The organism is Spirillospora sp. NPDC000708 (assembly GCF_040299565.1).
GTDB lineage: Bacteria > Actinomycetota > Actinomycetes > Streptosporangiales > Streptosporangiaceae > Spirillospora.
The window spans coordinates 1-54,816 of sequence record NZ_JBEPCJ010000053.1; the positions used below are offsets into that span (position 1 = coordinate 1).

General features: G+C 72.4%; 56 protein-coding genes and 2 riboswitches (1 of these 58 only partly in view). Of the genes, 25 read left to right on the forward strand and 31 right to left on the reverse strand.

Translation table 11 applies throughout. From position 1 onward, the window contains the following. Nucleotides 1-72: 72 nt before the first annotated feature. Together ABT299_RS31450 and ABT299_RS31455 are read left to right on the forward strand one after the other, a co-directional pair. Complete coding sequence (locus ABT299_RS31450; protein WP_500252949.1) at nt 73-921, forward strand: PCRF domain-containing protein; 849 nt, start codon at nt 73-75, stop codon at nt 919-921. 196 nt (nt 922-1,117) lie between these two features. Continuing rightward, entirely contained in the window at nt 1,118-2,578 is a 1,461-nt protein-coding gene (locus ABT299_RS31455) for an alpha,alpha-trehalose-phosphate synthase (UDP-forming) (protein ID WP_277819988.1), read from the forward strand. Here ABT299_RS31455 and ABT299_RS31460 read toward each other — a convergent pair. Then, nucleotides 2,559-3,170, reverse strand: a complete 612-nt coding sequence (locus tag ABT299_RS31460; RefSeq protein ID WP_190858694.1) for an ATP-binding protein — start codon at nt 3,168-3,170, stop codon at nt 2,559-2,561. The genes ABT299_RS31455 and ABT299_RS31460 overlap by 20 nt on opposite strands. Nucleotides 3,171-3,368: 198 nt before the next feature. Here ABT299_RS31460 and ABT299_RS31465 point away from each other — a divergent pair, with 198 nt between their 5' ends. Together ABT299_RS31465 and ABT299_RS31470 are read left to right on the forward strand one after the other, a co-directional pair. Then, nucleotides 3,369-3,596 (forward strand): DUF397 domain-containing protein, encoded by a 228-nt coding sequence (locus ABT299_RS31465; protein WP_190858696.1) that lies wholly within the window; start codon nt 3,369-3,371, stop codon nt 3,594-3,596. Nucleotides 3,597-3,653: 57 nt separating this feature from the next. Next, nucleotides 3,654-5,189: an acyl-CoA synthetase gene (locus tag ABT299_RS31470; RefSeq protein ID WP_500252950.1), complete on the forward strand. Its 1,536-nt coding sequence runs from the start codon at nt 3,654-3,656 to the stop codon at nt 5,187-5,189. Nucleotides 5,190-5,298: 109 nt separating this feature from the next. On the opposite strand, the gene ABT299_RS31475 is transcribed toward ABT299_RS31470, so the two are convergent. The 3 genes from ABT299_RS31475 to ABT299_RS31485 form a co-directional block, all read right to left on the reverse strand. Further along, entirely contained in the window at nt 5,299-6,849 is a 1,551-nt protein-coding gene (locus ABT299_RS31475) for a DHA2 family efflux MFS transporter permease subunit (protein WP_387019536.1), read from the reverse strand. Between the two features lie 452 nt (nt 6,850-7,301). Next, nucleotides 7,302-10,547 (reverse strand): NACHT domain-containing protein, encoded by a 3,246-nt coding sequence (locus tag ABT299_RS31480; protein WP_500252951.1) that lies wholly within the window; start codon nt 10,545-10,547, stop codon nt 7,302-7,304. 47 nt (nt 10,548-10,594) lie between these two features. Next, a complete protein-coding gene (locus tag ABT299_RS31485) occupies nt 10,595-11,221 on the reverse strand; it encodes a hypothetical protein (protein ID WP_387019543.1) in 627 nt (208 codons plus the stop codon). A gap of 294 nt (nt 11,222-11,515) precedes the next feature. On the opposite strand from ABT299_RS31485, the gene ABT299_RS31490 reads away from it, so the two are divergent. Further along, a complete protein-coding gene (locus ABT299_RS31490) occupies nt 11,516-12,388 on the forward strand; it encodes a helix-turn-helix domain-containing protein (RefSeq protein WP_500252952.1) in 873 nt (290 codons plus the stop codon). Nucleotides 12,389-12,421: 33 nt separating this feature from the next. Here the strand turns inward: ABT299_RS31490 and ABT299_RS31495 are convergent, their stop codons facing one another. Continuing rightward, nucleotides 12,422-12,784 carry a DUF397 domain-containing protein gene (locus ABT299_RS31495; protein ID WP_500252953.1) on the reverse strand — a complete coding sequence of 121 codons (363 nt, stop codon included), beginning with the start codon at nt 12,782-12,784 and terminating at the stop codon, nt 12,422-12,424. 298 nt (nt 12,785-13,082) lie between these two features. Beyond that, nucleotides 13,083-13,172: riboswitch (SAM riboswitch) on the forward strand. 7 nt (nt 13,173-13,179) lie between these two features. Here ABT299_RS31495 and ABT299_RS31500 point away from each other — a divergent pair. Together ABT299_RS31500 and ABT299_RS31505 are read left to right on the forward strand one after the other, a co-directional pair. Beyond that, nucleotides 13,180-13,797, forward strand: coding sequence for a GNAT family N-acetyltransferase (locus ABT299_RS31500; RefSeq protein WP_500252954.1), 618 nt, complete (start codon nt 13,180-13,182; stop codon nt 13,795-13,797). After that, a complete protein-coding gene (locus ABT299_RS31505) occupies nt 13,794-14,420 on the forward strand; it encodes a GNAT family N-acetyltransferase (protein ID WP_500252955.1) in 627 nt (208 codons plus the stop codon). Before ABT299_RS31500 ends, ABT299_RS31505 begins: the two co-directional genes overlap by 4 nt. A 25-nt stretch (nt 14,421-14,445) precedes the next feature. Here the strand turns inward: ABT299_RS31505 and ABT299_RS31510 are convergent, their stop codons facing one another. Then, the gene (locus ABT299_RS31510) at nt 14,446-14,994 is read right to left on the reverse strand and encodes an RBBP9/YdeN family alpha/beta hydrolase (RefSeq protein ID WP_500252956.1); all 549 of its coding nucleotides are present in this window, start codon (nt 14,992-14,994) and stop codon (nt 14,446-14,448) included. 123 nt (nt 14,995-15,117) lie between these two features. On the opposite strand from ABT299_RS31510, the gene ABT299_RS31515 reads away from it, so the two are divergent. After that, nucleotides 15,118-15,573, forward strand: coding sequence for an Lrp/AsnC family transcriptional regulator (locus ABT299_RS31515; RefSeq protein ID WP_387019559.1), 456 nt, complete (start codon nt 15,118-15,120; stop codon nt 15,571-15,573). 7 nt (nt 15,574-15,580) lie between these two features. Here ABT299_RS31515 and ABT299_RS31520 read toward each other — a convergent pair whose 3' ends face one another. After that, nucleotides 15,581-15,973 (reverse strand): ATP-binding protein, encoded by a 393-nt coding sequence (locus tag ABT299_RS31520; protein ID WP_500252957.1) that lies wholly within the window; start codon nt 15,971-15,973, stop codon nt 15,581-15,583. A gap of 186 nt (nt 15,974-16,159) precedes the next feature. On the opposite strand from ABT299_RS31520, the gene ABT299_RS31525 reads away from it, so the two are divergent. Next, nucleotides 16,160-17,008, forward strand: coding sequence for a helix-turn-helix domain-containing protein (locus tag ABT299_RS31525; RefSeq protein ID WP_500252958.1), 849 nt, complete (start codon nt 16,160-16,162; stop codon nt 17,006-17,008). Continuing rightward, the gene (locus ABT299_RS31530) at nt 17,005-17,337 is read left to right on the forward strand and encodes a DUF397 domain-containing protein (RefSeq protein WP_500252959.1); all 333 of its coding nucleotides are present in this window, start codon (nt 17,005-17,007) and stop codon (nt 17,335-17,337) included. Before ABT299_RS31525 ends, ABT299_RS31530 begins: the two co-directional genes overlap by 4 nt. Nucleotides 17,338-17,622: 285 nt before the next feature. Here ABT299_RS31530 and ABT299_RS31535 read toward each other — a convergent pair whose 3' ends face one another. Beyond that, on the reverse strand, nt 17,623-18,132 hold the full coding sequence (locus ABT299_RS31535) for a DinB family protein (RefSeq protein WP_500252960.1): 510 nt from the start codon (nt 18,130-18,132) through the stop codon (nt 17,623-17,625). Nucleotides 18,133-18,274: 142 nt separating this feature from the next. On the opposite strand from ABT299_RS31535, the gene ABT299_RS31540 reads away from it, so the two are divergent. After that, complete coding sequence (locus ABT299_RS31540; RefSeq protein ID WP_500252961.1) at nt 18,275-18,427, forward strand: DUF397 domain-containing protein; 153 nt, start codon at nt 18,275-18,277, stop codon at nt 18,425-18,427. An 80-nt stretch (nt 18,428-18,507) separates the two neighbouring features. Here the strand turns inward: ABT299_RS31540 and ABT299_RS31545 are convergent, their stop codons facing one another. From ABT299_RS31545 to ABT299_RS31580, 8 genes are all read right to left on the reverse strand, one after another. Beyond that, complete coding sequence (locus ABT299_RS31545) at nt 18,508-19,662, reverse strand: hypothetical protein (protein WP_500252962.1); 1,155 nt, start codon at nt 19,660-19,662, stop codon at nt 18,508-18,510. Next, the gene (locus ABT299_RS31550; protein WP_190858724.1) at nt 19,655-20,257 is read right to left on the reverse strand and encodes a sigma-70 family RNA polymerase sigma factor; all 603 of its coding nucleotides are present in this window, start codon (nt 20,255-20,257) and stop codon (nt 19,655-19,657) included. The genes ABT299_RS31545 and ABT299_RS31550 overlap by 8 nt, the downstream gene beginning before the upstream one ends. Nucleotides 20,258-20,375: 118 nt before the next feature. Continuing rightward, nucleotides 20,376-21,257, reverse strand: coding sequence for a GNAT family N-acetyltransferase (locus ABT299_RS31555; RefSeq protein ID WP_500252963.1), 882 nt, complete (start codon nt 21,255-21,257; stop codon nt 20,376-20,378). Nucleotides 21,258-21,313: 56 nt separating this feature from the next. After that, complete coding sequence (gene bluB, locus ABT299_RS31560) at nt 21,314-21,928, reverse strand: 5,6-dimethylbenzimidazole synthase (protein ID WP_500252964.1); 615 nt, start codon at nt 21,926-21,928, stop codon at nt 21,314-21,316. A 45-nt stretch (nt 21,929-21,973) separates the two neighbouring features. Then, nucleotides 21,974-22,146, reverse strand: a riboswitch (cobalamin riboswitch). 53 nt (nt 22,147-22,199) lie between these two features. Then, entirely contained in the window at nt 22,200-22,619 is a 420-nt protein-coding gene (locus ABT299_RS31565) for a DUF4260 family protein (RefSeq protein ID WP_500252965.1), read from the reverse strand. 88 nt (nt 22,620-22,707) lie between these two features. Next, the gene (locus ABT299_RS31570) at nt 22,708-23,277 is read right to left on the reverse strand and encodes a DUF4240 domain-containing protein (protein WP_500252966.1); all 570 of its coding nucleotides are present in this window, start codon (nt 23,275-23,277) and stop codon (nt 22,708-22,710) included. A gap of 77 nt (nt 23,278-23,354) precedes the next feature. Further along, a complete protein-coding gene (locus ABT299_RS31575; RefSeq protein WP_500252967.1) occupies nt 23,355-24,053 on the reverse strand; it encodes a class I SAM-dependent methyltransferase in 699 nt (232 codons plus the stop codon). A gap of 46 nt (nt 24,054-24,099) precedes the next feature. Next, entirely contained in the window at nt 24,100-25,017 is a 918-nt protein-coding gene (locus tag ABT299_RS31580; RefSeq protein ID WP_190858739.1) for a LysR substrate-binding domain-containing protein, read from the reverse strand. A gap of 87 nt (nt 25,018-25,104) precedes the next feature. On the opposite strand from ABT299_RS31580, the gene ABT299_RS31585 reads away from it, so the two are divergent. Beyond that, the gene (locus tag ABT299_RS31585) at nt 25,105-26,475 is read left to right on the forward strand and encodes an MFS transporter (protein ID WP_500252968.1); all 1,371 of its coding nucleotides are present in this window, start codon (nt 25,105-25,107) and stop codon (nt 26,473-26,475) included. An 18-nt stretch (nt 26,476-26,493) separates the two neighbouring features. Continuing rightward, on the forward strand, nt 26,494-26,940 hold the full coding sequence (locus ABT299_RS31590; protein ID WP_190858743.1) for a MarR family winged helix-turn-helix transcriptional regulator: 447 nt from the start codon (nt 26,494-26,496) through the stop codon (nt 26,938-26,940). Between the two features lie 42 nt (nt 26,941-26,982). Here the strand turns inward: ABT299_RS31590 and ABT299_RS31595 are convergent, their stop codons facing one another. The 4 genes from ABT299_RS31595 to ABT299_RS31610 are packed head-to-tail and all read right to left on the reverse strand — an operon-like array spanning nt 26,983 to nt 32,667. Further along, entirely contained in the window at nt 26,983-28,131 is a 1,149-nt protein-coding gene (locus ABT299_RS31595) for an acyl-CoA dehydrogenase family protein (protein ID WP_190858745.1), read from the reverse strand. Nucleotides 28,132-28,136: 5 nt separating this feature from the next. Then, nucleotides 28,137-29,063, reverse strand: coding sequence for a hydroxymethylglutaryl-CoA lyase (locus ABT299_RS31600; protein ID WP_190858747.1), 927 nt, complete (start codon nt 29,061-29,063; stop codon nt 28,137-28,139). After that, entirely contained in the window at nt 29,060-30,997 is a 1,938-nt protein-coding gene (locus ABT299_RS31605) for an acetyl/propionyl/methylcrotonyl-CoA carboxylase subunit alpha (RefSeq protein ID WP_500252969.1), read from the reverse strand. Before ABT299_RS31605 ends, ABT299_RS31600 begins: the two co-directional genes overlap by 4 nt. A 56-nt stretch (nt 30,998-31,053) precedes the next feature. Next, nucleotides 31,054-32,667, reverse strand: a complete 1,614-nt coding sequence (locus tag ABT299_RS31610; protein WP_500252970.1) for a carboxyl transferase domain-containing protein — start codon at nt 32,665-32,667, stop codon at nt 31,054-31,056. An 86-nt stretch (nt 32,668-32,753) separates the two neighbouring features. Here ABT299_RS31610 and ABT299_RS31615 point away from each other — a divergent pair, with 86 nt between their 5' ends. The 3 genes from ABT299_RS31615 (at nt 32,754) to ABT299_RS31625 (ending at nt 36,515) form a co-directional block, all read left to right on the forward strand. Continuing rightward, on the forward strand, nt 32,754-33,380 hold the full coding sequence (locus ABT299_RS31615; protein ID WP_500252971.1) for a TetR/AcrR family transcriptional regulator: 627 nt from the start codon (nt 32,754-32,756) through the stop codon (nt 33,378-33,380). Nucleotides 33,381-33,510: 130 nt separating this feature from the next. Beyond that, on the forward strand, nt 33,511-35,058 hold the full coding sequence (locus ABT299_RS31620) for an AMP-binding protein (protein WP_500252972.1): 1,548 nt from the start codon (nt 33,511-33,513) through the stop codon (nt 35,056-35,058). 89 nt (nt 35,059-35,147) lie between these two features. Then, a complete protein-coding gene (locus ABT299_RS31625) occupies nt 35,148-36,515 on the forward strand; it encodes a chromosome segregation ATPase (protein ID WP_500252973.1) in 1,368 nt (455 codons plus the stop codon). A 130-nt stretch (nt 36,516-36,645) separates the two neighbouring features. Here ABT299_RS31625 and ABT299_RS31630 read toward each other — a convergent pair whose 3' ends face one another. From ABT299_RS31630 to ABT299_RS31645, 4 genes are all read right to left on the reverse strand, one after another. Next, nucleotides 36,646-37,377, reverse strand: coding sequence for an adenosylcobinamide amidohydrolase (locus ABT299_RS31630; protein WP_500252997.1), 732 nt, complete (start codon nt 37,375-37,377; stop codon nt 36,646-36,648). Between the two features lie 2 nt (nt 37,378-37,379). Continuing rightward, on the reverse strand, nt 37,380-38,150 hold the full coding sequence (locus ABT299_RS31635) for an ABC transporter ATP-binding protein (protein ID WP_500252974.1): 771 nt from the start codon (nt 38,148-38,150) through the stop codon (nt 37,380-37,382). Beyond that, nucleotides 38,147-39,175 (reverse strand): iron chelate uptake ABC transporter family permease subunit, encoded by a 1,029-nt coding sequence (locus tag ABT299_RS31640; protein ID WP_190858765.1) that lies wholly within the window; start codon nt 39,173-39,175, stop codon nt 38,147-38,149. Before ABT299_RS31640 ends, ABT299_RS31635 begins: the two co-directional genes overlap by 4 nt. 250 nt (nt 39,176-39,425) lie before the next feature. Then, nucleotides 39,426-40,343 (reverse strand): ABC transporter substrate-binding protein, encoded by a 918-nt coding sequence (locus ABT299_RS31645; RefSeq protein ID WP_500252975.1) that lies wholly within the window; start codon nt 40,341-40,343, stop codon nt 39,426-39,428. A gap of 276 nt (nt 40,344-40,619) precedes the next feature. Here ABT299_RS31645 and ABT299_RS31650 point away from each other — a divergent pair, with 276 nt between their 5' ends. After that, nucleotides 40,620-41,261 carry a TetR/AcrR family transcriptional regulator gene (locus tag ABT299_RS31650; RefSeq protein WP_347256780.1) on the forward strand — a complete coding sequence of 214 codons (642 nt, stop codon included), beginning with the start codon at nt 40,620-40,622 and terminating at the stop codon, nt 41,259-41,261. Next, nucleotides 41,258-41,635 (forward strand): VOC family protein, encoded by a 378-nt coding sequence (locus ABT299_RS31655; protein ID WP_190858769.1) that lies wholly within the window; start codon nt 41,258-41,260, stop codon nt 41,633-41,635. The genes ABT299_RS31650 and ABT299_RS31655 overlap by 4 nt, the downstream gene beginning before the upstream one ends. Nucleotides 41,636-41,722: 87 nt before the next feature. On the opposite strand, the gene ABT299_RS31660 is transcribed toward ABT299_RS31655, so the two are convergent. Next, nucleotides 41,723-42,634, reverse strand: a complete 912-nt coding sequence (locus ABT299_RS31660) for an LLM class F420-dependent oxidoreductase (protein ID WP_500252976.1) — start codon at nt 42,632-42,634, stop codon at nt 41,723-41,725. A 107-nt stretch (nt 42,635-42,741) separates the two neighbouring features. Then, the gene (locus tag ABT299_RS31665) at nt 42,742-43,074 is read right to left on the reverse strand and encodes a hypothetical protein (protein WP_190858773.1); all 333 of its coding nucleotides are present in this window, start codon (nt 43,072-43,074) and stop codon (nt 42,742-42,744) included. 155 nt (nt 43,075-43,229) lie between these two features. Here ABT299_RS31665 and ABT299_RS31670 point away from each other — a divergent pair, with 155 nt between their 5' ends. The 3 genes from ABT299_RS31670 to ABT299_RS31680 all read left to right on the forward strand — a co-directional run bounded on the left by ABT299_RS31670 (nt 43,230) and on the right by ABT299_RS31680 (nt 46,514). After that, nucleotides 43,230-43,994 (forward strand): alpha/beta hydrolase, encoded by a 765-nt coding sequence (locus ABT299_RS31670; RefSeq protein ID WP_347256781.1) that lies wholly within the window; start codon nt 43,230-43,232, stop codon nt 43,992-43,994. Nucleotides 43,995-44,130: 136 nt separating this feature from the next. Continuing rightward, on the forward strand, nt 44,131-45,522 hold the full coding sequence (locus tag ABT299_RS31675) for an MFS transporter (protein ID WP_500252977.1): 1,392 nt from the start codon (nt 44,131-44,133) through the stop codon (nt 45,520-45,522). Nucleotides 45,523-45,599: 77 nt separating this feature from the next. Then, complete coding sequence (locus ABT299_RS31680; protein ID WP_500252978.1) at nt 45,600-46,514, forward strand: type IV toxin-antitoxin system AbiEi family antitoxin; 915 nt, start codon at nt 45,600-45,602, stop codon at nt 46,512-46,514. A gap of 277 nt (nt 46,515-46,791) precedes the next feature. Here ABT299_RS31680 and ABT299_RS31685 read toward each other — a convergent pair whose 3' ends face one another. Together ABT299_RS31685 and ABT299_RS31690 are read right to left on the reverse strand one after the other, a co-directional pair. Then, nucleotides 46,792-47,133 carry an MmcQ/YjbR family DNA-binding protein gene (locus ABT299_RS31685; protein WP_500252979.1) on the reverse strand — a complete coding sequence of 114 codons (342 nt, stop codon included), beginning with the start codon at nt 47,131-47,133 and terminating at the stop codon, nt 46,792-46,794. A gap of 64 nt (nt 47,134-47,197) precedes the next feature. Further along, on the reverse strand, nt 47,198-48,100 hold the full coding sequence (locus ABT299_RS31690) for an NADP-dependent oxidoreductase (RefSeq protein WP_500252980.1): 903 nt from the start codon (nt 48,098-48,100) through the stop codon (nt 47,198-47,200). Nucleotides 48,101-48,359: 259 nt separating this feature from the next. Between ABT299_RS31690 and ABT299_RS31695 the strand changes: the two genes are divergently transcribed. Both ABT299_RS31695 and ABT299_RS31700 read left to right on the forward strand, forming a co-directional pair. Continuing rightward, nucleotides 48,360-49,292 carry a PDR/VanB family oxidoreductase gene (locus tag ABT299_RS31695; protein ID WP_500252981.1) on the forward strand — a complete coding sequence of 311 codons (933 nt, stop codon included), beginning with the start codon at nt 48,360-48,362 and terminating at the stop codon, nt 49,290-49,292. Nucleotides 49,293-50,075: 783 nt separating this feature from the next. Further along, nucleotides 50,076-50,630 (forward strand): AraC family transcriptional regulator, encoded by a 555-nt coding sequence (locus tag ABT299_RS31700; protein ID WP_500252982.1) that lies wholly within the window; start codon nt 50,076-50,078, stop codon nt 50,628-50,630. Here the strand turns inward: ABT299_RS31700 and ABT299_RS31705 are convergent. The 3 genes from ABT299_RS31705 to ABT299_RS31715 are packed head-to-tail and all read right to left on the reverse strand — an operon-like array spanning nt 50,609 to nt 53,460. After that, nucleotides 50,609-51,256: a class I SAM-dependent methyltransferase gene (locus ABT299_RS31705; protein WP_500252983.1), complete on the reverse strand. Its 648-nt coding sequence runs from the start codon at nt 51,254-51,256 to the stop codon at nt 50,609-50,611. The two genes, ABT299_RS31700 and ABT299_RS31705, sit on opposite strands and share 22 nt — an antisense overlap. A gap of 55 nt (nt 51,257-51,311) precedes the next feature. Next, on the reverse strand, nt 51,312-52,568 hold the full coding sequence (locus ABT299_RS31710; RefSeq protein ID WP_500252984.1) for a hypothetical protein: 1,257 nt from the start codon (nt 52,566-52,568) through the stop codon (nt 51,312-51,314). 40 nt (nt 52,569-52,608) lie between these two features. Further along, nucleotides 52,609-53,460: an LLM class F420-dependent oxidoreductase gene (locus tag ABT299_RS31715; RefSeq protein WP_500252985.1), complete on the reverse strand. Its 852-nt coding sequence runs from the start codon at nt 53,458-53,460 to the stop codon at nt 52,609-52,611. 154 nt (nt 53,461-53,614) lie between these two features. Between ABT299_RS31715 and ABT299_RS31720 the strand changes: the two genes are divergently transcribed. Both ABT299_RS31720 and ABT299_RS31725 read left to right on the forward strand, forming a co-directional pair. After that, on the forward strand, nt 53,615-54,229 hold the full coding sequence (locus ABT299_RS31720; RefSeq protein ID WP_500252986.1) for a TetR/AcrR family transcriptional regulator: 615 nt from the start codon (nt 53,615-53,617) through the stop codon (nt 54,227-54,229). Then, nucleotides 54,226-54,816: the 5' end (the start) of a cytochrome P450 gene (locus ABT299_RS31725; RefSeq protein ID WP_500252987.1), read on the forward strand. Its footprint extends 666 nt past the window's final position; only the first 591 of its 1,257 coding nucleotides appear in the window; its start codon is at nt 54,226-54,228; the stop codon falls past the right edge of the window. Before ABT299_RS31720 ends, ABT299_RS31725 begins: the two co-directional genes overlap by 4 nt.

Here is a 54,816-nt window from a genome sequence, read left to right on the forward strand (position 1 = left end):
TCACCCCGGCGGCCCCGCCCCGGCGCCCCTACCCCCCCGGCCCGGGGCCCGCCGCGTTGCCAGGATGTCCCCATGGACGCGTGGGAGGCGGTGACGGCCGAATACGCCGGTCTGGAGGCGCGGCTGGCCGACCCCCACGTCCATCGAGACTTCCGGCGCGCGCGCAGGCTGCGCCGTTGCGCGGCGGCACTGCGGCCGCTGCACGAGGACGCGCTGCGCCTCCGGGCCCTCCTGGACGATCTGCAGGACGCACGCGGTCTCGCCGCCGATCCCGCCTGGCGCGCCGAGGCCGACCGGATCGAGCGGGAGTCGGTTTCCCTGCGCGCGGACCTGGCCGCCGCCGTCGCCGCCCGCGATCCCTTCGACCCGTACGACGCGATCGTGCTGATCGACGCGGAGGACGGCGGCCACGACCACGTCCAGGCCGTCGTGGACGCCTACCGGGAGGACGCGCGCGACCGTGGCTGGCGCGCCGAGCACCTCTACAACGACCCGCCGCCGCACTGGGCGATGCTGGAGGTCACGGCGGGGGAGGAGGGGCCCGGTCCGTGGTCGATCCTGAAGGCCGGCAACGGGCCGGCGCGCACCGCCGACGGCCCGGGTGCCGGCCCTGTGCGCGTCACCGTCTTGCCCGACGCCGAGCCAGCGCCCGTCGACCCCGGGGACGTCCGCATCGACCTGTACTGCACCCGGGAGCCGAACGCCCAGACCATGCTCCGGGTGCTCCACGAACCGACCCGCATCGGCGCGTACGGACGCGACCCGGACCCCGCGCGCGCCCAGGCCAACGCGATGCGTGTGGTGTCGGCTCAGCTCGCCGCCCTGGAGAGCGCTCCGGAGGGCCGTTACCAGGCGGTTCCGCAGGCGCCGGGCGGGCACCTACGCCTGCGGGCCGCGCCGACCCCGGTCGCGTCAGTGTGATCTACACAACTTTTTCTGGCCCCCGCACAGGGAAGGTGACATTCGGGTAAACAACCGTCACCAGCCCGGAAAGGGATATGGTCCGCTCCAAATCCGGGCCGTGGGCGCCCCGCCTCCCTGACATCCCGGTTTGCTGTCATCGGGTCTTTACGTCGAACTGACACAATGTTCCCGATGACCGTTTCTGGGCATGGTGATGACCGAGAGTTCCTGGAGAGGCGGGTCGCTGGTGTCGCGCGGTAGTGAGTTCGTTGTGGTGGCCAATCGGCTTCCGGTGGACCGGAACGTCGGGCCGGACGGGGTTCCGGCATGGCGGCGCAGCCCCGGTGGGCTCGTCAGCGCCATCGCCCCGGTGATGCGGCGCAGGAACGGGACGTGGATCGGCTGGACGGGCGCGCCCGGCGAGGAGCTGGAGCCGTTCGAAGAGGACGGCATGTCGCTCCACCCCATCGCGCAGTCCGCCGAGGAGGTCGCGCTCTATTACGAGGGCTTCTCCAATGCCACGCTGTGGCCGCTCTATCATGACGTGATCGCCCCGCCCGTCTACGACCGCGCCATGTGGGACGCCTATGTGCGTGTCAACCGGCGGTTCGCGGAGGCGGCGGCGAAGGTCGCGGCCGACGGCGCGATCGTCTGGGTGCAGGACTACCAGCTCCAGCTCGTCCCGGCGATGCTGCGGGCGCTCCGCCCCGACCTGCGCATCGGCTTCTTCCTGCACATCCCGTTCCCGCCGGTCGAGCTGTTCTGGCAGCTGCCGTGGCGGCGGCAGATCCTCGAAGGGCTGCTCGGCGCGGACCTGGTCGGCTTCCAGCTGCCCGGCGCGGCGGCGAACTTCGTGCGGCTGTGCCGGCGTCTGCTGGACACCCGCTACTCCAAGCAGGACGTGTTCTGGGACGACCGGGTCGTGCGCGCCCGCGCGTTCCCCATCTCGGTGGACGTCGGCGAGCTGAACGAGCTGGTCGGGCGCCCCGACGTGGTCGAGCGCGCGCAGGAGATCCGCGGCGACCTCGGGGACGCGACGGTGCTGCTCGGCGTCGACCGGCTCGACTACACCAAGGGCATCACCCAGCGGCTGCAGGCGTTCGGGGAGCTGTTCGGCGACGGCCACCTCAAGCCGGGCCAGGCGGTGTTCGTGCAGATCGCGACGCCGAGCCGGGAACGCGTGGAGCAGTACCAGCTGCTGCGCGAGGAGATCGAGCAGCAGGTCGGCCGGATCAACGGCGAATACGGCGAAATCGGCTTTCCGGTCATTCACTATCTGCACAGCTCGTATGACCGCGCCGAGCTGACCGCGCTCTACCTGGCGGCGGACGTGATGGTCGTCACGCCGCTGCGCGACGGGATGAACCTGGTGGCCAAGGAGTACGTGGCCTGCCGCCGCGACCTGCGCGGCTCGCTGGTTCTCAGCGAGTTCGCCGGCGCCGCCGCGGAGTTGAAGCGGGGCGCCTTCCAGGTCAATCCCTACGACATCGACGGGTTGAAGGGCACGCTTCTGGCCGCCCTGAACGCCGAGCCCGCCGAGCAGGCCCGGCGGATGCGGTCGATGCGCCGGCGGGTCATCGAGCACGACGTGGACCGCTGGGCGCAGGACTTCCTCAGCGAGCTGGAGCGCCCGGTCCGGTCGGTGCCCTCGCCGGTCAGCGCCGCGGAGGGCTGACCCGCAGGTCGAAGGAGGCCCACACGGCCTTCCCTCCGGTGGACAGCCGCGCCCAGCCCCACGCGTCGCTGACGCCGCTCACGACGAGCAGGCCCCGGCCGCCTTCGACGAAGCGGTCGGGGTCGGCGGGCAGAGCCTCGGGCGCGCGCGCCCCCGGGTCGGTCACCGTGACGACGAGCCGCCGCGGGTGCCCCACGAGGACGACCTGGATCGGGCACAGCGGCAGCGGCTGAGGGAGCCCCTCCAGGCCGTGCCGCAGCGCGTTGGTCACCAGTTCGGAGACGGCGACGACCACGTCCTCGGCGCCCTCGCCGAGGCCCCACTCGCGCAGCGTGGCCTGGGTGAACTCGCGCGCCGTGCGGGGCGCGGTGATCTCCGCGGGCAGCACGCGGCGCGCGGTGCGCGGCGTGCCGGCGTACGCGGCGGGCCACAGCCCGGCCAGGCCGGCCGCGGCCACCGGGGCGCTCGCGGGAGTGTTCGGTCGCGCGGGCGGCGGCGGAGCGTCCGGCCAGGGCGCGTGCACGGCGTGCCGCGGTCCGCGGCCGCCTCTGGCGGCGTGGGCCGCGACGTCGTCTGCCTGGTCAACGGTCATTTCTCGAACCTCGAAGGCGTGCTGGGTCGGTACCGGCGAGCGTTCGCTATCTTGCTCCCCAAGTCGTGCAGATGCAAGACCGTCTGCATGAACGAATGCAAGAACGAATGCACGTGCATCTCGTACCATGGTGTGGGGTGGGGCGAGATCGCGGCCTTCCCGTCAGGGGAGGCTGAGACGCCTGAGGGGGCACAAACGATGGACGGCCACCAGATGTCGGACTGGCGCGACGGGCTGGTCTGGCAGAAGAGCCGGCGCAGCAACCCCAGCGGGAACTGCGTCGAGATGGCCGAACTCCCGAACGGGGAGATCGCCGTGCGCAACTCCCGGGACCCGGAGGGGGCCGTGCTCGTCTACACGCGCGAGGAGGTGGAGGCGTTCGTGGGCGGAGCCAAGGACGGGGACTTCGACCACATGCTGGTCTGACCGTCCCATAAACCGAACGGGATTCCATTCGCCCGTCCGGGCCGGTAGCGTGCGGCCATGCACCTGGGGCACGTAGCGGCGCAGACGCCCGACAAGCCCGCCGTCATCATGGCGGGCTCCGGCCGGGTCGTCACCTTCCGCGAACTGAACGACGAGTCCAACCGGCTCGCGCGACTGCTCCACGCGGAGGGGCTCCGGCCGGGGGACCACATCGCCTTCATGCTGGAGAACCACCCGCTCTACCTGGCGGTCGCCTGGGCCGCCCAGCGGTCCGGGCTCTACTACACCGCCATCAGCTCCCGGCTCCAACCCGAGGAGCTCGCCTACATCGTGGGCAACTGCGAAGCCAAGGCCTTCATCACCAGCGCCTCGATGGAGGCCGCCGCTCAGGACCCGCCGGACGTGCCGCTGCGCCTGATGCTCGGCGGCACGGCACCGGGCTACGACTCCTACGAGGACCGCGTCGCCGCGCACCCGGCCGAGCCGATCGAGCACGAGTGCGAGGGGCAGGACATGCTCTACTCCTCGGGCACGACCGGCCGCCCCAAGGGCGTCAAGCCGCCGCTCACGCAGGCCCCCATGGGCACCGCCGGCCCGCTCTACACGCTCATCACCGGGCTGTTCGGGGCCGGCGAGGACTCGGTCTACCTGTCCCCGGCGCCGCTGTACCACGCCGCGCCCCTGCGCTACTCGCTGGTCTTCCAGCGGTGCGGCGCCACCGTCGTGGTGATGGAGAAGTTCGACGCCGAGCAGGCCCTCGCCGCGATCGAGAAGTACCGCGTCACGCACAGCCAGTGGGTGCCGACCATGTTCATCCGGATGCTGAAGCTCCCGGACGAGGTCCGCGCCAAGTACGACCTTTCGAGCCTGGCCTGCGCCGTGCACGCCGCCGCGCCCTGCCCCGTCCCGGTCAAGGAGCGGATGATCGACTGGTGGGGCCCGATCCTGCACGAGTACTACGCGGGCACCGAAGGCAACTGCTTCGTCTACACCAACTCCGAGGACTGGCTGGCGCACAGGGGCACCGTCGGGCGCCCGATCCTCGGCGAGATCCACGTCCTGGACGAGGACGGCGCCGAGCAGCCGCCGGGGACCCCGGGCACGCTCTACTTCGGCGGCGGGCCGAAGTTCGAGTACCACGGCGACGAGGCCAAGACCGCCGCGTCCCGCGACCCCTGGGGGCACGGCTGGACGACCCTCGGCGACATCGGCCGGGTCGACGAGGACGGCTTCCTCTACCTCACCGACCGCCGCTCGTACATGATCATCAGCGGCGGGGTGAACATCTACCCGCAGGAGGCCGAGAACGTCCTCGCGGTGCATCCCAAGGTCGCCGACGTCGCGGTGTTCGGCGTGCCCGACACCGAGATGGGCGAGGCCGTCAAGGCCGTCGTACAGCCGTCGTCCATTGCGGACGCGGGCCCGGAACTGGAGGCCGAGCTGATCGCCTACTGCCGCGACCACCTCGCCCACTACAAGTGCCCGCGCTCCGTCGACTTCCGGGCCGAGCTCCCGCGCCACCCCACCGGCAAGCTCTACAAGCGCCTGCTCCGCGACGAGTACTGGAAGGACCAGAGCGCCGCGACCGCCTGACCGCGGCGTTGGAACCGTCCATGGACGGCGCTGAGAGGCCCGCGAACGGCGAAAGCCCGGCCCGGGAACCAGGTTCCCGGACCGGGGCTCGGCGGACGCCAGAGGCGTCCTAGTGCATCGCGATCGGCACTTCGGGCTTCTCCGCGGCGGCGGTGGTGTCCGGCCGCCTGCGCGGCAGGAGCAGCGCCGGGATGAAGGCCAGCGCCAGCAGCGCCACCGCGTACCAGTAGGTGTGCTGGAACGCGTCCGCCATCGGCCCGGCGATCTTCTGCATGATCGCCTCCGGGACCTTCTGGCCCGGGTTCGCCTGGCCGCCCCCGCCGAACGGCTTGAGGTTGGACGCCAGCTTGTTGGCCAGCAGCACCGAGATCAGCGCGGTGCCGAGGGACGTCGACACCTGCTGGATGATGTTCAGCATCGTGCTGGCCCGCGGCACCTCGTCGTGCTCAAGGGTCTGGATGGCCGCAGCCATGGTCGGCATCATCGTCATGCCCATGCCGAGGCCCATGACGAACAGCACCGCGCCGAGCGCCCAGAAGGACGTGTCGGCCTCCAGGATCGCGGCGAAGCCCGCCACCGACAGCACCACCACGACCAGGCCGACCAGGACCACGCGGCCGGGGCCGATCCGGTCGGTCAGCTTGCCGCCGATCGGCATGGTGACCATGGCGCCGAGGCCCTGCGGGGCCAGCAGCAGGCCGGAGTGCAGGGCGCCCTGCCCGCGCACCGTCTGGTAGTACAGCGGCAGCAGCAGCATCGCGCCCATGAACGCCGCCATGAACAGCACCATCGTGCCGGACGCGGCGACCACCGAGCGGCGCTTGAGCAGCCGCAGGTCGATCAGCGGGCTCTTGGCGTTCAGCGCCCGGAACACGAACGCGATCACCAGGACGGCGCCGACCACCGTGGGGATCAGCCCGTCCGGCTTGGTGAAGTCCTTCAGCTCGGCGCCCTTGGCCAGGCCGTAGATCAGGGAGGCGAGGCCGGGGGACAGCAGGATCAGGCCCAGGATGTCGAGGCGCTCGGCCCGCTGCGGCTCGTCCTTCTTCAGGATCCGCGCGGACATGAACAGCGCGACGATGCCGATCGGCAGGTTGATGAAGAAGATCCACCGCCACGACACGTCGTCGACCAGCCAGCCGCCGAGGATGGGGCCGAGGATCGGGCCGAGCAGCATCGGGATGCCGACGACGCTCATCACCTGGCCGACCCGCTTCGGGCCGGCGGCCTGCGTCAGGATCGTCATGCCGGCGGGCATGATCATGCCGCCGCCGAGGCCCTGCAGCACCCGGAACACGATCAGCGAGGTCGCCGACCAGGCCAGCCCGGCCAGCATCGAGCCGATCACGAACAGCGCGATCGAGATCATGTAGAGCCGCTTGGTGCCGAACCGGGCCGCCGCCCAGCCGGTGATCGGGATCACCGTGGCCAGCGCGAGGGTGTATCCGGTCGCGACCCACTGGATGGTCGCCAGCGGGGCGTCGAACTCCTTGGTCAGGTCATTGATCGCGACGTTGACGACCGTGACGTCGAGGATGGACATGATCGCGCCGAGGACGACGCACATGGCCACCGCGAGCACGCCGCGGTCCAGCCCGCCGCCAGGGGCCGAGTCCTCCAGCGGGCCGTCCGCCGTCTGCGAAGACGCGGGAGCGGTCAACTCTCTTCCAATCGTCAGGGCCCGTGCACGCGGGCACGCAAGGACCGGGGAACGTTCTCGGGGATACCGCAGCAAAATACTGCAGAGACTGACACTTTCGCGAACGAGTAAACTTCGCGGCCTTCGGGACTATTCCAGGAGGGTCCGACAGTCTGACCGGGGTCTGCGCTGCTCCCCGGCGTCCAGCGTCCGACCTCGACCGCACTCGAGGTCAACACAGTGTGACGCATCCGACATCGAGGTCTCCCCCTCCCTGCAGAGCGTTCCGAAGCGGACGCACAGGCAGACCAGCGCTCTACGAAGAACTCATCGCCCGTATGCCGAAATTTCCCGACAACTTTCCGTAACCACCCACCCAGCCCCACCCGCACCGCGATGGCGCCGCCCGCCGCCCCGGCCCGCCGCGCACATGCGCTGACGCGGCGGTCGCCGAGGGAAGCGGACCAGGCGGCTCAGGAGACCTTCAACCGCCGCCCCAACGCCTCGGCACCCCGCACGTCCTGCCCCGCGGCGATGTAGACCGTCAGCTTCCGGTTCCCCGCCAGCGGCGACAGATCCAGCCCCGGCGCGGCATTTTCGAGGCGAACGACCCGCAGGGCAGGCAGCGATGCGAGCGGGCGGAGGTCGTCTATGAGTTCGCAACGCCAGAGCCAGAGCGTCCTGAGTCTCGACAGCGATCTCAGCGGCTCAAGATCGTTGATCCCGGTCTCGTCCAGGCTCAAATGCTCGAGCCTGGTGAGCGAAGCAAGGGTGTCGAAGTCGCTCGCTTGATGGCAGCCGACGAGGCTTAAGTCGATGAGCGGCATGCCTGCGAGTGGCCTGAGGCCGGTCACCCATCTGCATCGTTCCGCGTAGAAGCGTCCGAGATTGGGGGCGGCGGCGCGGATTCCATCAAGGCCCTCGGTGAGATTGGAGTCGCTCACGCCCAGTGTGCGCAGCGCCCCCAACGGAGGGAGCGCGTCGATGCTCGTGAGTTTGGAGGCGCCGTACAGATTGAGACTGGTCAACTCACGCTGCCTCCGCAGCGGAGAGTAGTCGGAGACGCCTTCGCACATACCGAGCGAGAGCGAGGTCAGTTGTGGCAAGTTCCGGAGCACGGCGAGGTCGGTGAGGGAGGAAGCCAGAGTTAGGTAACGCAGCACCGGTAGTGCCGGCAGCGACCTCAGCTTCCTCGTGTCGTATGCCCGCAGGACCAGCCTCACCAGCGTGTCTGCGTGCCGGGCGAGGAAACCGAAGTCACCAACGAGCGGCCGATTGACCACAAGGTTCGCCAGCGGCGGCACCTTGTCCAGGACGTTCAACTGCTGGGGGCGGGAGACGGAGAGCTGCCCGCCGGTGGGGAACCGCCCGAGCACACGGACGGCGAACTCCTCGGCGTCGAAGTACTCCCATGCCTTCGCCACCTGCAACTGCACGCGCGAGCGGGTGTCGGAGGCGTAGCGTGCGAGCACATCCAGCGCGCCCGGCCCGTTGACCAGCCAGGCCGTCTGGACCGTCGCGGTTGCGGCCGCGGTCGACAGGCCGTCCAGGGTTTGGGGGAGGCGGTGGAGGACGGGTTCGCCGGCCGTCGCGAGGGAGCGGGCGGAGGCTTCGTCGCGGGGCGGGATGAGGTCGTCCAGGCAGCGGTCGAGGTCGTCGCGCAGGTCGTCGGGGACGGACGGGAGCGTCTCCAGGCAGGCGACCGCCACCAGCTTCAGGGCGCGGGCACGCCGCTTCTCCGTGTGCGCGCGGGCGAGGATTCCGGTAAGGAGTTCGCGGCGTAGGGGCTCGTTGGCGTGGCCGGCGGCCATGATGACGGTCTCGCGCCAGGTGTCGCGGTGGGCGTTCTGGACGAGCAGGTCCATGTCGCCGAGGTCGGCGGCCTGCTTGGCGGCGAGGTACTCCTGGACGGTCCGGTGGACGAAGTCGATGCGTCCGGGCACGGGCTCGCGCAGGACGCCGCTGCGCTGGAGCAGTTCGTCCAGAACCTTCTCCGCCGGGACGCGGACCTGCGGCATCGAGGCGAGCCGGTCCGCGACCAGGCGTTCGACCATCGGCTTCGGCAACTCGACACGGGCGCTGGTCGAGAGGTGCCAGGCGATGTCCTGGAGGATCCGGATCTTCTGGTCGCGTTCGAGGACGCTCGGGATGCCTCGTTTGGTGTCCCGTGTCTCCAGCAGCATGTCGAGTGCGGCCGTGTAGAGGCCCATGCGGTTGCGGGGGAGCGCCTCGCGGTCGAGGTTGAGCGCGCAGAGCATCGCGGCGAGCAGTGGGCTGGACGCGAGTGTCCGCAGGTGGGGGGCTGCTTCGAGGCGTGCGAGCAGGCGGGCCTCGTAGGACGGCAGGCGCTCCGGCGTGCACGGGATGTCGGCGCAGTCGCGGACGGCGTTGTGCCAGTGCTGGACGAGCGTCCGCACGTCCGCCGGGGTGAGCTGCTCTAGGAAGGCGGTCGCGAAGCCTTCGGCGCGGAGCCAGTCTGAAGCGGCGGCGGCCGGGCGCGACGTCACGATGACGCGGATGCCGGGGAACTCGGTGACGAGTCCTTTCAGCCATTGCCGGACGGCCTGCCGCTGGCCGCTCGTCACCTCGTCGACGCCGTCCACGAGGAGCAGGGCACGGCCGGACAGCAGCCGCCGGTGCACCCAGCCGCGCGGCATGATCCCGGCGAGGTTGCCGGCGACGTCGTCGAGGAACTCTTCCGGACGCGGCAGCGCGCCGCCCGCATGGCTGCGCAGCTTGATGAGGAACGGGACGGAGCCGTTCCATTCGCTGAGCGGGCCGGTGAAGGATCCGCGCGCCGCCGTGATGGCGAGCCACCGCAGCAGAGTGCTTTTGCCGCCGCCCGCTTCGCCGCGCAGCAACATCAGCCGGTGGTCGCCCAACGCGGCCTCGACGCGGACGGCGCCCGTGCGCACCTGGTCGCGCCATTCGCTGAGGGGTACGGCCTGCGGCGCCCGGTGCAGGCTGCGCGCGCTCTCGTCGGAGACGTTCAGGCTGATGTAGGCGACGCTGAGCGTGGTCTGCGGGCGCGTGAGCCGCTCGAAGCGGACGCCGAACAGTTCCAGCGTGTCGAGGGATTCACTGATGGAGGCGAGGTAGCGGCGCGTGAACTCCTCGTCGTCCGCCTCGCCTTCGGGGGCGGTGAGGGTGCGTGCCGGAAGCCGGGCGAGGACGGCTCCGACCTGGTCGGCGAGCCCGCTGAGCCGTCCGAGCATCTCGGCCGACGCGCGTGGCGCGAACTCCGGCAGGTGGATGACGATGCGCGCCAGGCAGTCGCAGCACTCGTCGAGTATTACTTCGTAAAGGTGGGCGCCGACCTCGCCCAACTCGAACTCGGCACGCCGCGCGGGAAGCCGCGACCGCAGGCTCCGCGCGAGCTTCACCGGGTCGGCGTCCGCCGCGAAGAGGGCGTCGTCCGAGAGGTCGGCGTTGTCGAGCGTCCGGACGACCTCGAACAGCGCGGCGTCGCGGTCGCCGTCGGTGAGGCCGCCGAATTCGGTGCCCGCGAACGTCAGGAGCCGCTCCGCCACCGCGTCGGCGATGCCCTCGAACTGCCGCTGGACGCGCCGCCGCTTGATCTCGTCCGGGAACCCGGTCCTGATCAGTTCGGTGAGGTCCTTGCCGGCGGCGTCCCTGGTGGAGCGTCCGGCGAGCCATCGCCCGACGGCCAGCCGCGCCACCGACGCCCCCACCCGCAACGCGGCCACCTCGACCGACATGGCACCTCCGCTTCAACTGGCTGAGCCATTATGGCGAGAACGCCGTCTCACGCGACCGCCATTGTCCGGTCCTCGGGCGTTCCCGAAGCCTCTTGCGGCACATGGACGAATCCCTGGCGCCGCCGCGAGGCGACCGAGACCCTCAGGTCGGGGCGGTACGCCGCGGGGCATATCCCGTCGTATCCATGCTTGACGATTCCCCAGTAGATGTCCTCGGAGACCGCGAGGACGAGCGGTGAAGTGCTCGACCGCAGGCATTTCTTCAGTCTCGGCGCGTCCAGTAATCGGCAGGCCAGGTCGATGGCCTCGCCGAACGGCCCGTTCTCGTCCCGGTGGATCTCGCCCGCGTGCACGACGGCTCGCAGGCGCATGCACCTGCTCGGCCGGTCTGCCGCCGAAATCGACTCGTTGTAGTCGGCCAGCTGCCGGGCGAGGGTCGGGACGAGGCGGGAGAGCAGCCGGGTCTTCGGCAGCTCGTCGACCGGATGGAACAGGGCGAGGACGCCGTCTCCGCGGTCCTCGAACGGGTCGCACCAACGCTCGTCGATGCCCGCGGACGCCATGGCCCGCTTCACCTGGCCGTAGATCTGGCTCCGCAGTTCCTCCTTGATCGGGTTCGTGCGGAGCACCCCCGTCGAGTTCTCCAGGTCGACGGCCAGAATGCTTCTGTGCACCGGGTTGCCGCTCACCTGAGCGCCCCCAATTTCGCTCTGCTGTTAGATCCTCCGGCAATAGTCTGCAACCGGTTCTCGAAGCCGTGCAAGGTGCACGGCGACATGCATGGCCCGTGGATCGCCTCTGTATCCGTCTGGCAAGGTTGACGACTTCCAGTGAGACAGAATGATGTCAAAGGTGGGGAACCGCTTTTCCGCGAGGTCTGGTGATTTAGGGAGCGCGCGGTTATCGTTGCCCTGCAACTTGCAGATCGGCCCGGGCCGGAAGGCCGAACCGATTCGCCGGGAGGCAGGGTGGCCGCAGCCCCGACCGTCCGCCGTCGCCGCCTCGGCATCGAGTTGCGGAGGTTGCGGGAGCGACTCGGCCGGACGGTCGAGGAGATCGCGGATCGGCTCGACTGGTCGGCCTCCAAGCTGAGCCGGATCGAGAACGCCCGGATCGGCGTGCGGGTCTCGGACGTTCGGCTGCTGCTGGAGCTGTACCGGGTGGACGAGGGCCACAAAGGGGAGGTGCTGGCCCTCGCGCAGGCCGCCACGGAGCAGGGCTGGTGGGCCGAGTACCGGGACGTCCTGTCCGGTGAGTTCGGTACCTATGTCGCGCTGGAGGACGAGGCGCATACTGCCCTGACCTTCGGGACGTACGCCATTCCTGGCCTCCTGCAGAACAGAGAGTACGCCCACCGGATATTGGACAGCGGCCGGATCATCGCTGTTTCCACGCCGCGGCAGGTCGAACGCCGGCTGGATCTGCGTATGCGACGGCAGGAGATATTGCGCCGCGAGAATCCGCTGACCCTCTCTGCCGTTATAGATGAGTCCGTGCTGTTGCGCGACATCGGTGGCCGCGACATCATGCAAAGGCAGATGATCGATCTTCTCGACCTTGCCGAGTTGTCGAACGTGCACGTCCACGTGCTGCCGCTGGATGTCGACCGGGAACCGATTTTCTCGGACACCTTCACGCTTCTCGAGTTCGCCCCCGCCTACGATGTCGTCTTTCCGGATGTCGTCTACTTGGACAATCTGGTGACCATGGCGGTACTTCAGGACGACGGGGCCACGCACACGTACCGATTGTGCTGGGACGCGCTCAGGTCGGTCTCGCTCTCCGCGGAGGAGTCCCGGCGCCGGATAGCGCGGGCGGCCGAGGAGTGGGGGCCTCGCTGACCCTGCCGACCTGCCCCGGGACGTCCACGGCGGTCAATGGCCGGTACGGTCGATGATCTTTTGGAGCAGCGCTGAGAACCGCTGGCGAGAGAGGGGCAGGACCACCTCCGGCCGTGCGGAGTCCCGCAGCCCGATCAGCTCAGAAGAAAGCCGGCTCACCTCGACGCAGTTCGTCTCTCCCGTGCACTCCGTGGTTCCCGGGCAATGTGAGCCCTTGCGCCAAGCCGGATCGGGTGCGCCTGACGCGGGCCCGCCGGCACTTCCGTTGTTCTCATCCGTCGATGCGGGCATGTCCTGGTCCCTTCGTCGCGACCATGACGCGGGGGTCCGCGGTCGGCTAGAGGTTAGCGACCTGGACGCCGGTTTCGCGGGAGTTTGCTCCAGCATTTCGGACATTGATCAGCTGTCTAACTACTGTAAAATCGGACAGTTGGCAATAAACCAAGACCAATGGTGTGGGCGTCGAGTTGAGGGCGGCGAACCGGAGGAGACGACGGGATAGTAGCGCGTAGCGCCTCCCGTGCAATGACCACCGGGACACTTTTATGTCGACGGTTAGACCTTGAGGTGAGAATCTCAATCGAGAACGCATCGGTGTACCGGTGACGGGATGTCCGTCGGTGGGGGCGGGGAGGCGAGGCGCCCGGAAGCGTGTTGACGGGTGGTGGTGGTGCGGGGCAGGATCTGGGCGTTGTGATCATCTAGAGGACCTGAGGGACCTGGCCCTGGGACGGTCCGGCAACCTGCCTTCGCGGCAAGGTGCCAATGCCAGGAGCGATGAGGAGAAGCTCATGGGCGTACGCCTTGATGTTCCTGTGCTGGCCGGGACGCTCGTCCGGCTGGAGCCGCTGTCGTTGGAGCATGTGCCGCAGCTGGCGGAGGCCGCCGAGGAGAACCGGTCGTCGTACGGGTTCACGCTCGTGCCCGGGGCGGCGGACATGGAGTCCTATGTCGCCGGGCAGCTCGCGCGGCCCGGGCTGACGCCGTTCGCGCAGGTCAGGCTCGCGGACGGGAAGGCGGTCGGGCACACCGGCCTCTGGGATCCGCGGACGTGGCCCGGCACGGACCGGCTGTGCGCGATCGAGGTCGGCTGGACGTGGCTGGCGGCGTCCGCGCAGGGCACCGGCATCAACGTCGAGGCGAAGAAGCTGCTGTTCACCTACGCCTTCGAGACGCTGGGCGTGGCGCGCGTCGATCTCAAGACGGATGCGCGGAACGAGCGGTCGCGGCGGGCGATCGAGCGGCTCGGCGTGCACTTCGAGGGCGTCCTGCGGAGCTGGTCGCCGTCGTGGGCGCCGGGCGAGGAGGGCACGCTGCGCGACTCGGCGATGTTCTCGGTGGTCGAGTCGGAGTGGCCGTCGGTGAAGACGGCCATGACGAACCGGCTGGCGGGGACCGTCGCGAGGTGACGGCGAGCGGCTTTCCCGCGCGCGTGCCGGTGCTGGACGGGACGGTGGTACGGCTGAAGCCGCTGTCGATGCGGCATGTGTCCGAGCTCGCGGAGGCCGCCGAGGAGAACAGGTCGTCGTACGGGTTCACTCCGGTGCCCTCCGCGGCCGGCATGGAGGCGTACGTCTCCGACAAGCTCGACCGTCCTGAACTCATGGCCTTCGCGCAGGTCAGAGTGGCGGATGGGAGGGCGGTCGGGCACACCGCGCTGTTGCATCCGCAGCCGTGGCCCGGCCGGGACCGGTTGCGCGCGGTCGAGATCGGGTGGACGTGGCTGGCCGCGTCCGCGCAGGGCACCGGCATCAACGTCGAGGCGAAGAAGCTCCTGTTCGGCTACGCGTTCGAGACGCTGGGCGTGGCCCGCGTGGAGTTGAAGACGGATGCGCGGAACGAGCGGTCGCGGCGGGCGATCGAGCGGCTCGGCGCGCAGTTCGAGGGCGTCCTGCGCAGTTACTCGGAGTCGTGGGTGGCCGGTGAGGAAGGCGAGTTGCGCGACACAGCCGTGTTCTCGGTGATCGCCGCCGAGTGGCCGTCCGTGGAGACGACGATGGCGAACCGCCTGGGGGAGGCCGTCCAGCCCTGACAGCACCGCGACCTGTGGTGGGCGATCAGTGCTGGGGCAGCGAGTTCAGGAGTTCGCGGCCGTGCTGCCAGGAGCCCAGGTCGCTGGTGGAGTTGATGTGTCCGTATGCGCCCACCAGATGGAATCGTGCCTCCCAGCGCGCCGCGAAAGCGGCGGCCGTCTCGGGAGTGCAGTACGGGTCGTCGGCGCTGCCCACCACCAGGGCCGGGCATGGCAATGACTGCGCCGACACGTCGGTGAACGTCGAGGCCGCCTGGCGTGGGAACGCCGACCCGGCTGGGTCGGGCGGCGCGACCAGGAACGCGCCGCCTACCGGGCTTGAGGGATTCTTGAGCAGCCAGGCGGACGCCGCCCAGCAGCCCAGGCTGTGGGCTACCAGCACGACCTGGCCGTCCTGCCGCGAGGCGTTGTCGTAGGCCTTCTGCACAGCGCCGACCCAGTCGTCCAGGTCGGGGGCGGACCATGAGGCGGGGGAGATCCTCACCGCCGAGGCGCCCCACTCCCGCTCCCACAAGGTCTGCCAGTGCCGGCCGTCCGAGCCGTCGATGCCCGGGATGATGATGTACGCGGTCACTGCCCACCACCGTTTCACTCGTCGCCCCTTGCGATCATGAGGGCGCTCGACGCGGATTCTGGTGGATGCATCGGGGCGGCGGCCGTGTTGCAAGTGATCTCAAAGAAGATGGTGCGGACGACAATGGAATCACTCGACCGGATAGACCGTGACATCCTCGCCCTGCTCCAGGCCGAAGGCCGGCTGACCGGCGCGGAGGTGGGACGCCGCGTCGGGCTCTCGCAGCCCGCGGCCAGCGCCCGCATCCAGCGGCTGGAGAAGAGCGGCGTCATCACCGGCTACCGGGCCCTGGTCGACCCGGAAGCCCTCGGGCTGAACATCCACGCGGTCGTCCGGCTGCGCACCACGCACGCCCGGCTCTCACCCGCCCTGGACTTCGCCTCCCGGACTTCCGAGATCACCTCCGTCCTCAGGGTCACCGGGGAAGACTGCCTCATCTTCGACGTCCACTGCCCGCAGGCCGGACGGCTCGAAGAAGTCGTCGACGCGCTGGCCCGGTACGGCCCCGTCACCACGTCCCTCGTGCTCCGCGCCTATCCGCCGAAGCCGCTGACCGACGCCACGCCGGCGGCGCCGTGATCCGCGGCTACTGGAGCTCGAACCAGACGGCGTGGCCCTCGGCGCGCCGTTCCATGCCCCACGCTTTCGCGAGGGACGCGACGATCAGCAGGCCGCGGCCGGTGACGTCCAGCTCGGCCGCCTCGGCGACGTGCGGGACGGTCGCCGCCCGCCCGTCGTCGATCACCTCCATCCGGACGGTCCGCGCCGAGTAGGTCACCTCCACGCGGATCTGGCCGTCCCGTCCCGACTCGGTGTAGCGCAGCGCGTTCGTCAGCAGCTCGCTCATGCAGAGCGCCGCGTCGTCCAGGCACGGATGCTCCAGGCCCAGCACGTCGCGCAGCCAGCGCCGCGCGTGCCCCACCGCCCGGTCCATCCCCGGCAACAGAAGCGCGTCGAACCTCATGGTCGGCGCAGTCATCGCCCACTCCCTTCGCATCGCTGTCGCCGAAAAGAATGAGCCGGACGTCCGCCGCCGAACGATGCGTTCGCCGTCCTCGTCCGCAGGTCCTCGGGCAACAGTGACTCAGTCACTTTTGACCGAGGCACTGTTGCCGCCTTCGTTGGAAACCTTCAGCGTCACGCAAAGTCAAGGCATGATTACTCCATGGAGAACGCGCAGCGCCCGACCATGCGAAGCCGCAAGCTCGGCCAGCGCCTTCGCGCCATCCGCGAGGAACGAGGGCTCACCCTCCAGAAGGCCGCCCGCCTGCTCAACCGCACCCCGTCCTCGCTGAGCAAGCTCGAAACCGGCAAACGCGGCATCCGTCGCCCCTCCCTAGAGCACATGCTCGACCGCTACGAGATCAGCGACCCTGACGAGCGCCAGTACCTCTTCGATCTCGCCCGAGACTCCGGCAAGAAGGGCTGGTGGCTCCGTCATGAAGGCAAACTGGCTCCCGCGGCACTCGACTACATCTCGTTGGAGGCTGAAGCTTCATCGATAAAGAGCCATGAACTCCACCTTGTCCCTGGCCTTATGCAGACTGAGGAATACGCTCGGGAGGTCATTGGGTCTGGAATCTCGCTGGGCACGCCTCCCGCCGTGGATGGTCTCGTGGAGGTGCGCATGCGCCGCCAGCAGGTGCTGTTCGGACCGAAGCCGCCCCATCTGTGGGTGATAGCAAGTGAGGCTGTGTTGAGGCAGCAGTTCGGTGGGTCTCGGGTGATGAAAGCCCAGCTCAGGAGGCTTGTGGAGTTGTCTCTGTTGCCGAACGTGACCTTCCAGGTTCTCCCGTTTGAGGTAGGTGGCCACCCTGGGCTCAACGGTTCTTTCACTACCTTGGTGACGAGCGAGCTCTCGGTAGTGCTGGTTGAGAATCTGACGACAGGCTGGTATTTGGAAGATCCGGTCGAGATACGTCGTTACGATGTCGTCTTCGATCACCAAAGAGCAAGAGCCTTGTCCCCGTCTGCATCCCGAGAGTTCATCGAGCGGATAGTGTCAGAGTCATGACCAGTCAGGAGTTCGTCTTCTCTTCGTGGCGCAAGAGCAGGCGCAGTGGGAGCGAAGGTTCGTCGTGCGTCGAGGTCGCCTCTGCGCGGCGTAAGAGCAGCCACAGCGGGGGTGAAGGCCAAGAGTGTGTCGAGGCCGCCCCTGCCTGGCGGAAGAGCAGCCACAGTGAAGGTGGCAGCGGGCAGTGCGTTGAGGTGGCGGCGGGGGAGCGCCGGGTGGCGGTGCGGGACTCCAAGGATCCGGACGGGGCGGTGCTGGCCGTCGCGCCGTCCGGGTGGGCGTCCCTGCTCGCCGACGTCAAAGCCGGTTCCCTCGACCTAGCTCGCTGACGCGGGCACCCGGGTCGTGTCCGGCGGGATCTTGGGTGAGGTCGCGAAGCGCGATCTTGCTGGAGGCGATCGCCTTGATGCCCCGCCGGCGGAGATGGGCGCGGAGTGCCGGCTGGAGTAGGCCTTGTCGGTACAGGGTCCCTGACCGGCCCCCGCGGCCTCCCGTACGTCCACACCCGTACAAGAACATCCAACCCCGCCGTAGTACCACCGCTAGCACGCACGGCCGTCACGAAGAGCCGCTCTCACGCGAACGGCGAGATGGTGTGACAGCGGGGGAGGGCCTCAAGCGCCTACGGTGCCGTCAATGGCTTCGCGGATGAGGTCGGCGTGGCCGTTGTGTCGTGCGTACTCGTGGATCATGTGCAGCATGACGAAGCGGAGCGAGACGTTCTCGTTCCAGCGGGGCTGGTGGACGACCAGATCCAGAGACGGGGCGGCGTGCTCGATGCGGCGGGAGTGTTCGACTTCGGTTCGCCAGGCGGTGAAGGCTTCGTCGCGGGTGCAGCTGGTCGGGTCGTAGGCGGTCTGGTAGTCGTCGGCGTGGGACCAGACGTTGGGCAGGTGGCGCTCGCCGTTCACGGTTTTGCGGAACCAGGTGCGTTCGACCTCGGCCATGTGACGGACCAGCCCGAGCAGCGAGAGCGCTGAGGGTTTCGACGCTTGCACGCGCAGGTCGTCGTCGCTCAGGTCGTCGCATTTCCATGCGAGGGTGGCGCGGTGGTAGTCGAGGTTGGCGCGGAGCAGGGCACGTTCGTCGGCGATCAGCGGCACATCCGGGCGTTCGGTGGTCACCGGTGTCAGCTTAATGACTCCCGCCGCATCAATGATCGATAAGGCCGCATCGGCGTTGGCAGTGGCATCGTCGTGCTCGGGCTCGGACCGTCTGGCGGCTCGCCCGGCTCGGGGCTGATCACGAACTGCGCGAGATCTCCAAGTGCGGCTCTTGGGAGCGGCAGCGACAGGGGAGCGATGGGTGGCGGTGCGGGACTCTAAGGATCCGGACGGGGCGGTGCTGGCGGTCGCGCCGTCCGGGTGGGCGTCCCTGCTCGCCGACGTCAAGGCCGGTCCCCTCGACCTCACTCGTTGACGCGGGCACCTAGGGGCGGATGCGCGAAGCATCCGCCCCCCTTCCCTTGCTCGACCGTCCACATGGGCGGCCGGAGGAGGTCAGTTCGTCGATGGGGGCCGGTTCAGATTGAGGATCCACTTGGGCAGGAGGCTGTCGCGGGGGGCGTTGGTCCACTCGGCCGCCTTGACGATCTCGAAGAACTGGCGGGTGCCGGGCCGCAGGCCCGCGTTCTTCGGACCGGGGGTCACCACGATGCCCTGGCTGGCGGTGAGCCGTCCGGTCTCGGGGTCGATGAGCAACTGCCACTCGATCGTGCCGTAGTCGCGGGTGGTCTGCCTCATCGCGACGCCTCGTCCCGGGTGTCCGGCGGCGTCGGTGTCGTTGATCGTCTTGACGTCGCGGAGCCCGGCGAGCATCCGGTACGTGGCGATCCGGACCCGGTCGGTGACCGCGCGGTCGGCGAGCAGGGAGGGGGCGTTCAGGAAGAGGTAGAGGTCCGGGGCGCGCAGGCGCCGGTGGTCGAACTTCGTCGCGTAGTTCAGGAGCCATGCGCGCAGCTTGGACGGGTTGGCGGGGAGCCGGCGCGCAGCGTCGACGCCGAAGTCGAGTTCGGCGCCCTCCTGCAGGAACGGGCTGCCGACCTCGTCGTCCAGGTCCCTGATGCCGAGTTGCGCCGCGTCGGGGCGCCCGTCCGCTCTCCACGCCTTACCGTCGGCGGGCGTTGCGGGCCGGACCGCGACCTTCTCGCCGTCCCAGCCCAGGCTGGTCGTCGTTTCCCTTTCGCCGCCGGGGAGCGGGCCGAAGTCCTTCGCCGACTTGGCGCTGAGGATGTAGGCGTCCTTGGTGGTCTGCACGGTGTAGTGGGCACCGTGATGACGGGTGGACGGAACCACCACCGACTTGCCCACCACGCGGTGGACGTACCACAGGCGCCCGTCGGAGGCGTGCCTTGTGCTGGCGTCGGCAGCGGCGAGCAGGAACGTGGAGGCGGGGCCGTTCTGGTCGGCCAGGGGTTCGGGATGGTAGAGGGGCCGCGTCTCCCCTCGGTAAGCCGTCCATGAGGCGGCGGCGAGCGCGCATGCGGTGGCCGCCGCGACCAGCGCTGCCCTCCGCTTCGGCTGGAAGAGCCGCGCGAGGCGGCGGCGCGGGGCGGCGGCCTCGGCCAGGAGGCGGCGGCGGGCCGCGTGCGTGGTCTCGGGGGACGGGGGTCGCTCGGCGGTGTGCATCCGGCTGATGAGGGTCAGATCATCCACGGTCGTCCTCCTCGTCGTGTCCCGATGCGCGCAATGCGGCGCGGACCTGTTTGCGGGCGCGGCTCAGCCGCGAGCAGACCGTCCCGTAGGCGATTCCGAGGGCTTCGGCGACCTCCGGGTAGCTGAGTTCGGCCAGCGCCACGAGGAGCAGGACGTCGCGGTCGCCGTGCCGCAGGCGCGCCAGGGCCGGGCTCAGGCCGAAGCTCGCGGCGTCCACCGCCGAGGTCACGCTGCTCTCGTGGCTCTCGACGACGTCGGCGGTGCGCATCCGGGCCATCGCCTTGTAGCGGCGCAGCTCGTCGCGGCGGTGGCGGCTGATCAGGCGGGTCGCGATGCCGTACAGCCAGGGGCGCGCCGAGGTGTGCGCCGGGTCGAACACGGCGCGGCGGCGGAAGGCGATCAGGAACGTCTCGGCCGCGATGTCGTCCGCGGCGTCCGCGCCGAGCCGCCGGTCCACGTAGCGGTGGATGTCCCGGTAGTGCCGGTCGAAAAGGTCCGCGAACCGTTCGGGGTCGCGCCGCGCGGCGGCGATGACGTCGGCGTCCGACGGCTCCGGCTCCGCCGGGGCGCCCGTTTCGGAGGGGGCGCCCGTCACGGCTCGTCCCGTGGCGCTGGAGGAAGGGTCATGCGGGACCCTTCTGGAGGCGTGGAGGGGGGTCACGTCCTTGATTGCCCGGAAGCGTCCCACCCCTTCTCGCGGCAGGACGGCCGGGTCACAGGTAGTGGCCGCTCGCCAGGTAGGGGGCGGGGGCGGGCATGCCGCGGACGGCGATGTAGCCCTCCTGGCCGATGTCGAGGCGGGCGGCGAGGCCGACGTCCACCGCCCAGTGGTTGTCGGTGGTGATGCAGTTGACGAGGGTGTCCCCGCGCGCGGCGGCGAGCGCCTCCCACAGCAGGGTCTCGGCGGTCTCGGGACGGTCGGCGGCCAGCAGCGCGGGACGTCCCGCGCCCTCGTCGATGTAGACGTAGCCGCGCCGGCCGGGCGCGTCGGAGACGACCAGCCGCAGCGTCTCCAGCATGTGGACGTGGTCGGGGCCGTGGCCCGCGCCGCGGACGGCGGTGTCCAGCCGGTCCATCCATTCGAGGTCGTCGGCGCGCCCGTCCCGCAGTCCGCGGACGGCTGGCAGCGTGGACCGGTCGACGGTGCCGACCATCCGCATCTGCGGGTGCAGGGTGAAGCCCGCCAGACGGTAGCGGCGCGTCGCCGCCGGATGCACCGTCGAGGAGAACAGGCCCGGCCGGTCGCCGGCGTGCGCGAGGACGGCGTCCATCAGGCGCTTGCCGATGCCCTTCCCCTGCCGGCCGGGCAGGACGCCGTAGGTCGCCAGGTACCAGAGCCCTTCGCGGTTCTGGGAGACGGCGAAGCCCACGACGTCCCGGCCCTCTTCGGCGAGCCAGCAGCCGTCCGGGTCGACGGACAGGAAGTGGCCCAGGCGGTCGATCAGGCGGCGGGACTGCTCCTCCGTCGGCGGTTCCGGGTCCGGTTCGCCCACCCGCCGGCTGAGGCGGTCGCCTTCGAGGAACGTCACCGCCGCCGCGCGCTCGGTCGCGACGAGGTCGTCCCGCGACATGCGCCTGATGCGTACGGGGTCCATGCAGGCATGATCACGCCATGGGCGGGGCGGCGCACCTGATTATTCGGGTGCCGTGCTCACCAGCGGTCGTGGTGGACGGCCGCGTGGAGGGGGCGGCGGTGGCGCCAGCCGTGCCGTTCGAGGTCCGGGACGGCCTCCAGGTGCGTGACCGGCCCGACGCACAGCCAGGCGACCGGCCGGACGCCCGCCGGGATGCCGAGGAGGTCGCGCAGGTAGGGCTCGCGGTAGAACGACACCCAGCCGACGCCCAGTCCCTCCGCCGTCGCCGCCAGCCAGAGGTTCTGGACGGCCAGGCAGACGGAGTACAGGCCGGCGTCGGCGATCGCGTGCCGGCCGAGGACGGCGGGGCCGCCGCGCTCGGCGTCGTAGGTCACCACGATCGACACGGTGGATTCGAGCACCCCGTCGATCTTGATGCGGGCGAAGCGGGCGGCGGCGTCGCCGGTGAGGGTGGCGGCGAACGCGTCGCGCTCGGACCGGACGTGGTCGTGGAACGCGCGGCGGACGTCCGGGTCGCGGACCAGCACGAAGTCCCAGGGCTGGGAGAGGCCGACGCTGGGGGCGGCGTGCGCGGCGGTGAGGACGCGGTCGAGGACGCCGTCCGGGATCGGCGCGCCGGTGAACTCGGCGCGTACATCGCGGCGGCGGTGGATGACGTCGTACAGGTTCATGGGCAGGCTCCCGCTGCGGTCGGGCCGCCCGGGGCGGGCGGCCGGTGGAGCGAGGCCGGTCTTCGGACTCCCGGATCGACGCCTCACCGCCCGCCTTCCCGGCCTGACGGCCAGTGGCCGCGCGTGCGCGCGTGGGCGGCGGCTTCCCGGTCACCGCGGCGGGCCCGTGCCGGATTCGCACCGGCTTCCCGATTCTCCCCGAGGGGCACCTCGCGTCAGTTCACGCCGTCCGCGATCGTAGCGGTGCCCGCCTTCGGGTCGGGGGAGGGGGTCAGTGGCGCTGGAAGCCGTCCTTGGTGCGCAGGCCGTAGCCGACGGCGCGGTCGATCGAGATGTGCGCCATCCAGCCGCAGAGCCCGGCGAAGATCGGAGCCCACGCGAACGGAGCGACGGTGTAGAGCGCGATGAGCGCGAGCGGGACCAGCGCGCGGTGCGCGGCGTTGTAGTACGGGACGGCGCGTGCCGGGAGCTGCCCGCGCTCGACGGTGTGCGCGTCCCGGATCCCGGCCAGGAAGGTGAGGTCGGGCGCGATGAAGAACGCGACCGCGAGGAGCGCGGCGAGCCAGCCGTGGTTGACGCCTTCGAGGACGGCGAACGCGGTCCAGAACAGCGCGTTCGCGCCCCAGGCGGTGCGGCGGGCCACGAGCGCGGCGGAACCCTTGCGGACGGTCGGAACGGTGGCGGTGCTCATGGCCTGGTGCCCTCCTGCTTGGCTAATGGCGTTAGCTACAAGCTAAGGCTAATGCCATTAGCTGTCAAGCTCATGGAGACACAACCGCTCAGAGGAACAGGGCGGCCAGCCGGGGCAGGTGCAGCCGGGTCTCGGCGTCGTCCTCGACGTCCCAGTTCTCGCCCGCGGGACGCTCGGGCCGCCGCATCGAGCGCACGGCCGACTCCATCGCCGCGTCGAACGACTCGGTCTCTCCCATGACGCGCTTGTAGGTGCTGCGCGCCGCGTAGTGCAGGCCCTCCGCGCCGATCCACCCCTCGTCCTCCCGGGCCATCCGCACCACCGTGGGGACGTCGGCCAGCGTGTCGGGGTCGTCGACGGCGCGCGCGAACACGTCGCGTCCCAGCAGCGCGAGCCCGGCGCGGAAGTCCATGAATCCGTCGTCGCCGCAGCCGCCCTCGATGAGGTAGGCGGCGTTCCAGAGCGGCCGCCGGTACGCCGAGTCGAGGACGCGCGTCAGCATGGCGTCGAACGCGACGATGCCGGGGCCGTCCAGTTCCGCGAGCCGGTCGGCCACCAGGTCGATCAGCGGGTCGTCGGGGGAGTCGCGGTCGTCGGCGTGCGCACCGGCCTCGGCCCGCGCGTCCTCGATCAGGGCCCACCACGTCCGCTCGTCCATCGGTCCTCCCGCATGCGTCGGCTCCGCCGTTTTCGCGGACCAATGTGCCGCACGGGTCCGACAGGCCGGGCCGCGGGTCAGCGGGGGCGGGCGGTGAACCAGGCGCCGTCGTCGTCCAGGAAGTGGCCGAGGCGCAGGCCCGCCGCGTCCAGCACGGCGGGAAGCTCCTCGTCGCCGAGGTGCCGGTTGGTGAAGGTGTGCGTCCAGCGCCGCTCGCCGATCCGGTATTCGAGCGTCGCGACGACCGTTCCGGGGCCGGGCCGTTCCAGGTGCGCCACCCGGTAGCGGACGCCGTCGTGCGTCCACTCCCGGGGCGCGTCGTCGTGCCAGTGCCTTCCCGTGTCGCGCTGGACGACGACCACGCCGTCCGGCCGGACGTGGCGCCGGCAGGCCGCGAGGAGCGCCGCCCGGTCGCCGTAGTTGACCAGGTACGACATCAGCAGGACGCAGCCGAACCGGTCGGGCAGGTCCAGATCCTGGATCGGCGAGCACACCGTCCGCGCGCCCTCGATCCGGGCGAGCATCGCCGCGGAGCCGTCCACCGCCGTCACCGGATGGCCGAACCCGACCAGCGGGCGGGTGACCCGCCCGGTGCCCGCGCCCAGCTCCAGGACCGGCGTGCCGGCCGGGATCGTCGTGTGGACGAGCGCGGCGCTCGCGACGTCCGGCGGGAGCGCGGCGTAGAACTCGACCGCCGACCCGTCGTCCGCGATCTCGCCGGGGCCCGTCCCGGCGCGCCGCCCGTCCGCCGCCGCGCCGTCCTCTGCCGTCGCCATGATCGAATCGTCGGACGGCGGTCCGCCGCCGTCAAGACGCCCGCCGTCAAGACGCCCGAGCCGCACCGGCCTCGCCGCGCGCCAGGCCGGCGGACCTCCGGGCCAGCTCGACCAGGGGGCGGACCAGGGGCTCGGCACCGGGACGCCACCGGGCCTCGACGTGGACGCCGGTGACCTCGTCGACGGCGGGATCGAGCCGGACGAGGTCGCCGGCGTCGAGTTCGGCGCGGACGGCCGTCTCCGGGACGAGCGCGACGCCGCGGCCGAGCGCGGCCATCCGGCGCAGCGCGGCGAGGGAGCCGGTGGCCATGCCGATGCGGGTGCCCGGGCCGAGGGCGCGGCCGTAGCGGCGGGTCAGCATCTCGGACGTGCACTCGGGGTTGACGATGAGGAACTCCGCCGCCATCAGCGCGGCCGGATCCAGCGGCGACGCCTGGGCGAGGGGGTGCTCGGGCGCGGCGACCAGGACGACGCGGTCCTCGGCGACGATCTCGTGGGGGCCCGTGGCGGGGACGCCGTTGTCGTAGACGAACACGAGGTCGAGACGGCCGGCCTCTAGCCCGGCGGCGAGGAACGCGCGGTCGCCGACCGCCAGGTCCACCTCGCGCGCGGTGCCCGGGCCGGCGGCGCCGTGCTGGAAGGCGGCGAGCAGGTCGGTCGTCCACTCGTCGGCGAGGCAGTCCAGGGCGCCGACGCGCAGCCGCGGGGCCTGGTCGCGCGCGGCGCGGCGCATCCGGTCCTCCAGTTCGAGGGACTGCACCGCGTAGGGCAGCAGGCGGCGGCCCGCGTCGGTGAGGGCGGTGCCGGTGCTGGTGCGGGCCAGGACGCGGACGCCGAGGTCGTCCTCCAGCCGGCGCAGCTGGATGCTGAGGCTCGACTGGGCGTAGCCGAGCCGCTCGGCGGCGGAGGAGATGCCCCCGGTCTCCGCCACGGCCACGAAGGCCCGCAGGTAGCGCGAATCCACGTCCGGATTATGCCATCGGACTTCTCGATGGCCCCATCGGATCCACGGCCTGTCGGGCGGGGCGGCCGGACGGCGAGGGTCGTGGCCATGACGATCCCCGACAGCCCGCCGGCCCGGCGGGGCGCCCCGCTCCGGTTCGCCGGCATCGCGGCCGGCAACTTCATGATCGCGATGGACGCGACGATCCTCAACGTGGCGCTGCCCGACATGCGGCGCGACCTGCACGCGCCCGCGGCGGCACTGCCCTGGGCGGTGGACGCCTACACGGTGGTGCTCGCCGGACTGATGCTCGCGTCCGGCTCGGTCGCCGACCGGTGGGGCCCGCGCCGGGTGTACCGGGCGGCGCTCGGCGCGTTCGCCGCCGTCGCGCTGCTCTGCGCGGCCGCGCCCGGCGCCGGGCTCCTGATCGCGGGCCGGGCGCTGCTCGGCGTGCCCGCCGCCGGGCTGGTGCCCGCGTCGATGGCGCTGCTCGCCGCGCTCTACCCGGACCCGGACGAGCGGTCCCGCCGGATCGGCGCGCTCGTCTCGATCACCGGCCTCGGCATCGTCGCGGGACCGGTGCTCGGCGGCGCGCTGGTGTCGCTCGCCGGATGGCGGCTGGTGTTCCTGGTGAACGTCCCGGTCGCGGTGCTGGCGCTCGCGGCGTCGGGCGGGCTGAGCGGGCACCGGTCGGGGACGGCGCGGCCGATCGACCGCACCGGGTTGCTGCTGTCGGTCGCCGGGCTCACCGCGCTGACGTTCGGGCTGGTGGACGCGGGGACGAGCGGCTGGCTGCGGGTCCCGCCCGCCGTGGCGCTGCTCGCCGCGCTCGCGGCCGTCGCCGTTCTCCCGGCGACGCAGCGGCGGGCGGCGTCGCCGGTGCTGCCGCCCGCGCTGATGGCGCTGCGCCGGGTCCGCGTGGACCTGGTCGTCGCGGTCGCGTCGCAGCTCGTCTACTACGGCCTGCTGTTCACGCTGACCCAGTGGATGGTGGACGAGCGCGGGCTGACGGCGTTGCGGGCGGGGCTGGCGTTCCTGCCGATGACCGTCCCGGTGGCGTTCGTCCCGATGGTCACGGGCCGGCTCGTCGTCCGGTTCGGGGCACGGCGGGTGATGCTCGCGGGGATGGCGATGGACGTGCTGGGCGGGCTCGTCCTCGCGGGAGGCGGGGCGTCGCTGTGGACGGTGTTCGCCGTCCAGATACTGATCGGGACCGGGAGCCCGCTGGCGATCCCGGCGTGCATCGCCGACATGTCGGCGGCCGTCCCGCTGCGGCTGGCGGCGACGGGGCAGGGGGCGCTCAACGCGGCCCGGCAGACCGGCACCGCGCTCGGCGTGGCGGTCTTCGGCACGCTGGGGACGCTGACCGCGACCGGGTCCGTGCTGGTCGCGGTGGCCGCTCCGGCCGCCGCGGTGGTCGGCCTCGCCGCCCGGCCGCGGAGCCGTTTTGATCAGCTTGAACTGGACAGTTCAGACTGAATAAATTACACTGGGGTCATGAGCGACAGCGTCGAGCCCATCTCCCCCTCGGCCGCCCGGGCCGCCCGGGAGGTGCGGGTCGTGTTCAGCCGGCTGCGCCGCAGGCTGCGCGAGATCGGCGGAGCCCACGATCTCACACCGTCGCAGACGGCGGTGCTGAGCCGGCTGCTCAAGGACGGCGCGGCCAGCGCGAGCGCGCTCGCCGCGGCCGAGCGGGTCCGCCCGCAGTCCATGGCCGCCACGATCGCCGTCCTGGAGGAGCGCGGTCTCATCCGCCGCGACCCCGACCCCGAGGACGGCCGCCGCCAGCTGGTCACGCCGAGCGACGCCGGGCGCGAATGGGTCGAGGGCTCCCGGCAGGCCCGCGAAGAATGGCTGAGCCGCGCCCTCCAGGACCACTGCACCGAAGAGGAGCGCGAGACGGTCCTGAAGGCGTTCGCCGTCCTGGACCGCCTCGTCGAGTGACCCGGGCGCGGGAGAGGGCCGCGCCCCCTCCCGCACACGCGGTCAGGACGCGGGCAGGCCGAGGGCGCGGGCGATCAGCATGCGCTGGACCTCGGACGTCCCCTCGCCCACCTCCAGGATCTTCGCGTCGCGGTAGAAGCGGCCGACGGCGTACTCGTTCATGAAGCCGTACCCGCCGAAGACCTGCGTGGCGTCGCGGGCGTTGTCCATCGCCGCGTTGGACGCGACGAGCTTGGCGATCGCCGCCTCCTTCTTGAACGGCTCCCCGGCCAGCATCTTCGCCGCCGCCGCGTAGTACGCGAGGCGGGCCGTGTGCGCGCGGACCTCCATGTCGGCGATCTTGAACTGCATCGCCTGGTAGCGGCCGATCTCCTTGCCGAACGCCTCCCGCTCGCCGGCGTAGCGCAGGCACTCGTCCACGCAGCCCTGCGCCAGGCCGACCGACAGCGCGGCGATCGCGATCCGGCCCTCGTCCAGGATCCGCAGGAACTGCGCGTAGCCCCGGCCGCGCTCGCCGACGAGGTTCTCCGCCGGGACGCGGACGTCGTCGAACGACAGCTCGCGGGTGTCCGAGGACGACCAGCCGACCTTGGAGTACTTGCGGCCGACCGTGAAGCCGGGCGTGCCGCTCGGCACGATGATCGTGGAGATCTCGCCGTCGCCGGTGAACGCGGTGACGGTCACGAACGCGGTGATGTCGGTGCCGGAGTTGGTGATGAACGCCTTCGACCCGTTGATCACCCACGAGTCGCCGTCCAGCCGGGCCGTCGTCCGCATCCCGCCCGGGACGTCGGAGCCGCCGCCCGGCTCGGTCAGCCCGAACCCGGCGAGCTTCTCACCGGACGTCAGCATCGGCAGCCAGCGCGCCTTCTGCTCGTCCGACCCGAACCGGTAGATCGGCATCGCGCCGAGCGAGACGCCCGCCTCCAGCGTGATGGCCACGGACGAGTCGACCCGCGCCAGCTCCTCCAGCGCCAGGCAGAGCGCGAAGTAGTCGCCGCCCATGCCGCCGTGCTCCTCGGGGAACGGCAGCCCGAACAGCCCCATCTTGCCCATCGCCGCGACGATGTCGTACGGGAACTCGCCGCGCTCGTACAGGTCGCCGATCACCGGGGCCACGGTCTCGCGCGCGAACCGCTCGACGGTGCGCCGCAGCTCCTCCTGCTCGTCGCTGAGCTTGAAGTCGATCATCAGGGTTACTCCGATTTCGGTGACAGGGCCTGGACGACGCGGGACGGGCTCGGACGGCCGAGCCGCCCGGCCATCCAGCGGCTGGTGGCGGCGAGCGCGTCGAGGTCGACGCCCGTCTCGACGCCCAGCCCGTTCAGCATCCAGACGAGGTCCTCGGTGGGCAGGTTGCCGGTGGCGCTCTCGGCGTACGGGCAGCCGCCGAGGCCGCCCGCCGACGCGTCCACGACGGTGACGCCGGCGCGCAGCGCGGCGAGGGTGTTGGCGAGCGCCTGCCCGTAGGTGTCGTGGAAGTGCACGGCGAGCCGGTCGGTGCCGATGCCCGCCGCGGCCAGCGCCTCGATCAACGCGGTGACGTGGCCGGGCGTGCCGACGCCGATCGTGTCGCCGATGCTCAGCTGCGAGCAGCCGAGGTCCATCAGCCGGGACGCGACGGACACGACCTGCTCGATCGGGACGTCGCCCTCCCACGGGTCGCCGCACGCCATCGACACGTAGGCGCGCACCCACAGCCCCTCGGCGCGCGCGCGTTCCACGACGGGCGCGAACATCGCGATCGACTCGTCCACGGTCCGGTTGAGGTTGCGGCGCGCGAACGTCTCGGTGGCGCTCCCGAAGATCGCGATCTCGGTGATGCCGTTCGCGAGCGCCCGGTCCAGGCCCCGCTCGTTCGGCACGAGCACCGGGTACCGGACGTCGCCGGACCGGGGGAGCACGCCGAGCAGCTCCTCGGCGTCGGCGAGCTGCGGCACCCACTTCGGATGGACGAAGCTCGTCGTCTCGATCGTGGTGAGCCCCGCGCCCGCGAGCCGGGTGACGAACTCCGACTTCACCTCGACCGGGACGACCGCCTTCTCGTTCTGCAGCCCGTCCCGCGGCCCGACCTCGTAGATCGTGACGCGGTCGGGCAGGCCCGGCAGCGGTGTCGCCATCATGCCTCCTCGATCACGGCCAGCACCGCGTCCAGGGCGACCTGGGCGCCCGCGCGGGCCGGCAGCTGCGCCACGACGCCGGCGCGCGGCGCGGTGACGGTGTGCTCCATCTTCATCGCCTCGACGACGACGAGCGGCTGCCCCTCGTCCACCCGGTCGCCCTCGCCGACCTTGACCGCCAGGACGGTGCCGGGCATCGGGCTGCGCAGGACGCCGTCGCCGGACGCGTCCGCCGCGGCGCCGCCCTCCGCCTTGACGTGCTCGGCCAGCGCCCACGCGCGCCCGCCGCGCCCGAGCCAGAGCGTGCGCCCGTCGCGGGCGGCGGTGAACGAGACCGTCCGGCCGCCGTAGGTGAGGGTCGAACCGGTCAGCGACGCGTCCACCGGCTCGCCGTCCCCGACGGCCACCCGTGCGGCCGCGGCGCGGCCCTGCACCCGGACCTCGACGGGCTCGCCGCCGGACGGCGTGATGATCCACGGCGTCCAGGCGTGCGCGCCGGGGCGCCAGCCGTCCGGGATCGCCCACGGGTCGCCGTCGGCGGGCTCCAGCGCGAGCATCCGGTCCAGCGCGGCGGCGGCGAGCACCTCCGGCGGCGCGCCGCCGTCCGAGGTCAGCTCGTCGAGCGCCCGCTCCACCAGGCCGGTGTCGAGGTCGCCGGACGCGACGGACGGGTGCTTCAGCAGCGCCCGCAGGAACGCCACGTTCGTCGGCACGCCCAGCAGCGTGTACCCGGCGAGCGCCCGGTCGAGGCGGTGCAGCGCCTCGGTGCGGTCGCCGCCGTGCACGATCACCTTCGCCAGCATCGGGTCGTAGGACCCGCCGACCTCCGTCCCGACGTCGAGGCCCGAGTCGACGCGGACGCCCTCCGGCTCGTCGAGCGCCAGGACCGTCCCGCCCGTCGGCAGGAAGCCGCGCGCCGGGTCCTCGGCGTAGACGCGCGCCTCGATCGCGTGGCCGTCCAGCCGCACGTCCTCCTGCGCGAACGGCAGCGGATCGCCGGCCGCGACGCGGAGCTGGAGCTCGACCAGGTCCAGGCCGGTGACCAGCTCGGTGACGGGGTGCTCGACCTGGAGCCGGGTGTTCATCTCCATGAAGAAGAACTCGTCCGGGCGGTCGGCGGACACGATGTACTCGACCGTCCCCGCGCCGACGTAGCCGACCGCCTGCGCGGCGGCGACGGCGGCGGCGCCCATCCGCGCGCGGGACGCCTCGTCCAGCAGCGGCGACGGCGCCTCCTCCACGATCTTCTGGTGCCGGCGCTGCAGGCTGCACTCGCGCTCGCCCAGGTGGACGGCGCTGCCGTGCGCGTCGGCGAACACCTGGATCTCGATGTGCCGGGGGTTCTCCACGAACCGCTCGGCGAGCAGGGTGTCGTCGCCGAACGAGCCGCGCGCCTCGCGGCGGGCGGACGCGATCGCGTCCGGTAGGTCCGCCGCGTCCCGGACCAGCCGCATGCCCTTGCCGCCGCCGCCCGCGGACGGCTTGAGCAGCACCGGAAGCCCGACCTCCAGCGCGGCGGCCTCCAGCTCGGCGTCCGACAGGCCCGGCTCGTCCCGCCCGGGGACGACCGGGACGCCGGCCGCGGCGACGGTCCGCTTCGCGCGGATCTTGTCGCCCATCGCCTCGATCGCGGCGGCGGGCGGCCCGATGAACACCAGGCCGGCGTCCGCGCAGGCCCGCGCGAACGCGGTGTTCTCCGCCAGGAACCCGTACCCGGGGTGGACGGCCGCCGCGCCCGCCGCGCGGGCGGCGCCGACGACCGCGTCGATGTCCAGGTAGGACGGGACGCGCAGCGCCTCGTCGGCCTCGCGGACGTGCCGGGCGCGCGCGTCGGCGCCGGTGTGGACGGCCACCGACCGGATCCCGAGCCGCCGCAGCGTGCGGAACACGCGGACGGCGATCTCGCCCCGGTTGGCGACCAGGACGCTGTCGAACATCGATGCCCGGCGCCGGGAAGGCGCCGTGGCTCCGTGCCGGGAAGACATTGGGCCCCTCACATCCGGAAGACGCCGTAGCCGACCGGCTCCAGCGGTGCGTTGGCGGCGGCGGACAGCCCGAGGCCGAGGACGCGGCGGGTGTCGAGCGGGTCGATCACCCCGTCGTCCCACAGCCGGGCCGTCGAGTAGTACGGGTTGCCCTGCGCCTCGTACTGGTCGCGGATCGGCGCCTTGAACGCCTCCTCGTCCTCGGCCGGCCACTCCTCGCCGCGGGCGTCCATCTGGTCGCGGCGGACCGTCGCGAGCACGCTCGCGGCCTGCTCCCCGCCCATGACCGAGATGCGGGCGTTCGGCCACATCCACAGGAAGCGCGGCGAGTACGCCCGGCCGCACATCGCGTAGTTGCCCGCGCCGAACGAGCCGCCGATGACGACCGTGAACTTCGGGACGCGCGCGCACGACACGGCCGTGACCATCTTCGCGCCGTGCTTGGCGATGCCGCCCGCCTCGTACTCGCGGCCGACCATGAAACCGGTGATGTTCTGCAGGAAGACCAGCGGGACGCTGCGCCGGTCGCACAGCTCGATGAAGTGCGCGCCCTTCTGCGCCGACTCGCCGAACAGGATGCCGTTGTTGGCGACGATCCCGACCGGGTGCCCGTGGATCCGCGCGAACCCGGTGACCAGCGTCGTGCCGTACTCCTTCTTGAACTCCTGGAACCGGCTGCCGTCCACGATCCGCGCGATCACCTCGCGCACGTCGTAGGGGGTGCGCGGATCGGGCGGGACGACGCCGTACAGCTCGGACGGGTCGACCGCCGGCTCCTCCGGCGCCGCCACGTCCCACGGGCGCGGCTCGCGCGGGCCGAGCGTGCCGACGATGTCGCGGACGATCCGCAGCGCGTGCGCGTCGTCCTCGGCGAGGTGGTCGGTCACCCCGGAGGTGCGGGAGTGCAGCTCGCCGCCGCCCAGCTCCTCCGCCGTCACGATCTCGCCGGTCGCGGCCTTCACCAGCGGCGGGCCGCCGAGGAAGATCGTGCCCTGGCCGCGGACGATCACCGCCTCGTCGCTCATCGCCGGGACGTAGGCGCCGCCCGCCGTGCAGGAGCCCATGACCGCGGCGATCTGCGGGATGCCGCGCCCGGACATGGTCGCCTGGTTGTAGAAGATGCGGCCGAAGTGCTCGCGGTCGGGGAACACCTCGTCCTGGCGGGGCAGGAACGCGCCGCCGGAGTCGACCAGGTAGACGCAGGGGAGGCGGTTGTGCAGGGCCACCTCCTGCGCGCGCAGATGCTTCTTGACCGTGATCGGGTAGTACGTCCCGCCCTTCACGGTGGCGTCGTTGGCGACGATCACGCACTCGCGGCCGGACACCCGGCCGACGCCGGTGATGATCCCGGCGCCCGGCGCCTCGTCGCCGTACATGCCGTTCGCGGCGAGGGGCGACAGCTCCAGGAACGGCGAGCCGGGGTCGAGCAGCGTGTCGACCCGGTCGCGGGGGAGCAGCTTGCCGCGCGCCACGTGCCGCTCGCGGGCCCGCTCGGGACCGCCGCGCCCGGCCCGGTCGACGCGGTCGCGCAGCTCGGCCGCCAGCGCGGCGTTGTGCGCGGTGTTCGCCTTGAACGCCTCGCCGGCCACGTCGGCGCGGCTGCCGATCTCGGGTCCGGTCATGGTCCCCTTCCCTGTTAATGCTCGTTAACAACGCCGATGCTAGAGATGTTAATGCTCATTAACAAGCTTGGTCTAGACTCCCCACCATGACCTCCTACCCGGCCGCGGCGCCCAGCGACCCGGCGCCCGGCGACCCGGCCGCCGGTCCGCCCCTCGCCGCGGTGAACCCGCGCCGCGCGGAGATCCTCGCCGCCGCGGCCGAACTGTTCGCCTCCCGCGGCTACCACGGGGCGTCCATCGGCGACGTCGGACGGGCCGTCGGACTCACCGGCCCCGCCCTCTACCGGCACTTCAGCGGCAAGGAGGCCGTCCTCGGCGAGATGCTCGTCGACATCAGCGAGCGGCTGCACGCCGAGGGCGTCCGCCGCGCCGCCGACCCCGACCCCGGCCGCGCCCTCGACGCGCTGCTCCGCTTCCACATCGCGTTCGCGCTCGACAACCCCGCGCTCATCACCGTCCACGAGCGCGAGCTCGACAACGTCCCCGCGCCGCAGCGGCACGAGGTCCGCCGGCTGCAGCGCGCCTACGTGGAGGAATGGGTGGCCGTACTGCGGCGGCTGCGCCCCGGCCTGCCCGACGGGCGGACGCGCGCCGCCGTCCACGCCTGCTTCGGCCTGCTGAACTCCACCCCGCGCAGCGCCGCCGGCCTCGACCGCGACGCGATGGGCGCCCTCCTGCACACCATGGCCCGCGCCGCCCTCGAAGCCGCCTGACGGGACGCGCCGGCGCCCCCGGGCCGCCCCGGATTCCGGACGGTCCGCAATCTTGACGCGCCGCCCCACGGGTGGGTCATATGGGATGAAAGGTTCACCGGCCATCCCACCCGCTGCAGAGGAGAGCCGTATGGGCGTCGAGGGCGTCGGCTTCTACGAGATCGCGACCAACGACCCGGACCGCCCGGCGATCCTGGCCCCCGGCGTCCCCGTCTCCTACGGCGAGCTGCACGCCGAGGTGAACCGGCTGTCGAACGCCCTGGACGGGCTCGGCCTGCGGCCCGGCGACGCCGTCGCGACCGTCCTCGGCAACCGGCCCGACTTCCTCACCGTCCTCCTGGCGGCGATGCAGTCCGGCCTCTACATCGTCCCGGTGAGCCGCCACCTGACCGCCCCCGAGATCGGCTACATCCTCGCCGACTGCGGCGCCAGGGCCGTCGTGACCGAGAGCGCCTTCGCGTCCGTGGTGTCCGGAGCCGCCGACGAGGCCGGGATCGCCGCCGAGCTGCGCATCAGCGTCGACCCGGCCGAGGGGTACCGCTCGATGGCCGGGCTGTGCGCGTCCGGCAGCGCCGCACCGCCCGCCAAGCGCCGGATGGGCTCCATCATGCTCTACACGTCCGGGACCACCGGGCGCCCCAAGGGCGTGCGGCGCCCGCTGCCGGACGTCCCGCCGGAACTGCTCTTCGACGTCATGCGCACGACGCTGATGACCCACCTCGGCCTCGAACCGGGCGACGAGGTGCACCTCGCGATCGGACCGCTCTACCACTCGGCGCCCTGCGTCCACGCGATGATGGCGCTCAGCCTCGGGCACGCCGTCGTCGTCGCGTCCCGGTTCCGGCCCGAGCCGACCCTGGAGCTGATCCAGCGGCACGGCGTCACCAACTCCTTCATGGTGCCGACCATGTTCCACCGCATGCTCGCCCTGCCCGACGACGTCCGCGCCCGGTACGACCTGTCGTCGCTGCGGCAGGTCTACCACAGTGCCGCGCCGATCCCCGTCGAGACCAAGCAGCGGATGATGGACTGGTGGGGGCCCGTCCTCTACGAGTACTACGGCTCCACCGAGAGCGGCGCCGTCGTCGTCGCCACCCCGCAGGACTGGCTCGCCCATCCCGGCACGGTCGGCCGCGCCGTCGACGGCGTGCGGATCAAGATCCTCGACCCGGAGGGCGCGGAGCTGCCGCCCGGCGAGACCGGCCTGATCTACGCCGCCGGCCAGCCCGGCTTCGAGTACCACCGCGACCCGGGCAAGACCGCCTCCACCATGCGCGGCGAGTTCTACACCCCCGGCGACCTCGGCCACCTCGACGAGGACGGCTGGCTCTACATGAGCGACCGCCGCACCGACCTCGTCATCTCCGGCGGCGTGAACATCTACCCGGCCGAGATCGAGTCCGTGCTGCTCCAGCATCCCGCCGTCGGCGACGTCGCCGTCATCGGCGTCCCGGACGAGGACTGGGGGCAGCGCGTCGTCGCCCTCGTCGAGCCCGCGGACGGCGCCGTCGCGGGCGACGCCCTCGCCGCCGAGCTGCTCGCCCACTGCGAGCCCCGGCTCGCCAGGCTCAAGCACCCGCGCAGGGTGGAGTTCCGCGCGTCGCTGCCGCGCACCCCGTCCGGCAAGCTCAGCCGCAGCCGCGTCCGCGACGCCTACCTGCGGGAACAGGCGGGCTAGGCGGTCGCGCGCGGCGCCCGGGGGAGGGGCGCCGCAAGTCGCCGGCGGGACCGTCGAACGTTCCCGGGTCGCGCCGCGTACAACGGCACATGGAAGACCAGAAGGTCGCCCCGTTCGACAGCGCCCCGACCCCTGCCGCCCCGACGTTGACCGATCTTCCAGTGATCACGGACCCCGGCTTCTACACCGACCCCGCGTACGCCGCCCAGAGCGTCCCGCCGGAGGACGCGCCGTCCCCGCCCGCCGGCGCCGGCACCGGGCCCGACGCGGGACTCGACACGGGGCTCGACACCGCGCCCCGCGCCGGGATCGCCCGCCTGGGCGACCCGGTCGCGGTCTGGCCGTGCGCCGGCTGCGGCAGGCCCGTACCGCAGCCGGTGCGCGGCGCCCGCACCGTCCGCTACTGCCAGGACAACGGCGGCGCGTGCGAGCGGACCGCGCACGAGAACCGCGAGCGCGCGCGCGAGGCGCCCGGCCTGACCGGCCAGGTCGCCTGGACGTGGGAGATGGTGGAGCGGCTGGAGGCCGTCGCCGACCGGCTCGCCGGGTCGATGGTCTCCGAGCTGAGCGTCGCCGGCGTCGAGCGGCGGGTCGCCGACGCCCGCGCCGACGCCGCCGGGCAGATCGCGGTCGCGCAGCGGGAGCGGGACGCCTCGCAGCGCCAGGCCGAGGCCGCCTGGCGCGAGACCGCGACCGCCCGCGCCCGCGCGGACGCCGCCGAGGACGCCGCCGCCGCGGCCCGCGCCGAGGCCGAGCGCGCCGCCGCCGAAGCCGAGCACGCCGCCGCCGAACGCGACGCCGCACGCCGCGAGGGCCAGGAGGCCAAGGACGCCGCGGACGCCGCCGTCGCCGCCCAGCTGGCCGCCGAACGCGAGCGCGACCGGATCGCCTCCCGCGAGGGCGAGCTGCTCGCCGCGCTGGAGACCGCCCGGACCGAGCTCGTCGGCCTGCACGGCCGGCTGTCGGAGACCGAGACGGTCGTCGAGGGGCAGCGGATCGAGGCCGCCGCCGCCCGGCGCGCCGCCGACGACCTGCGCGCCGCCGTCCGCGACGCCGAGACCCAGCGCGGGCAGGCCGTCGCCGACCGCGACCAGATCCAGGCGCGCGCCCGCGAGGCCGAGGAGCGCAACTGGGACCTGTCGCGCGCCAACGAGGAGCTGCGCGCCGCCGTCCAGACCCTCACCGCCGAACGGGACGCCGCGCGCGCCGAGGCCGACCGCGCCCGCCGCCGCGTCGACGCGCTCACCCGCCCGGCGGACCCGCGCCCGGACGGACGGCCCGCCGCCGACCGGGAGCCGCCGACCGGCCTGCACCCCCTGCCCCCGCTGAACGGATCTCCGCTGAACGGGGCCTCGGTGAACGGGACTCCGCTGAACGGGGCCGCGCGGGGCGGGTCCTCGCTGGACGGCACCGACCCGCTCGCGGTCAACGGCCACCGCCTTCCCCACGCCGGCTGACCATCCGCCGGCGTACCGGCCACGGAAAGGAGGTGAGGCCCTTCACTACACGGCACTGGCCCTGAACCGGCCGCCGCACCGCACCGGGGTGGTGGGGCGGCCGGTACGCCGGGCCCGGCCCGCCCGCAGGTCAGGGCCGGTTCGCCCGCAGGTACTCGGTGTAGTCCAGCGCGCCCGCCCGGACCGCCGCGTGCACGGCGCGCGCCACCCGGGCGCCCCACGCCGAACGGGGACCGGCGAAGGGCTCCTCCGCGCCCGACGTCCGGGCCGCCACGCAGATCGCGTCCGACGCGGTGCCCGTGCAGGGGTAGCCCGCCTCCAGGAGCGCCTGCGTCTTGGCCTCCGTCGCGGTGACCACGGCGTTCACCAGCGCGGCATCGCTCAACGCGACCGGCACCGCGACGACGATGTTGATCGTCCCCGGTCGCCACGCCGTCCCGTGCTCCGACGGCTCCGGAGCGGGCTCCGGCTCCGGCGACGGCGGCGGCACGTCGATGTGCAGCGGCGCCAGCTCCGGGTCGGCCGCCCCCTCCGGCGCCGCCGCCCACGTCGGAACGCGGAGCCCGACCGTCGCCGACGCGGCCACGCCGCCGTCCTCGCGCCGCATCGTCCGGGCGACGGACGCGGCGGTCAGCATCCCGACACCCGGACCCTCCAGCCCGAACGACGCGGCCAGCTCCGCCAGGTGGACGACCGGGTCCGTCCGCGCGTACCGGCCGCGGACCTGCGCGTTCAGCACCCAGCCCAGCGGCCCGATCCCGCCGCCGAGCATCGCCGACGACACCGCCCGCCACCCGCCGCCCGCGCGCCACACCGTCGCGGCGAGCCGCGCGCCGTCCTCGTCCCGCCAGACCAGCTCGATGTTCAAGGACGCTCCAGGGACAGCAGGGGCCGGCCGTCCGGCCCCGGAAGGACGTGCACGCGGGCGTCGAAATGCTCCTGGATCGCCGCCCTGGTCAGCACCTCGCCGGGCGTTCCCGCCGCCGCGACCCGGCCGCCCGACAGCAGCACCAGGCCGTCGGCGTACTGCCCGGCCAGCGTGAGGTCGTGGATCGTCGTCACGACGGTCAGCCCGTCCGACAGCCGGAGCTGGTCGATCAGCTCCATCACCTGCTGCTGGTGCCCGATGTCCAGCGCCGTCGTCGGCTCGTCCAGCAGCAGCACCGACGTCTGCTGCGCCAGCGCGCGCGCCAGCACCACACGCTGCCGCTCTCCGCCGGACAGATGGTCGAGCGGACGGTCCGCGAGCCCCGCCAGGTCGAGGCGGTCGAGGACCTCCCTCGCGATGGCGCGGTCGCGCGCGCTCTCGCGGCCCAGATGCGGGATGTAGGGGGACCGCCCCAGCAGCGTGTAGTCGAACACCGTCATCCCGACCGGAAGGTTCGGGCTCTGCGGCGCGTACGCCACCAGCCGGGCGCGCTGCCGCGGCTTCATCGCCGCCAGGTCCGCGCCCGCCACCGCGATCTCGCCCGCGCTCGGCAGCAGCCCGAGCACCGCCCGCAGCAGCGTCGACTTCCCCGCGCCGTTCGGCCCGATCACCGCCGTCCACGACCCCGCCGCGACCTCCAGCGACACGTCCTTCAGCACCGGACGGCCGCCCAGCGACACGTCCAGGCCCCGCACCGCGACCGTCACGTCTCCACCTGCCGCCGGCTCGCCCGCAGCACCGCCACGAAGAACGGGCCCCCGACGAACGCCGTCACCACGCCGAGCGGCAGCTCGCCCGGCGCGATCACCGTCCGGGCCACCAGGTCGGCCAGCTCCAGGAACGCGGCCCCGCCGAGCAGCGACAGCGGCAGCACCACCCGGTACGAGCCGCCCGCCAGCCGCCGCACCGCGTGCGGCACCACGATCCCGACGAACCCGATCAGCCCGCTCACCGCCACCGCGCTCGCCGTCGCCAGCGACGCCGCCACCAGCACCGTCAACCGGACCCGCGCCGCCGACAGCCCGAGCGACGCCGCCTCCTCGTCGCCCACGCTCAGCACGTCCAGCAGCCGCCCGTGCGCGAGCAGCACCACCGTCGAGACCAGCGAGTACGGCGCGACCAGCGCCAGCTGGTGCCAGTCCGCGGAGCCGACCCCGCCGAGGATCCACGAGTAGATCCGCTGCAGCTCCTCCGCCTTCACCTGCTGCAGGAACGTCTGCACCGCCGAGAGGAACGACGACACCGCCACCCCCGCCAGCACCAGCGTCGCCGCCCGGTTCCCGCGCCCCGCCGTGCTGCCCAGCGCGTACGCCATCGCCACGCCGAGGATCGCGCCCGCGAACGCCGCCAGCGGCACCCCGTACCCCGGGTCGCCCGGCACCACGACGATCACCAGCGTGGCCCCGACGCCCGCGCCCGCCGCCGCGCCGAGCAGGTACGGATCGGCCAGCGGATTGCGGAACACGCCCTGGTACCCGGCGCCGGCCATCGACAGCATCCCGCCGACCAGCGCCGCCATCAGCACCCTCGGCACCCGCAGCTGGAACAGCACGTTCTCGTCGACGACGCTGAACCCGCTGTCGACGTGCACGAACGGGATCTTGTCGGCCAGCGCCTCGAGGATGCCCGTGACGGGAAGCCCGGCCGCGCCGACCACCAGGCCCGCCAGCAACGTCGCGGCCAGCAGGACCAGCGCCACGGCCAGCGGCAGCACCCGCAGCCGCCCTCGCACGCGCGGTCCGGCGTCCTTCTCCCGGCGCCGTCGTTCCGCTGCGGGTGTCGTCCCGCGCGCGCGTCGGCGACCACGTACCGGGACGTCCTCGCCCTGTCCCCGGACGTCTTCCGCGTCCGTCGAGACGTCTCTCGCGTCCCGTGGGACGTCTTCCGCGTCCGCGGAGACGTCCCCGGGCACGTCCTTGGGGACGGCCGGGGACGGCTCGCGTTCGGAGGAGGTCACGGGCGGGGGCCCATCGAGGCGGAGGTCAACGCGTCTTCTGCACCGCGTCGCCGATCGCCTTCACGAACTGCGGCAGGCGCGGACCCCAGCGGGAGGCGAGGTCGTCGTCCAGCGGCACCACGCCGCCGTCCTTCACCGCCTTCAGATCCTGGAAGCCCGGCCGCTTGGCCAGCGCGGCGGCGTTCTGGCCGCAGCACTTGGTGTCCGCGAGGAAGATCAGGTCCGGGTCCTTCTTGACGAGGTACTCGCGGGACAGCTGCGGGTAGCCGCCGCTCGCCTTGTCCGCCGCGTCCGCGACGTTGCGCAGCCCGAACAGGCCGTACACCTGCCCGGCGAACGTCTCGGACGTCACGGTGTGGAGCTGGTTGTCCAGCTCGTGGTAGTAGGTGAGGCCCTTGCCCTTGGTGGTCGCGGCGACGGTCTTCTGGATGTCGGCGCGCATCCCGTCGGTGACCTTCTTCGCCTCCGCGACGTGCCCGGTGGCGAGCCCCAGGTCGGTGATCTCGTCGTAGGCGTCGTCGAGCTTCGCTGCGGCGGGCTCCAGCAGCACCGGGATCTCGACCTTCTCCAGCGCCTTGACGACGCCGTCCATGTCATTGGACAGCACGACGAGGTCGGGACGGTACTTGATGACCGCCTCGGCGTTCGGCTTGAACCCGGAGAGCTGGGTCTTCGGTGCGCCGGACGGGTAGTCCGAGAGGCTGTCCACGGCGACGACCTGGGATCCGGCGCCGATGGCGAACAGGGTCTCGGTGTGCGTGGGGGACAGCGACACGATCCGCTTCGGGTGGGCGGGAACGGCCACCGCGCCGTTGCCGGCCTGCACGGTGACGGTCGCGGCGCCGCTCTCCGACGTCTTGGTCTTGCCGTCGCCGCCGCAACCGGCGGCGAGCGTCACGGCGGCGGTCACGATGGCCGCGCCGAGGACGCGCACGGGTCTCACAGGAGCCTCCTGGCTGCCGGGAAGCCGCGGCCCGTCATGACGGATCGCCCTTCCACGAGGTCGAGAGTCGTCGGCGCGCACGGAGGCGACCTGGCTCGGCCTCTTCGACAGGGGCACCACAGTTGCGGGACAGCGCCGGGTTCACACCGGACTTCGCTCCAGGGCGCGCTTGAAGTGCAACGTTATCAGCCGCCTTATCCGGTTTGGCGCGCGCATCGGAGTGAGTACTCACTTCGACATTGACGGAGTGAGTACTCACTCCGTACAGTGGCGGGCATGGAGGCCAAGAGCCGGCGGCGCGCCCCCGGGATGAGCCCCGAGCAGCGCCGCGAAATGATCGTCCGGACGGCGCTGCCGCTCGTCGCCGAGCACGGCACCGCCGTCACCACCGGCCAGATCGCCCGCGCCGCCGGCATCGGAGAGGCGACGATCTTCCGGGTGTTCGCCGACAAGGACGAGCTCCTCGACGCCTGCGTGGCGGAGGCGCTGCGCACCGACCATGTGCTGGCCGAGCTCCAGGAGATCCCGCTCGACCAGCCGCTGGCCGGGCGGCTCGCCGAGGCCACCGCGGCGATCCAGGCCTACCTCGGCCGGATGGGCATGGTCCTCGGCGCCCTGCACGCCACCGGCCGCCGCGGGCGCGGCTCGCACGGCGGCGGCGAGGCGGCCGACGCCGCGATCGACCGCGCGTCCGCCATGGCCCGCACGCGGGGCGCGCTCGCCGAACTCTTCGAGCCCGACGCCGACCGCCTCCGGCTCTCCGTCGAGGAGACCGCCGGAATGTTCATGGGCCTGGTCTTCACCTGGAGCCGCCCGCCCACCGGCCCCGACTCCCCGGCGCCCTCGCTGGAGGAGTACCTCGACGTCTTCCTGCACGGCGCGCTCACCGACACGACCCCCGAAGGGAGCCCCGCGTGACCATCACCCTCAACCACACCATCGTCACCGCCGCCGACAACGACGAGGCCGCCCGCTTCTTCGCCGCCGTCATGGGCCTGGACTACACCGGCCCCCACCCGCACGCCCGCCACTTCGTCCCGATCAAGGTCAACGACGGGCTCACCCTCGACTTCATGACCGTCGCCTTCCCGCAGGGCCACCACCTGGCCTTCGACGTCGACGCCGCCACCTTCGACGCGGTCGTCGACCGCCTCGACGCCCGCGAGATCCCCTACGGCGACCAGCCCTCCCACCCCGACAACGGGCGCGTCGACACCGACCATCCGCTCGGCGCCCGCGGCCTGTACTTCTCCGACTCCAGCGGCAACCTCTACGAGCTCATCTCGTCCTGAGGCCAGCGCGGCTCAAGCGGCCGGGGCGGACCCGTTCGTACGTGAGTGCCGTCAGCCGGCGAGCGCCCGTCAGTAGGCGAGCGCCGGTCAGCCGGCGAGCGACTTCAGGAAATTGCGGGTCCGCTCGCGGTCTGCGCCCGGAACGAACTCGCCCGCCACGAAGTCGGTGACCCCCGCCGCGGCCAGCTCCTCCACCCGCGCGCCGACCGCGTCCTCGTCGCCGATGACGGCCAGGTCGGCGGGGCCTTCGGCGCCCTCCCGGTCCATCATCGCGCGGTAGGACGGCAGCGTCCCGTACACCTCGAACGCCTTCGCCGCCCGCGCGCGTGCGCGCTCCGCGTCGTCCGTGACGCACACCGGCAGGACGCAAACGATCCGGGGAGCGGGACGTCCCGCCGCCTCGGCCGCGGCGGTGATGGTCGGCGCGATGTGGTCGCGGACGGTGGCCGGACCCGTCATCCACAGGACGGTCCCGTCGGCGCGCTCCGCGGCCAGCCGCAGCATCTTGGGGCCGAGCGCCGCCAGCAGCACGGGGACCCGGCCCTCGTTCGGGACGGTCAGCCCGATCTGGCCGCGCAGGGTCTCCCCGGTGAACGACGCCGTCCGGTGGTCGAGCAGGGGCAGCAGGATCGACAGGTACTCGCCCATGTGCCGCAGGGGACGTCCGAAGTCGTACCCGAACATGTCCTCGATGACGACCTTGTGCGACAGGCCGATGCCGAGGGTCAGCCGCCCCTCGCCGAGGGCGAGCGCCGTCGTCCGCGCCTGCTGGGCCAGCGCCGCCGGATGCCGGGGGTACGTCGGCACCACGGCGGTCCCCAGCTCGATGCCCGGCACCCGGCTTCCCGCCACCGCGAGCGCGGTCAGCGCGTCCACGCCGAAGATGTTCGACATCCACGCCGAGGCGAAACCGTCGTCGGCGGCGCGCCGCACATCGTCGGCCAGCTTGTCGAGCGCGGCGGGACCGCCGCGCTCGCCGAGGGAAACACCGATGCGCACGAGGACCTCCCTGATCCGCTGTCCCGATCGTCGCACAGGGCGTCGTCAGGAGCTCCGGGCAGGGGTTCGCCCTGCCGTGCTGCCGCCCCGCCGCGCTGCCGCCGCCGTCATGGCTCGTCCGGATCCTGGTGACGCGGGCCGTACCGGTCGGCCAGATCCCGGTCGTTGTCGGCCCACCGGCGATGCCGTTCGGCCGACTCCAGATGCGCCGCGGCCTCCTCCGGATGGACGGCCGCCATGTCCTCCAGCAAGGCCGCCGCCCGGTCATGGGCCCGCGCCGAGGACAGCATGGACCGCAGCGCGTCCTCACCGTTCGCGCGCCGCGGCGGACGCCCGGCGGCACGCGACCGGAAGCCCTCCGGAGCCCGCGGCCCGTTCGCCCCGGTCTCCGGCGCCCCGTCGCGCGCCGTCAGGCGCAGCGCGCGGTCTTCGCCGCCCATACCGGCCGCCCCGACCCGCGCGCCCGTGGTTCCACCAGCGCCCCCGACACACCGGCTACCTACCCACCCACCTGCACGTTCAGCCCCACCCGCCCCACTTCTCCCCGGGGGTCGGGAGGGGAGCCCGGAGCGCGATGTCCGATCATGGAGGGGTGGTGACTCCGGATCCCGTGACGCTCCAGGCCGCCGACGGTGTGCGGATCGACGCAGGACACCTCGGCGGGGACGACGACCTCTGCTTCGTGCTCGCGCACGGCTTCACCTGCTCCTGGCGGCAGCCCGCGCTCCGCCGCATCGGCGCGGTGCTCCACCGGTACGGCGGCGTCCTCGCCCTCGACCTGCGCGGCCACGGGCGGTCCGGCGGGCACTCCACGGTCGGCGACCTGGAGGTCCTCGACGTGCAGGCCGCGGTCACCGCGGCACGCGTCCGGGGGTACCGGCGCGTCGTCGTCGCGGGCTTCTCGCTGGGCGGCGCCGTCGCGATCCGGCACGCCGCGCTGCACGGCGCCGTCGACGCGGTCGTCTCGGTCAGCGCGCCCGCCCGCTGGTACTACCGCGACACCGTCCCCATGCGCCGCGTCCACTGGGTGATCGAGCGGCCCCTCGGACGGCTCGCCGTCCGCCTCGCGCGCGGGACGCGCATCGCCGCCAAGGGCTGGGACCCCGTCCCGGAGGCGCCGCACGAGGTCGCGGCGCGCATCGCCCCCGCGCCGCTGCTGATCGTCCACGGGGACTCCGACGCGTTCTTCCCCATCGAGCACGGGCGGCAGCTGTACGACGCGGCGCGCGACCCGAAGGAACTGTGGATCGAACCCGGGTTCGGCCACGCGGAGGTCGCCGCGACCCCGGAGCTGATCCACCGCATCGGCGCGTGGGCGGCGTCCTCCGCCACCGCGATGCGTCCCGACGCGGCACTCTGACGCTCCCGTCCCAGCGGCGCCGCGCTCGCGGCCCGCGCCTTCCTGAGCGTGCCATCGGACACTCTTCTTCTCTAATGGTGCTAGGTACGCCCTAGCGGTGTTAGATTTAGCCTAACGCTGCTAGTGAAGGAGCCTCATGGTCGACCAGAGACCGGCCCCCGCCATCACCCGCCACCACGACCGGAAGAGCGGATGGTGGCCGCTCGCGGCGATCGTCGCCGCCGTGTTCATGCTCATGCTGGACGCGACGGTGGTGACCGTCGCCGTCCCGGGAATGCGCCACGACCTGCACGCCGGCCTCGGCGACCTGCAATGGGTCGTGAACGCGTACACGATGGCGATGGCCGCCTCCCAGCTCACCGCCGGAGCGTTCGCCGACCGCTGGGGGCGGCGCCGCTCCTTCCTCGCCGGCGTGGCGCTGTTCGCCGCGGCGTCGCTGGCGTGCGGCCTGGCGCCCACCGCCGCGACCCTCATCGCGGCGCGGGCCGTCCAAGGGCTCGCGGGCGCGCTGATGTTCGCGACCACGCTCGCGCTCATCGCGCAGTGCTACACGGGACAGGCCCGCGGCGTCGCGTTCGGCGTGCGGGGCACCGCCGCCGGGCTCGCCGTCGTCCTCGGCCCCGTCGTCGGCGGCGCGCTCGTCTCGGGCCTCGGCTGGCGCTGGGTCTTCCTGGTGAACGTACCGGTCGGAGCCGTCACCCTGGCGATGGGCGCCCGCGCGCTGCCGCGCGAGGAGACTCCCCGAGTTCGGCGCCGCATCGACCTCGCCGGGCCCTGCCTCCTCGCCGTCTCCCTGTCCCTGCTGGTCTTCGGGCTGCTGCGCGTCCAGGACCACGGCTGGGGGAGCGCTGAGAGCGCGCTCGTCTTCTGCGCGTCGGCGGCGTCGCTCGCGGCGTTCCTCGCCGTGGAGTGCCGCCTCGCCGACCCGATGCTGGACCTGCCGCTCTTCCGGGACCGCGCGTTCAGCGGCACGCAGATCGGGTCGTTCGCCGTGCAGGCGAGCGTCTTCGCCCTGCTCATCTACGTTTCGCTGTGGTTCCAGGACCAGCTCGGCTTCTCCGCGCTCAAGACCGGCCTGTGCTTCCTGCCGCTCGTCGTCCCCATCCTCGTCGCCGGTCCGATCGCCGGCGCCGTCATGGACCGCCTTCCCAAGGGCCTGCTCGTCACGGGTTCGCTGACGCTCCTCGCGCTGGCGATCCTGCTCATGCACGGGCTGACGCCCGGCTCGTCCTGGACCCATCTGGCGCCGGGCATGGCGCTGGCCGGCCTCGCGTGCGGGATCGCGCTGCCCACCCTCGGCGGCCTCGCCGTGGACGTCGCGGACCGCTCCCGGCTCGGCATGGCGTCCGGCGTCAACAACACCGTCATGCAGGTCGGGTCCGCGGTGGGGATCGCGGTGTACGGAGCGGTCCTGAGCCGGCACCGGGTGTTCACCGAGGGGCTGGACGCCCTCTTCGCCACCGCGGCCGCCGTCGCCCTCTGCGGAGCCGTCCTCACCGCGGTGCTCCTCGGCAGGAGACGCCTCTGACCTGCGTCGACAGAGGGTTATCCACATTTTCCCGAGCCCCTGCCCGGGGGCTTGCGGGGTCGGCATCATCGGTGACCATGAACGGATTCGGCATCACCTGGAAGCGGACGTCCGGCGGCCCGGCCGTCCCCGTCGGCCCCGGCGTCCACGTCACCCCCGGCACCGGCTCCCCGCTCACCGTCCGCGCCGCCGCCCTCAGCGGCCTCCTCCCGCCGGACGCGGTCATCGCCCGCCGCACCGCCGCCTGGATCTGGGGCATCGACGTCCTCCCACCGGGCGTGAACGAGACCGACTGGGACGTCGAACTGATCACTCCCGGACCGGCCGAGTGCGCGACGGGCCCGCCCGTCGCCGACCACGTGGACCTTCCACCCGACCACGTGCGGGAGGAGGCGGGCATCCGCGTCACCTCCCGCGCCCGGACGGCCCTCGACTGCACGCGCTGGCTGCCGCGCTCCGAGGCGGTCGCCGCACTGGACCAGTTCCTCCGGAACGGAGTCGACACCGATGAACTCAAGGCCATGGCACGCACGCTCCCCGGCTACCACGGCAACAGGCGGCTGCGCGACCTCCTGCGTCTCGGCGACCGCGGCGCGGCCTCCCCCGGGGAGAGCTGGGTCCGGACCGCCGTCGGCGACGCGGGCTTCCCGCGCCCGCGCACCCAGGTCCCCGTCGCCGGGCCGCACGACCGCTGCCTCTACGTGGACCTCGGTTACGAGGACTACCGCGTCGGCATCGAGTACGACGGCGAGCGCCACCACACCGGCCGAGCCGCCCGCGCCCACGACGAGAGCCGCCGCCGCTGGCTCGGCCGGGAGATGGGCTGGCAGATCATCCCCGTCACCAAGCTCTTCCTCTACCGCCCGGCCCCCTACCTGGAGGCGCTCCTGACCGCACTCCTCCAACGCGGCTGGAAACCCGACGCCGCGACGATGAACCGCATCACCGCCCGCCTGACGACCCTCTCCCGCCGCCCCCACCACCCCCGCTGACCGCGGGCCTCAACCTGCCACGCACGCCCACCGACGGCACACCACCGACCACGGCCACTCGGGCCGCACCCGCCGGCGGCGTGGGCATCGCACCTGCTGCTCGCCCCCACTGGCGCCGCGTCCACCGACCACGGCTGCCCGCGGCGCGTCCACAGACCGCGGTGGCTGGCGGTGCGTCCGCTGGCAGTTGCTTGCGCGGCACTTGCCGGCGCTGCGGCCGTTGGCCACGGCGGCTGGCGGTGTGTGAGGCTTGCGTGGCCCGGGTGATGGCGGGGGTTCAGTCCAGCAGGGCCGAGAGACGCTTGGGGGCGATCAGGCGGTAGCTGTCCTCGATGAGCTCCGCCAGCTCCTCCCAGTCGTGCTCGACGTCCAGGCGAGCGCCGACCCATCCCTTGGCGCCGACGTACTTCGGGACGAAGAACCGCTCCGGGTCCTCCGACACCAGGGCCTCCTGCACCCCCGTACCGGCCTTGAACATCATGGACGAGCCGTCCTCGCTGGTCATCACGAACAGCTTGTCGCGAACACGGAAGGAGGGCGATGTGTGACCCCCGAACGGCTTCTCGGTCGCCTCCGGCATCCCGAGGCAGATCTCCCGGAGCCGCTCCAGCACGTCCATGCGCCCGCCCTTTCCCAGGAAGAATGACCGTGAAAGGAGCCTAACCACGGCCGCCGCGGCCGTGTCAGCCGACCAGCAGGACGAGCTTCCCGCGGACGCGGCCCTCCTCGCCGGCGCGGTGCGCCTCGGCGATCTCGGCGAGCGGGAAGGTCCGCGCGACCGGGAGCGAGAAGCGTCCGGCCTCGATCAGCGCGCCGATCTCGCCGAGCACGTGGACGGCGCGGCCGGCGTCCCCGCGGCTGAACCGCACTCCGTGCTCCCGTGCGCCGGCGAAGTCGGCGACCGTGAGGACGTGCTCGGCACCGCCGGTGAGGCCGATGAGTTCGGGCAGCACCCCGCTGCCCGCGACGTCGAGCGCCAGGTCGACACCGCCGGGCGCAAGCGCGCGGACCCGCTCGGGCAGGCCCTCGCCATAGGCGACGGGCTCCGCCCCCAGCGAGCGCAGGTACTCGTGGTTCGCCGGGCCGCCCGTACCGATCACGCGCGCGCCGCGCGCCACGGCGAGCTGGACGGCGGCGCTGCCGACGCTTCCGGAGGCGCCGTTGATGAGCAGCGTGCCGCCGCCTGCGACGCCGAGCTGGTCGAGCGCGCGCGTGGCCGTCTCGATGGCGGCCGGTAGCGCCGCGGCGCCGGAAAAGTCGAGTGATGGCGGGATCGGCGCGTAGAAGGACAGCACGGCCAGCTCGGCCTGCGCCGCCCCTTCGGCGGACAAGCCGAACACGCGGTCGCCGACGGCCACGTCCTTGACGCCCTCGCCCAACTCGTCCACGATGCCCGCCGCCTCGTAGCCCAGCGTCTGGGGAAGCTCCGGGTCCATCAGGCCTTGGCGCTTCTTCCAGTCGCTCGGGTTGACGCCGGCCGCGCGCACCGCGATCCGGATCCCACCGGGGCCCGGATGCGGATCCGGAAGATCCACGATCTGGAGCACCTCCGGGCCTCCGAACCGGTCGAAACGCGCTGCCTTCATCATCCGCTCCGATGCCACTCCAGGGGGCCTCGCACCCGCTGCCCATGCCACGGCGAACGCCGTCTCGCCGCAGAACACCGTACGTCACAGACGGTGCTCTCCCCGGCATCTCCATTGGTGAGTCGACGAACCCGTCAAAGCGGATGACCTGCGTGCACGGCGCCGGGCCGGCCGAGGTCTTCCGTTTGACGGAAGCGGGGGTGACGCGTGCCCGGAGGAGCGGCGATGGTCGGGACGACCACGAACGAGAGGGGGGCACGTGACCGACCAGAGCGCCGTCGAGACGGAGGTCGTCGTCCTGGAAAGGACCGATCTCGCGGAAGGCGTCGTGGGATTGACGCTGGGCGCCGTGGACGGAGGCGCGTTGCCGTCCTGGCAGCCTGGCGCGCACGTCGACCTGCTGATGCCCGACGGCCTCGTGCGGCAGTACTCCCTGTGCGGCGACCCGGCCGACGATCGGACGTGGCGGCTCGGCGTGCTGAGGGAGGGGCCGGGCTCCACGTTCGTCCACGAGCGACTGAACGTCGGCGACAAACTCCTCACGCGCGGCCCGCGCAATCATTTCGCTCTGGAAGACGCGCCCGGCTACCTGTTCCTGGCCGGAGGCATCGGCATCACGCCGATCCTGCCGATGGTGGCGGCGGCGGATGCCGCAGGCGCGGACTGGCGGCTCCTCTACGGCGGGCGGCAGCGGGCGGCGATGGCCTTCCTCGACGACCTGGCGCGCTACGGAGAGCGTGTCGAGGTACGGCCGCAGGACGAGTTCGGACTGCCCGACCTCGACGCCGCGCTTTCCGGGCTCCGGGAGGGCACGCTCGTCTACTGCTGCGGGCCCGAGCCGATGCTGGCAGCGGTCGAGGAGCGGTGCCCCCGTGGCACGCTGCGCACCGAGCGCTTCTCGGCGAAGCCGGTCACCGGCCCGGACGAGGCGTTCGAGATCGAGCTGTCGCTCACCGGCCGTACGCTGCGGGTCGAGCCCGGGCGGTCGATCCTGGAGACGGTCGAGGAGGCGGGCGTCACGGTCCTGGCGTCGTGCCGCGAGGGCACGTGCGGAACATGCGAGACGCCCGTCCTCGACGGCGAGCCGGACCACCGCGACTCCGTGCTCACCGACGACGAGCGCGCCGACGGCGGCTTCATGATGATCTGCGTGTCCCGCGCCAAAGGCCCGCGCCTAGTCCTCGAACTCTGAACACGCCACCTCCACCGCATCCGCCGTAGCGCGCCCACCCGGCCGTGGTGCGTGCTGCGCTGGCGCGATGTGTGCACGGTGGCGGGGTGTGGGCTCGCGTAGGTCGAGATGTGCTGGGTGGGTGGGGTGCTGGGCCGCTAAGGGTGTGCGCCGCATTGGCCGGAATGCGGGCCGGGGCAGCCGGGGGTGTCTGCCGAGCTGGCCGTGATGCGCGGCGCGGTGGTGGGATGTGGGCTCGCGTCGGTCGGGATGTGCGTCATGCTGGCCGGTGGGCGCCGTATTGGCTGCGCTGCACCGGGTGGTCCAGGGGGTGCGCTGCATTGGCCGGAGTGCGCATTGCGTCGGCCTGGGTGCGCGCTGGGGCGGTTGGATCTGACGTGTCGGCGGGCGATGTGTGCCCCCGCTGGTCGTGGGTGTGCGCTGTGCGGAGGGCGGAGCGTGCGTAGTGCTGGCTGTGCTGTGTTGGTCGGGGCGTGCGGTGGGTCGGGTTTGCGCTTGAGTGAACGGGGGCGTCGCGCGGGTTGAGGTGTGTGCTGGTGTCTTGGGGTGGCTGAATGTGCTTCGGGTGGGCGGAAGGCTGTTGGGATGGGGAGGATGGCCCGGCGCTGGTGTGGTTGGTGTGGTGTTGCGTTGGTGTCAGGGCGGCTGAGGGGGTGTGGGGTGGAGGGGGCTTACTTCGTTATTGGGGACGGTTATGCGGTCTACCAAGGGGCTGTGGCGGAGGGGAGCTTTCATCGGCATGCCGCCTTTCAGGTGGCCATCGGTGTTCATGGCGAGGTGGTCATGGACGATGAGGACGGCAACCGCTTCAGCGATGCGGCGTTGGTCGTGCCGCCCATGGTCGGCCACAGGCTGCTTCCGGTTCGGGAGCTGCGCACGCTTTTCGTGGAGCCGCATTGCGCGTTCGCCGATCGGCTGCGGGTGGTCTGCGGCAGGGGCATCACCCCGGCTCCTGGCATGAGGGGGCTTCGTGAGGAGGACGTCGCGGGTGGCCGTCTGTCGGGGGAGCTCGACGGGCGGTTGCTGGACGCGATGCGCGTGCTGATGGACGAGCGGATCCCGATGACGGCGCTGGCGGCGAGGGTGGGGCTGTCCCCGCAGCGGCTCCGCGCGCTGGCGCGGGCGGAGCTGGGCATGCCGCTCGCGCGGTGGCGCATCTGGCGGCGCCTCGCCCGGTCGGCCGAGGCGCTGCGCGAGGGACGGACGCTGAGCGGCGCCGCGCTCGCGGGCGGCTTCGCCGACCAGGCGCACTTCACCCGCGAGATGCGGCGGATGATGGGGCTGACGCCCGCGGAGGTCGTCCGGGCGCTGGGACGTCAGGCGCGCCGCGCGGTGTAGAGGGAGATCGAGCCGTTGACCGTCGGCACGGCCGCGGTCTCCCGCACTTGGACGAAGCCGACCTCGGAGATGAGGCCCGGCAGCCTTCCGTCGGCGTTGAACCGCGTGTCCTCCCGGCCGTCCGCCAGCTGCACCAGGCGGAAGGCCAGGCGCATCGCCCGGGTGCGCTGGAGACCGAAGTCGGCGATCACCAGCCGGCCGCCGGGCCGCAGCGTCTCGAGCATCGAGGCCAGGATCGCCCGCTTCATCGGCACGGGGCACTGGTGGAGGACGAGGCTCGACACGACGGTGTCGGCGGTCCCCGCGTCCACGACGTCCGTCAGCGCGTCGCCCATCCCGGTCCGCCACTCGACGCCGCCCGCACCGGCCTTGCGCTCGGCGGCCGCGAGCACCCTCGGGTCGGGGTCGACGCCGATCACGCGCGCGGACGGCTCGATGCCGTGCAGGAGCAGGGCCAGCGATCCGGTGCCGCAGCCGACGTCGACGACGACGTCACCGGCCCTGACCGCGGCGTGCATGGCGATCATGCTCCGCCACAGGCGCTCCCGGGTCAGCGCGATCACGGCGTCGTAGAGGCGGGGGAGGGCGGCGCGGCCCAGCGCGGGGGTGAAGGTCTGCTCGGTCATGACCGGAAGTGTCGCCCGTCCCGGCGCGGCTCGTCTTGAACGAACCGCTCGCGCGTCAGACCGGCGTGATCGGCAGGGAGCGGCGCGGCTCGAAGGCGAAGCCGGAGCCGGTGCTGAACCGGACGACGGCCACCTCGTCGGGCTCGGGCGCGGGCTCGTCGCGGCGGACGATGGCCAGCCGCCAGTCCCGGTCGGTGCCGGTGACCTCGGTGTCGAGGCACGGGTCCAGGGCGCGGACGACGGCCTGGAGCGCGGTCGTCCAGCCGGGCCCGCACAGGGCGATCCAGGCGCCGTCCTCGTGGGCGGGGGACGGGCGGACGGTGACGGTCGCGCCGTCGATGGAGGCGTCGACGTAGGCCGACGGGTTGAGGAGCGGGTGGACCGCGAGGAGCCGGGCGGCCCCCTCGGGGGTGGCCGGGAGGGCGAGGGCGCGGGCGAGGCGTTCGGCGGCGACGCCGGCGATGCCGACCAACTGCTTGCGGCGGATGCGCAGGAGGCCGTCGGCGTCGGCGCGTGCGGCCACGGCGAGCGTGAAGGCCCGGTTGAGCAGGTGCATCTGCAGGCACACCTCGTCGGCGATCCGGGCGAGCGCGGAGCGGGAGAAGGCGGCGAAGTCGAGGTCGGACAGCAGCGGGCCGGTGTAGTCGGCGAGGCCGTCGTCGGCCGGGTCGATCGGCGCCAGGTCGAGGGTCGCGGCGCGGGAGCGCTCGTTGTCGGCGAGCAGGGGGATGCCCTGCGCATCCGGGTGGGACTCGTCGATGATCACGGTCCAGGCGCAGTGCGGGTGCCGGCCGGCGGGCGAGCGCGGCGGCCGGTGGATCGGGCGGACCTGCGCCTTCGGGTTGGTCGCGACGGCGGTCGCGTCGAAGGTGGGGTCCTCGATGTCGTGGCACATGGAGCGGACGTAGTCGTCGCCCATCGGCTCGACGTCCATGAGGGCGCCGCAGTGGTCAAGGTGGAACTCGCCGTGCCACCGGTCGTGGACGGTGTAGCGGAAGTCCATGAACTGCGGCGGGGCGCCGATGTCGAGCTGGAGGCCCTTGAAGATCGTCGGGACGTCGCCCTTCCCGGGCACCTCCGGGGCGTAGCCGAGGGCGCGCTGCATCCGCCGCGTGTAGATGGGGCTGGACGCGGCCCACTCCTCGATCGCGATCCGCGCCATCTCCTCGCGGCCGAATGCGGAGATGCACCACGCCATTCCGGAACGGTCGATGAGCTGACCGATCAGGAGCAGCTCGGGGACGGCGACCGCGAGTTCGTCCCGGGACAGGGCGGCGTAACGGCCGGGCGGTATCGCTCCAGGGTTCGTCATCTGGCGATCTCCTCGAAGATGAAACGGGTTCTCGTCGGCGTCACTTCGCGGTCAGGCCGAGCCGGGCGGCGGTCTTGTCCAGGTACTCGATGACTTCGGCCTCGTCGGCGTCCGGCACGCCCCAGATCAGCTCGGACGCGCCCGCGGCGGACCACTCGGCGAGGTCGTCGGGGGAGGGCCGCTTGGCGACCAGGATCCGCACGTCGGGTTCGCCGGAGCGGCCGGCGTCGGCCCACTCGCGGCGCAGCAGGGCGGCCTTGTCGGCGATGCCGGTCTCGATCGGCGTGGTCATCCAGCCGTCGGCGTGGCGGGCGATCCACCTCATGGTCTTCGGGCCGCCGCCGGCGCCGACGATCACGGGGATGCGGCCCTGCGGCGGCTTGGGGTAGGCCCAGCTCGGCCCGAACGAGACGAACTCGCCGTCGTAGGACGCCTCCTCCTCGGTCCACAGGGCGCGCATGGCCTCCAGGTACTCCTTCAGGACGGTGCGCCGCCCCGCCGCCGGGACGTGGTGGTCGGCCAGCTCGTCGGTGTTCCAGCCGAAGCCGGCGCCGATCGTCAGCCGGCCGCCGGACAGGTGGTCGAGGGTCGCGAGCGTCTTGGCGAGGGTGATCGGGTCGGACTCGACGGGCAGCGCGACGGCGGTGGCGAGGCCGATCCGCTCGGTCACGGCGGCGGCGGTCGCGAGCGACACCCACGGGTCGAGGGTGCGCGTGTAGCGGTCGTCGGGCAGGTCCTGGCCGCCGGTGGGGTGCAGCGCGTCGCGGCGCACCGGGATGTGGGTGTGCTCGGGCACGTAGAAGGTGTCGAAGCCGCGCTCCTCGGCGGCCTTCGCGAGGGCTGCCGGCGTGATGCCGCGGTCGGAGGTGAAGAGCACGATTCCGTTGCGCATGGCGTCATAGTAGAACGTGTTCTAGGCTTTCTGGAATAGTGACTGGACAGCTGTCCGGCCGAGCGGCCGGAGAACCGGCCCTCCGCCGGGAAAAGGAGAAGTCGATTCAGATCCGGCTATTGCGGCGATCTCCGGCCCGGTCTACGGTGGACACATGTCCAGTCAGGTGACCAGTCCGGCGCTGCGGCAGGGCCTCAACGCCCGGCAGGCCGAAACGGTGGAGAACCTGATGGCCGCCGGGCTCGAGGAGCTGCGCGCCGTCGGGCACGACGCGCTGACGATCCGGACGGTGGCCCAGCGGGCGGGCGTCTCCCCGGCGACCGCCTACACCTACCTCTCGTCCAAGAACCACCTCTTCGCGGAACTGTTCTGGCAGCACCTCAGCGAGGACGGCGGCGCCGCGCCGGACGGAGCGGGCGCCACCGAGCGGCTGCAGGCGACCGTCCGGGCGCTGACGGCCCGGATCGTCGCGGAACCGGAGCTGGCGGCGGCGGTGACGCCGGCGCTGCTCGGCGGCGATCCCGACGTCGCGCGGCTGCGGCTGCGCATCGGCGGGGAGTTCTACTCCCGGTTCGAGGCGGCTCTCGCGGGGCCGGCACGACCGGGGGCGGCGCGGCCCGGGGCGCCGGCCGACGCCGCCGTCCTGGAGGTGCTGGTCCTCACCTTCACCGGCGCGCTGCTGCAGGCCGGCATGGGCCTGCTGACCTACGACCAGATCGCCGACCGGCTCGTCTCGGCCGTGGAAGTGATCATGAGGGGCAACGAATGAGCGCTTCGACCGACGCGGTGGCCGAACCCCTGGTCTTCGACCCCTACGACTACGCGTTCCACGAGGACCCGTACCCGCTCTACCGGCGGCTGCGCGACGAGGCGCCGGTCTTCCACGCCGAGCGGGACGACCTTTGGGTGGTCTCGCGCCACGCCGACGTGTTCGACGTGCTCCGCGACGACGCGGCGTTCTCCAACCGGATGGGCGTCTCCCTCGACGCGAGCGCGTGGAGCCCCGACGCGCACCGCGTGATGAGCTTCCTCGCCCTCGACGGGCAGAGGCAGACCCGGCTGCGCAGGCTGGTGTCCGCCGCGTTCACGCCGCGCCGGGTCAAGGAGTTGCAGCCGCAGATCCAGCGGCTCACCGAGCACTACCTCGAACGGACCTTCGCCGCCGCCGCCGAGCACGGCGAGGCCGACTGGATCACCGACTTCGCCGGGAAGCTCCCCATGGACGTCATCTCCGAGATGATGGGGGTGCCGGAGGCCGACCGGGACGAGGTCCGGCGCCTCGCCGACCTGGTCGTGCACCGCGAGGACGGCGTCCGCGACGTCCCGCCGGCGGGCATGGAGGCGGCCGGCGAGCTC

Excerpts from the sequence above, each read along its gene's own strand:
- ABT299_RS31480 (WP_500252951.1), bottom strand. The coding sequence starts at position 10,547 with ATGTCGGTCGAGGTGGCCGCGTTGCGGGTGGGGGCGTCGGTGGCGCGG.
- ABT299_RS31600 (WP_190858747.1), bottom strand. The coding sequence starts at position 29,063 with ATGATGGCGACACCGCTGCCGGGCCTGCCCGACCGCGTCACGATCTAC.
- ABT299_RS31685 (WP_500252979.1), bottom strand. The coding sequence starts at position 47,133 with ATGGACGTGCTGGAGCGGCTCCGGGAGATCTGCCTCGGGATGCCGGAG.
- ABT299_RS31465 (WP_190858696.1), top strand. The coding sequence starts at position 3,369 with ATGGACGGCCACCAGATGTCGGACTGGCGCGACGGGCTGGTCTGGCAG.
- ABT299_RS31455 (WP_277819988.1), top strand. The coding sequence starts at position 1,118 with ATGACCGAGAGTTCCTGGAGAGGCGGGTCGCTGGTGTCGCGCGGTAGT.
- ABT299_RS31675 (WP_500252977.1), top strand. The coding sequence starts at position 44,131 with ATGGTCGACCAGAGACCGGCCCCCGCCATCACCCGCCACCACGACCGG.
- ABT299_RS31525 (WP_500252958.1), top strand. The coding sequence starts at position 16,160 with ATGGAGAACGCGCAGCGCCCGACCATGCGAAGCCGCAAGCTCGGCCAG.
- ABT299_RS31605 (WP_500252969.1), bottom strand. The coding sequence starts at position 30,997 with ATGTTCGACAGCGTCCTGGTCGCCAACCGGGGCGAGATCGCCGTCCGC.
- ABT299_RS31555 (WP_500252963.1), bottom strand. The coding sequence starts at position 21,257 with ATGGACCCCGTACGCATCAGGCGCATGTCGCGGGACGACCTCGTCGCG.
- ABT299_RS31495 (WP_500252953.1), bottom strand. The coding sequence starts at position 12,784 with ATGTCCGAAATGCTGGAGCAAACTCCCGCGAAACCGGCGTCCAGGTCG.
- ABT299_RS31705 (WP_500252983.1), bottom strand. The coding sequence starts at position 51,256 with ATGACCGAGCAGACCTTCACCCCCGCGCTGGGCCGCGCCGCCCTCCCC.
- ABT299_RS31520 (WP_500252957.1), bottom strand. The coding sequence starts at position 15,973 with ATGACTGCGCCGACCATGAGGTTCGACGCGCTTCTGTTGCCGGGGATG.
- ABT299_RS31690 (WP_500252980.1), bottom strand. The coding sequence starts at position 48,100 with ATGAAGGCAGCGCGTTTCGACCGGTTCGGAGGCCCGGAGGTGCTCCAG.
- ABT299_RS31680 (WP_500252978.1), top strand. The coding sequence starts at position 45,600 with ATGAACGGATTCGGCATCACCTGGAAGCGGACGTCCGGCGGCCCGGCC.
- ABT299_RS31615 (WP_500252971.1), top strand. The coding sequence starts at position 32,754 with ATGACCTCCTACCCGGCCGCGGCGCCCAGCGACCCGGCGCCCGGCGAC.
- ABT299_RS31650 (WP_347256780.1), top strand. The coding sequence starts at position 40,620 with ATGGAGGCCAAGAGCCGGCGGCGCGCCCCCGGGATGAGCCCCGAGCAG.
- ABT299_RS31470 (WP_500252950.1), top strand. The coding sequence starts at position 3,654 with ATGCACCTGGGGCACGTAGCGGCGCAGACGCCCGACAAGCCCGCCGTC.
- ABT299_RS31620 (WP_500252972.1), top strand. The coding sequence starts at position 33,511 with ATGGGCGTCGAGGGCGTCGGCTTCTACGAGATCGCGACCAACGACCCG.
- ABT299_RS31515 (WP_387019559.1), top strand. The coding sequence starts at position 15,118 with ATGGAATCACTCGACCGGATAGACCGTGACATCCTCGCCCTGCTCCAG.
- bluB (WP_500252964.1), bottom strand. The coding sequence starts at position 21,928 with ATGAACCTGTACGACGTCATCCACCGCCGCCGCGATGTACGCGCCGAG.
- ABT299_RS31565 (WP_500252965.1), bottom strand. The coding sequence starts at position 22,619 with ATGAGCACCGCCACCGTTCCGACCGTCCGCAAGGGTTCCGCCGCGCTC.
- ABT299_RS31700 (WP_500252982.1), top strand. The coding sequence starts at position 50,076 with ATGGACGATGAGGACGGCAACCGCTTCAGCGATGCGGCGTTGGTCGTG.
- ABT299_RS31500 (WP_500252954.1), top strand. The coding sequence starts at position 13,180 with ATGGGCGTACGCCTTGATGTTCCTGTGCTGGCCGGGACGCTCGTCCGG.
- ABT299_RS31570 (WP_500252966.1), bottom strand. The coding sequence starts at position 23,277 with ATGGACGAGCGGACGTGGTGGGCCCTGATCGAGGACGCGCGGGCCGAG.
- ABT299_RS31595 (WP_190858745.1), bottom strand. The coding sequence starts at position 28,131 with ATGATCGACTTCAAGCTCAGCGACGAGCAGGAGGAGCTGCGGCGCACC.
- ABT299_RS31575 (WP_500252967.1), bottom strand. The coding sequence starts at position 24,053 with ATGGCGACGGCAGAGGACGGCGCGGCGGCGGACGGGCGGCGCGCCGGG.
- ABT299_RS31625 (WP_500252973.1), top strand. The coding sequence starts at position 35,148 with ATGGAAGACCAGAAGGTCGCCCCGTTCGACAGCGCCCCGACCCCTGCC.
- ABT299_RS31665 (WP_190858773.1), bottom strand. The coding sequence starts at position 43,074 with ATGGGCGGCGAAGACCGCGCGCTGCGCCTGACGGCGCGCGACGGGGCG.
- ABT299_RS31585 (WP_500252968.1), top strand. The coding sequence starts at position 25,105 with ATGACGATCCCCGACAGCCCGCCGGCCCGGCGGGGCGCCCCGCTCCGG.
- ABT299_RS31460 (WP_190858694.1), bottom strand. The coding sequence starts at position 3,170 with ATGACCGTTGACCAGGCAGACGACGTCGCGGCCCACGCCGCCAGAGGC.
- ABT299_RS31715 (WP_500252985.1), bottom strand. The coding sequence starts at position 53,460 with ATGCGCAACGGAATCGTGCTCTTCACCTCCGACCGCGGCATCACGCCG.
- ABT299_RS31590 (WP_190858743.1), top strand. The coding sequence starts at position 26,494 with ATGAGCGACAGCGTCGAGCCCATCTCCCCCTCGGCCGCCCGGGCCGCC.
- ABT299_RS31530 (WP_500252959.1), top strand. The coding sequence starts at position 17,005 with ATGACCAGTCAGGAGTTCGTCTTCTCTTCGTGGCGCAAGAGCAGGCGC.
- ABT299_RS31450 (WP_500252949.1), top strand. The coding sequence starts at position 73 with ATGGACGCGTGGGAGGCGGTGACGGCCGAATACGCCGGTCTGGAGGCG.
- ABT299_RS31610 (WP_500252970.1), bottom strand. The coding sequence starts at position 32,667 with ATGACCGGACCCGAGATCGGCAGCCGCGCCGACGTGGCCGGCGAGGCG.
- ABT299_RS31710 (WP_500252984.1), bottom strand. The coding sequence starts at position 52,568 with ATGACGAACCCTGGAGCGATACCGCCCGGCCGTTACGCCGCCCTGTCC.
- ABT299_RS31720 (WP_500252986.1), top strand. The coding sequence starts at position 53,615 with ATGTCCAGTCAGGTGACCAGTCCGGCGCTGCGGCAGGGCCTCAACGCC.